Annotated in this window: 42 protein-coding genes; 18 read left to right on the top strand and 24 right to left on the bottom strand. The window is 74.4% G+C overall.

Annotated features, from left to right (window positions below; all coding sequences use genetic code 11):
- Positions 1–94: 94 nt before the first annotated feature.
- Positions 95–1,348, top strand: coding sequence for a serpin family protein (locus AC07A6_RS02780; RefSeq protein ID WP_478775790.1), 1,254 nt, complete (start codon positions 95–97; stop codon positions 1,346–1,348).
- Here the strand turns inward: AC07A6_RS02780 and AC07A6_RS02785 are convergent.
- Positions 1,345–2,325, bottom strand: coding sequence for a PfkB family carbohydrate kinase (locus tag AC07A6_RS02785; RefSeq protein WP_478775791.1), 981 nt, complete (start codon positions 2,323–2,325; stop codon positions 1,345–1,347). The two genes, AC07A6_RS02780 and AC07A6_RS02785, sit on opposite strands and share 4 nt — an antisense overlap.
- Positions 2,322–2,957, bottom strand: a complete 636-nt coding sequence (locus AC07A6_RS02790) for a bifunctional 4-hydroxy-2-oxoglutarate aldolase/2-dehydro-3-deoxy-phosphogluconate aldolase (RefSeq protein ID WP_478775792.1) — start codon at positions 2,955–2,957, stop codon at positions 2,322–2,324. Before AC07A6_RS02790 ends, AC07A6_RS02785 begins: the two co-directional genes overlap by 4 nt.
- 157 nt (positions 2,958–3,114) lie before the next feature.
- Between AC07A6_RS02790 and AC07A6_RS02795 the strand changes: the two genes are divergently transcribed.
- The 5 genes from AC07A6_RS02795 (at position 3,115) to AC07A6_RS02815 (ending at position 12,495) form a co-directional block, all read left to right on the top strand.
- Positions 3,115–4,041 carry a helix-turn-helix domain-containing protein gene (locus AC07A6_RS02795; protein WP_478775793.1) on the top strand — a complete coding sequence of 309 codons (927 nt, stop codon included), beginning with the start codon at positions 3,115–3,117 and terminating at the stop codon, positions 4,039–4,041.
- Positions 4,038–4,787 carry an SDR family oxidoreductase gene (locus AC07A6_RS02800; protein WP_478775794.1) on the top strand — a complete coding sequence of 250 codons (750 nt, stop codon included), beginning with the start codon at positions 4,038–4,040 and terminating at the stop codon, positions 4,785–4,787. Before AC07A6_RS02795 ends, AC07A6_RS02800 begins: the two co-directional genes overlap by 4 nt.
- A gap of 97 nt (positions 4,788–4,884) precedes the next feature.
- Positions 4,885–8,166 (top strand): DEAD/DEAH box helicase, encoded by a 3,282-nt coding sequence (locus AC07A6_RS02805; RefSeq protein ID WP_478775795.1) that lies wholly within the window; start codon positions 4,885–4,887, stop codon positions 8,164–8,166.
- A 76-nt stretch (positions 8,167–8,242) separates the two neighbouring features.
- Positions 8,243–9,919, top strand: a complete 1,677-nt coding sequence (locus AC07A6_RS02810) for a sigma-70 family RNA polymerase sigma factor (protein WP_478775796.1) — start codon at positions 8,243–8,245, stop codon at positions 9,917–9,919.
- A gap of 95 nt (positions 9,920–10,014) precedes the next feature.
- A complete protein-coding gene (locus AC07A6_RS02815) occupies positions 10,015–12,495 on the top strand; it encodes a helicase associated domain-containing protein (protein ID WP_478775797.1) in 2,481 nt (826 codons plus the stop codon).
- A gap of 19 nt (positions 12,496–12,514) precedes the next feature.
- Here the strand turns inward: AC07A6_RS02815 and gad are convergent, their stop codons facing one another.
- The gene (gad, locus tag AC07A6_RS02820; RefSeq protein ID WP_478775798.1) at positions 12,515–13,906 is read right to left on the bottom strand and encodes a glutamate decarboxylase; all 1,392 of its coding nucleotides are present in this window, start codon (positions 13,904–13,906) and stop codon (positions 12,515–12,517) included.
- A gap of 298 nt (positions 13,907–14,204) precedes the next feature.
- Here gad and melC1 point away from each other — a divergent pair, with 298 nt between their 5' ends.
- Complete coding sequence (melC1, locus tag AC07A6_RS02825; protein ID WP_362458099.1) at positions 14,205–14,597, top strand: apotyrosinase chaperone MelC1; 393 nt, start codon at positions 14,205–14,207, stop codon at positions 14,595–14,597.
- Complete coding sequence (melC2, locus tag AC07A6_RS02830) at positions 14,597–15,442, top strand: tyrosinase MelC2 (RefSeq protein ID WP_362458102.1); 846 nt, start codon at positions 14,597–14,599, stop codon at positions 15,440–15,442. Before melC1 ends, melC2 begins: the two co-directional genes overlap by 1 nt.
- Here the strand turns inward: melC2 and AC07A6_RS02835 are convergent.
- Together AC07A6_RS02835 and AC07A6_RS02840 are read right to left on the bottom strand one after the other, a co-directional pair.
- A complete protein-coding gene (locus AC07A6_RS02835) occupies positions 15,400–16,098 on the bottom strand; it encodes a response regulator (protein WP_125813514.1) in 699 nt (232 codons plus the stop codon). The two genes, melC2 and AC07A6_RS02835, sit on opposite strands and share 43 nt — an antisense overlap.
- A complete protein-coding gene (locus AC07A6_RS02840) occupies positions 16,095–17,693 on the bottom strand; it encodes a sensor histidine kinase (protein WP_478775799.1) in 1,599 nt (532 codons plus the stop codon). The genes AC07A6_RS02835 and AC07A6_RS02840 overlap by 4 nt, the downstream gene beginning before the upstream one ends.
- A gap of 67 nt (positions 17,694–17,760) precedes the next feature.
- On the opposite strand from AC07A6_RS02840, the gene AC07A6_RS02845 reads away from it, so the two are divergent.
- Together AC07A6_RS02845 and AC07A6_RS02850 are read left to right on the top strand one after the other, a co-directional pair.
- On the top strand, positions 17,761–19,188 hold the full coding sequence (locus AC07A6_RS02845) for a cation:dicarboxylate symporter family transporter (protein WP_478775843.1): 1,428 nt from the start codon (positions 17,761–17,763) through the stop codon (positions 19,186–19,188).
- A gap of 292 nt (positions 19,189–19,480) precedes the next feature.
- Entirely contained in the window at positions 19,481–21,250 is a 1,770-nt protein-coding gene (locus AC07A6_RS02850; protein WP_478775800.1) for a S8 family serine peptidase, read from the top strand.
- An 81-nt stretch (positions 21,251–21,331) separates the two neighbouring features.
- Here AC07A6_RS02850 and AC07A6_RS02855 read toward each other — a convergent pair whose 3' ends face one another.
- From AC07A6_RS02855 to AC07A6_RS02870, 4 genes are all read right to left on the bottom strand, one after another.
- On the bottom strand, positions 21,332–21,823 hold the full coding sequence (locus AC07A6_RS02855) for a hypothetical protein (RefSeq protein ID WP_478775801.1): 492 nt from the start codon (positions 21,821–21,823) through the stop codon (positions 21,332–21,334).
- Positions 21,824–21,972: 149 nt separating this feature from the next.
- Positions 21,973–22,659 (bottom strand): (2Fe-2S)-binding protein, encoded by a 687-nt coding sequence (locus AC07A6_RS02860; protein ID WP_478775802.1) that lies wholly within the window; start codon positions 22,657–22,659, stop codon positions 21,973–21,975.
- Positions 22,660–22,671: 12 nt separating this feature from the next.
- On the bottom strand, positions 22,672–23,520 hold the full coding sequence (locus tag AC07A6_RS02865) for an alpha/beta fold hydrolase (RefSeq protein ID WP_478775803.1): 849 nt from the start codon (positions 23,518–23,520) through the stop codon (positions 22,672–22,674).
- A gap of 46 nt (positions 23,521–23,566) precedes the next feature.
- A complete protein-coding gene (locus AC07A6_RS02870; protein WP_478775804.1) occupies positions 23,567–24,376 on the bottom strand; it encodes an alpha/beta fold hydrolase in 810 nt (269 codons plus the stop codon).
- A 140-nt stretch (positions 24,377–24,516) separates the two neighbouring features.
- On the opposite strand from AC07A6_RS02870, the gene AC07A6_RS02875 reads away from it, so the two are divergent.
- Entirely contained in the window at positions 24,517–25,203 is a 687-nt protein-coding gene (locus AC07A6_RS02875; protein ID WP_362458122.1) for a GNAT family N-acetyltransferase, read from the top strand.
- 52 nt (positions 25,204–25,255) lie between these two features.
- Here the strand turns inward: AC07A6_RS02875 and AC07A6_RS02880 are convergent, their stop codons facing one another.
- From AC07A6_RS02880 to AC07A6_RS02890, 3 genes are read right to left on the bottom strand one after another with little or no spacing between them, the layout of a single operon-like run.
- On the bottom strand, positions 25,256–26,281 hold the full coding sequence (locus AC07A6_RS02880) for a TolB family protein (protein ID WP_478775805.1): 1,026 nt from the start codon (positions 26,279–26,281) through the stop codon (positions 25,256–25,258).
- Positions 26,282–26,303: 22 nt separating this feature from the next.
- Positions 26,304–27,569 carry an MFS transporter gene (locus AC07A6_RS02885; protein WP_478775806.1) on the bottom strand — a complete coding sequence of 422 codons (1,266 nt, stop codon included), beginning with the start codon at positions 27,567–27,569 and terminating at the stop codon, positions 26,304–26,306.
- A gap of 2 nt (positions 27,570–27,571) precedes the next feature.
- Entirely contained in the window at positions 27,572–28,453 is an 882-nt protein-coding gene (locus AC07A6_RS02890; RefSeq protein WP_478775807.1) for an alkaline phosphatase family protein, read from the bottom strand.
- Positions 28,454–28,725: 272 nt separating this feature from the next.
- Between AC07A6_RS02890 and AC07A6_RS02895 the strand changes: the two genes are divergently transcribed.
- Complete coding sequence (locus AC07A6_RS02895; RefSeq protein ID WP_362458132.1) at positions 28,726–30,186, top strand: alpha/beta hydrolase; 1,461 nt, start codon at positions 28,726–28,728, stop codon at positions 30,184–30,186.
- Here the strand turns inward: AC07A6_RS02895 and AC07A6_RS02900 are convergent.
- Positions 30,164–31,618, bottom strand: coding sequence for a carboxylesterase/lipase family protein (locus AC07A6_RS02900; protein WP_386274803.1), 1,455 nt, complete (start codon positions 31,616–31,618; stop codon positions 30,164–30,166). The two genes, AC07A6_RS02895 and AC07A6_RS02900, sit on opposite strands and share 23 nt — an antisense overlap.
- 300 nt (positions 31,619–31,918) lie before the next feature.
- Between AC07A6_RS02900 and AC07A6_RS02905 the strand changes: the two genes are divergently transcribed.
- The gene (locus AC07A6_RS02905; RefSeq protein WP_285340108.1) at positions 31,919–32,203 is read left to right on the top strand and encodes a chaplin; all 285 of its coding nucleotides are present in this window, start codon (positions 31,919–31,921) and stop codon (positions 32,201–32,203) included.
- A gap of 118 nt (positions 32,204–32,321) precedes the next feature.
- Here the strand turns inward: AC07A6_RS02905 and AC07A6_RS02910 are convergent, their stop codons facing one another.
- From AC07A6_RS02910 to AC07A6_RS02935, 6 genes are all read right to left on the bottom strand, one after another.
- Positions 32,322–33,185: a tyrosinase family protein gene (locus AC07A6_RS02910; protein WP_478775808.1), complete on the bottom strand. Its 864-nt coding sequence runs from the start codon at positions 33,183–33,185 to the stop codon at positions 32,322–32,324.
- 26 nt (positions 33,186–33,211) lie between these two features.
- Positions 33,212–33,580, bottom strand: a complete 369-nt coding sequence (locus tag AC07A6_RS02915; RefSeq protein WP_362458139.1) for a tyrosinase family oxidase copper chaperone — start codon at positions 33,578–33,580, stop codon at positions 33,212–33,214.
- Between the two features lie 96 nt (positions 33,581–33,676).
- A complete protein-coding gene (locus AC07A6_RS02920; RefSeq protein ID WP_478775809.1) occupies positions 33,677–34,348 on the bottom strand; it encodes a hypothetical protein in 672 nt (223 codons plus the stop codon).
- 256 nt (positions 34,349–34,604) lie between these two features.
- On the bottom strand, positions 34,605–35,762 hold the full coding sequence (locus AC07A6_RS02925) for an acyl-CoA dehydrogenase family protein (protein ID WP_478775810.1): 1,158 nt from the start codon (positions 35,760–35,762) through the stop codon (positions 34,605–34,607).
- Positions 35,759–36,949, bottom strand: coding sequence for an acyl-CoA dehydrogenase family protein (locus AC07A6_RS02930; protein ID WP_478775811.1), 1,191 nt, complete (start codon positions 36,947–36,949; stop codon positions 35,759–35,761). Before AC07A6_RS02930 ends, AC07A6_RS02925 begins: the two co-directional genes overlap by 4 nt.
- A complete protein-coding gene (locus tag AC07A6_RS02935; protein ID WP_386274801.1) occupies positions 36,946–37,923 on the bottom strand; it encodes an NADPH:quinone oxidoreductase family protein in 978 nt (325 codons plus the stop codon). The genes AC07A6_RS02930 and AC07A6_RS02935 overlap by 4 nt, the downstream gene beginning before the upstream one ends.
- A 298-nt stretch (positions 37,924–38,221) precedes the next feature.
- On the opposite strand from AC07A6_RS02935, the gene AC07A6_RS02940 reads away from it, so the two are divergent.
- From AC07A6_RS02940 to AC07A6_RS02950, 3 genes are read left to right on the top strand one after another with little or no spacing between them, the layout of a single operon-like run.
- A complete protein-coding gene (locus AC07A6_RS02940) occupies positions 38,222–39,379 on the top strand; it encodes a hypothetical protein (RefSeq protein ID WP_478775812.1) in 1,158 nt (385 codons plus the stop codon).
- Between the two features lie 54 nt (positions 39,380–39,433).
- Positions 39,434–40,333 carry an SDR family oxidoreductase gene (locus tag AC07A6_RS02945; protein ID WP_362458155.1) on the top strand — a complete coding sequence of 300 codons (900 nt, stop codon included), beginning with the start codon at positions 39,434–39,436 and terminating at the stop codon, positions 40,331–40,333.
- A 48-nt stretch (positions 40,334–40,381) separates the two neighbouring features.
- A complete protein-coding gene (locus tag AC07A6_RS02950; RefSeq protein WP_478775813.1) occupies positions 40,382–41,047 on the top strand; it encodes an SMI1/KNR4 family protein in 666 nt (221 codons plus the stop codon).
- Here the strand turns inward: AC07A6_RS02950 and AC07A6_RS02955 are convergent.
- From AC07A6_RS02955 to AC07A6_RS02975, 5 genes are all read right to left on the bottom strand, one after another.
- Entirely contained in the window at positions 41,034–41,879 is an 846-nt protein-coding gene (locus AC07A6_RS02955; RefSeq protein WP_478775814.1) for an enoyl-CoA hydratase/isomerase family protein, read from the bottom strand. The genes AC07A6_RS02950 and AC07A6_RS02955 overlap by 14 nt on opposite strands.
- Before the next feature lie 42 nt (positions 41,880–41,921).
- Complete coding sequence (locus tag AC07A6_RS02960; RefSeq protein ID WP_362458162.1) at positions 41,922–42,686, bottom strand: PIG-L deacetylase family protein; 765 nt, start codon at positions 42,684–42,686, stop codon at positions 41,922–41,924.
- Positions 42,687–42,918: 232 nt separating this feature from the next.
- Complete coding sequence (locus AC07A6_RS02965) at positions 42,919–44,229, bottom strand: alpha/beta fold hydrolase (protein WP_478775815.1); 1,311 nt, start codon at positions 44,227–44,229, stop codon at positions 42,919–42,921.
- A 143-nt stretch (positions 44,230–44,372) separates the two neighbouring features.
- Positions 44,373–45,458 carry an S-(hydroxymethyl)mycothiol dehydrogenase gene (locus tag AC07A6_RS02970; RefSeq protein WP_478775816.1) on the bottom strand — a complete coding sequence of 362 codons (1,086 nt, stop codon included), beginning with the start codon at positions 45,456–45,458 and terminating at the stop codon, positions 44,373–44,375.
- A gap of 103 nt (positions 45,459–45,561) precedes the next feature.
- A complete protein-coding gene (locus AC07A6_RS02975; protein ID WP_478775817.1) occupies positions 45,562–46,518 on the bottom strand; it encodes a LysR family transcriptional regulator in 957 nt (318 codons plus the stop codon).
- Positions 46,519–46,589: 71 nt separating this feature from the next.
- On the opposite strand from AC07A6_RS02975, the gene AC07A6_RS02980 reads away from it, so the two are divergent.
- On the top strand, positions 46,590–47,519 hold the full coding sequence (locus tag AC07A6_RS02980; RefSeq protein ID WP_478775818.1) for a dihydrodipicolinate synthase family protein: 930 nt from the start codon (positions 46,590–46,592) through the stop codon (positions 47,517–47,519).
- 400 nt (positions 47,520–47,919) lie between these two features.
- On the top strand, positions 47,920–48,398 hold a 479-nt coding region (locus AC07A6_RS02985; RefSeq protein ID WP_478775819.1), incomplete at its 3' end, for a LysM peptidoglycan-binding domain-containing protein.

Genomic DNA, 48,398 nt, shown 5'->3' on the forward strand with positions numbered 1-48,398 from the left:
GCAGGAGCAGGGGCGCACCAAAACGGACGCCCAAGCAAACAGCAAACACACCCCCCCCCCCCCCCCCCCCCCCCCACCACGTACCCTCCCCGGCATGAGGAACTCGACGGTACGGGCGGTCAACCGGCTCACGGCGCGCTGGGCCGCCGAAGCCTCCGGCGGGGACGGGGGTACGGTCTTCACCGCGGCCGGGGTGTGGCCCCTGCTGGCCCTGCTCGCGGACGGGGCGGCGGGCCCGGCCCGCGCGGAACTGGCGGAGGCGCTCGGCATACCCGCCGGGGACGCGGCGGAGGCCGCGCGGGAACTGCTGGCCGCGCTGGCCGGCGTACGGGGCCTGCGGGCGGCGACGGGCCTGTGGACCCGGACGGACCTCCCGCTGGAGCGGGCCTGGCTGGCAGGCCTCCCCGACGGCACCCGGGGCACACTGACCGGCGACCCGGCCGCCGACGGCAAGCAGCTGGACGCGTGGGCCGCCGAGCGCACGGACGGCCTCGTCGAACGCATGCCGGTCGCGCTGCCGGAGGGCCCCGACGCGGTCCGGCTCGTCCTGGCCTCCGCGCTCGCGCTGCGGCTGAAGTGGATCCGGCCGTTCGCGGAGTACCCCCAGCAGATGCACGAAGGCCCCTGGTCCGGCCGGGAACTGATCGTGCTGCGCCGCACCACGTCCCTGCTGGACCGCGCCAAGGTGGCCCACGGCCCCGCCGGTCCGGTCACCCTGCTGGAGGTCGTCGGGGACACCGGGGTCGACGTCCACCTCGTCCTGGGCGCGCCGGACGCCCCGCCGGGCACCGTCCTGACCACCGGGATCGAGGCCGCCACCCGGGCCCGCCCCTCGACGCCCGTGAGCCTGCTGCCCGACGGGAACCCGGGCCCGGGCCTGACCGTCCGGACGGTGCGCTCCGAGTCGCCCGAGCCCTGGCTCGGCATCGCGACACCCGCCTTCGAGGTCCGGACGGACCACGATCTCCTGGCGCGTGCGCGGCTGTTCGGCCTGGAAGCCGCCACGGACCGCGGCTCCGGCAGCTTTCCCGGGATCAGCTCCGACCCCCTGGCCATCGGCTCGGCACGGCAGTCGGCGGTCGCCCGCTTCCACGCGAGGGGCTTCGAGGCGGCCGCGGTGACGGCGTTCGGCGCGGTGGCGGCCGGCCTTCCCAGCCTGCGCTACCGCACCCGCCACGCGCACGTGCGCTTCGACCGCCCCTTCGGCTTCCTGGCCGTGCACCGCACCTCCCGCCTGGTCCTGGCGGCGGGCTGGGTCACGGACCCCCTCCCGTACGAGGAGCCGGACCAGGAGGCCAAGACGGCCGAGGAGAAGGAGGCCGAGGAGGCGGAGTTCTGGGAGGACTAGAGAGGCTGTGCCGTGTCCTGCGCCACCCGCGCCGCCAGTGCCGCCGTCTCCGTGAAGGAGGGCACCCGGCCCGTGCCGCCGCGGCCCGCCACCGACAGGGAGGCCGCCGCCACCCCGTAGGCCACCGCCCGGGCGAGCGGGTCGCCCAGGGCGAGGCGGGCGGTGGTGGTGCCGGTGAAGCAGTCCCCGGCGCCGGTGGTGTCGACCGGGGCCGGGTCGACGGGGACGGGGTGGTACGCCGCCCGGGTTCCGTCGTCCAGGAGCAGGCGGTCCGGGCCGGCGGTGACGGCCACCGTGCGGGCGCCGAGCGCCCGGTAGCGGGCGGCGGCGGTGGGCGGGTCGGCGGTGTCCACCAGGGCGAGCGCGTCGGCCGGGCAGGAGGTCTTCAGCAGCCCGGTCAGCGGGGCGACCTCGGCGAGCAGGGAGCGGGCTTCGGCGCGGCCGGTCAGGCGGGGGCGGTGGTTGGGGTCGTACGTGACGAGCCCGCCCGCCGCGTGGACGGCGCGGGCGGCGGCCGGTACGGCCGCGCGGCTGGTCGGGGAGAGCGCGCCGGTGACCCCGCTGGTGATCAGGGCCCGGCAGCCGGTCAGCAGGGGGAGCCAGTCCTCGACGTGCGCCGGGGAGAGGGTGGAGGCGGCGCTGTGGGTGCGCCAGTAGACGAACTCGCGGTCCCCGTCGGGGTCCGCGGAGAGCAGGTAGGCCCCGTTGGGGCGGGGTGCGCGGCGCACGTGGGCTACGTCCACGCCCAGGTCGGCGGCGCGGCGCAGCAGCGGGACGCTCAGCTCGTCGTCCCCGACGACGGTCAGCAGCGCCGTGCGGGCCCCGGCCGCGGCGGCCGCGGCGGCGGCGTTGAGGGCGTCGCCGGAGTAGGAGATCCGTGCGGCGGTGCCGTCGGCGGCCTCCCGCAGGGCGGTGCCGGCGTGGATCTCGACCAGGACCTCGCCGAGGACGAGGACGTCGTACTCCGGGGCGGTCACGTCCGGCACCCCTCCCCGCCGCAGCAGGGTCCGGCCAGCTCCGCGAAGGCCGCGGCCAGTTCCCCGGGGTCGTCGGGCAGGCCGCTGCCGACGCCGACGGCGGTCGCGCCCGCGTCGAGCCACGCGCGGACGCCGCCGGGCCGGATCCCGCCCGTGGGGACGAGCACGCCGTCCGGGAGCACGGCCCTGAGGGAGCGGATGAAGTCCGGCCCGCCGACGTGGGCCGGGAACACCTTGGCGGCGCCGGCGCCCCGCACGGCGGCGGCTATCTCACCGGGGGTGAAGCCGCCTTCGAGGAAGGGCGTCCCGCTCCGTGCGGCGGCCTCGCGGACCTCGGGGGCGGGGTAGGGGGAGACGAGGAACGCGGCGCCGGCGTCGAGGGCCGCCGCGGCCTGGGCGGCGGTGGTCACGGTGCCCACCCCGATGACGGCGGTCCGGCCGCGTGCGTCGCGGAGCCCGGCGGCGCGGGTGACGGCCCGGGCCCAGCCGGGGGTGGAGGTGGTGAGCTCCACGGCCCGGCAGCCGGCGCCGAGCAGCCGGCCGGTGGCCCGCAGTGCCCGGTCGGCGTCGGCGCTGCGCAGCACCGGGAGCAGGCGCTGGGCGGCCAGCACCGCGTACGGATGGCAGGACAAGGAAGCCTCCCGGCTGCTCCACGGCGTGGAACGGTACGCCGTACGGCCCGACTTGATGGTCTAGACCATACACATCGGGAGGCCGCCGGTCACCCCCTCCCGGCACTGGCGCGATCGTTCAAGACCGGCCGCGCCCGGCGGCCATACCGTGGGGCGCATGGACGAATTCGCGAGCTCGACGCTGGTGGCGGCGGTGGGACGGGCACTGGCGGGTGCGGGCATCATCACGAACGCCCCGCACGCCGACGGGGCGCTGCTGCCCTTCGCCGCCAAGCGCCGGTTCCTCACCGGCATCGCGGAGCGGCACGGGCTGCTGCCCCTGCTGCGCGTCGGCCTGGTGCTGCCGGAGCTGGCGACCGACCCCGCCGTCACCGCGCTCCTGGGGGCGCGGAGCCCCCTCGACCTGTTCGGGCGGTGGGGCCGGCTGGAACGGTTCACCCACTCCCGGCACCGCGTCCTCGTCCGGCACGCGGCCGACGGGGCGGTCGCCGCCGAGCACGTCGGCCCGCCCGCGGAGCCGCCCGTACCCGCCGAGGACGTGCTCGTCCTCGGCCTGCTGACGGTGCTGCTGACGATGACGGGCGCCCGGGGCCTCACGGTCGCCGCGGGCCGCGACGCCCCGCGGACGGTCTTCGACGGCGGGGTGTTCACGGCGCCGCCGCCCGGCACCGACACCGCACAGTGGCGGTTCACCTGGACCTCCACGGCTCCCCCCGCGCCCCGCGCCGCGCCACCGGCCGGCCCCGACACCGTCGGGCGGGCGCACCGCCTCCTGGCCTCCGACCCCGCCCGCCGCTGGTCGCTCCAGGCCCTCGCAGCAAGCCTGGACGCCTCGCCACGGACCCTGCAGCGGCGCCTGCGGCCCGCCGGGGGCTTCCAGAGGCTGCTCGCCGCCGTGCGCGCCGAGGCGGCCGCGGTCCTGCTCGTCGACGGCCGGCACGCGCTGCCCGTCGTGGGCTTCGCGTGCGGCTACGCCGATCAGCCGCACTTCACGCGCGAGTTCAGGCGCCGCACGGCGATGACGCCGGCGGCCTACGGACGGGCCTTCGCCCGTCACCCGCCCGACAAGGAGAGAACACCATGAACCTCACCGGCAGAACGGTCCTCGTGACGGGCGGCGCCCGCGGCATCGGGCGCGAGCTGACCCGGCAACTGGTCGGGCAGGGCGCCCACGTGGTCGCCGTCGGACGCGACCCCGGCCGGCTGGAGTCCCTCGCGGCCGAACACGAAGGGCACGTCTCGGCCCACGTCGTCGACCTGGCCGACCCCGAGGCGACCGCCGCCTTCGCCGACGCGCTGCCCCGCCTCCACCCCGGCCTCTCCGTCGTGATCAACAACGCGGGGGCGCAGACGCCCACCGACTTCTTCCGCGAGGACCCGCGCGACACCCGCCCGGTCCTGCGCCGCGAGACGGCCCTCAACCTGGACGCCGTCACCACCCTCTCGACGGCACTGCTCCCCCACCTCCGGCAGCTCCCCTCCGCCGCGATCGTCAACATCACCAGCGGGCTCGCGCTCACCCCGAAGGCCTCGGCCCCCATGTACTGCGCCACCAAGGCCGCCGTACGGACCTTCACCCGCGCCCTGCGCTACCAGTGCGAGGCGGCGGCGCCCCACATTCGCGTGATCGACGCGGTCCTGCCCCTGGTGGACACCGACATGACCCACGGCCGGGGCCGCGGCAAGATCAGCGCGGCCCGGACCGCCGAGGCGGTCCTCGGCGGGATCCGCCGCGAGCGGCGCGAGCTCTACATCGGCAGGACGCGGATCCTGCGCGTCCTGCTGCGCCTCTCCCCGGTCCTCGCGTACCGCATCCTCCGCAACGGCTGAGCGCCCCCGCGCGCCGGGCCGCACCGCGCTCCCCCGAACCTCGCAACCGCCTGACCCACCGTCACCGGGCCCGTAGGGTGCGACGTATTGATCACCGATGACGGGAGTGGGCGTTATGGGGGGCGAGCGGCTGCGCCGCAGCGGGGTGGTGGGGTACTGGCGGGCGGTGGAGCTGTTCAGTCCGCAGAAGGTGCCCGCGCTCTCCGCCCGGGATCGGGTGTACCCGGTCGAGGCGGGGCGGCCCATGCCGTGGGACGCCGGGCATCCCGTGCGGGCGGTGCCGCTGGAGGGCGGGTACGGGTGGCAGCACGTGGTCTACGGCGGGGTGTTCGCCCTCGGCTCCGTACGCGACACCCTGCTCGACGTGTTCGGGGAGAGCGGCGAGGACCACGACGGCCGGATGGACGGCGAGAGCGCGCTGTTCGCCCTCACCGTGACCGACCGGGGGCGGGTGCTCCTGGACTCCGCCGTGTTCTCCTCCTGCGCCTGGGCCACCGGCCGCGCCGTCGCCCCCGGCCCCGGCACCCCGGGCTGGCTCGACGGGTTCCGGGAGGACGCCGACGCCTGGGCCCGGCGGGCCGGGGCGCTCGGGGATCCCGTCGGGCCCGTCCGGACCGTCGGGGGCGCCGGGGCCGACGGGGACCCCGCCCTCGGGCCGGGGGTGGTCTCCGCCGCCCACCTGCTGGAGTTCACCGGCGAACTGGCCCGCACCTGGGGGGTCTCCGTCGCGCTGGACCCCGCGACCGTGCGGGTGCGCAGCGTGCCCGTGCGGCTGGACCAGGCCGACGCCGCCGACCAGCAGGACTTCCTCAACAGTTTCATCGCCGCCGACCTGGACCGGGTGGCCGCCGCGCTCGCCCGCGAGGATCCCGGGGCGGGGCTGGGCGCCTACCTCACCCCCGGCTCCGGCTTCGACCGGGCGAGCCGCGTCGACCTGCGGCTGCGGCCCGGGGCGGCGCTGGCCGGTGTCACGCCGGAGCGCACCCCGGCCGGGCGCTGGCCGGCCGACGCCCGGCACCCGCTCGCGCTGAGCCAGCAGTTCGCCGTCAACGCCGTGCACACCGAACTCGCCCCCACCGCCGGGATCTTCGCCGTCAACGGCCCGCCCGGCACCGGCAAGACCACCATGCTGCGCGACTGCTTCGCCGCCGCCGTCGTCGAGCGGGCCCGCCGCCTCGCCGCGCTCCGGCTGCCCTCCGAGGCGTTCGAGCGGCAGACCCCGTACGTGTGGAAGAGCGGCGACCACACCCGCACCGTCACCCCGCTGCGGCCCGAGTTCACCGGCTTCGAGATGGTCGTCGCCTCCGCGAACAACGGCGCCGTCGAGAACATATCCACCGAGATACCCGCCCGCGCCGCCCTCGGGGCGCGCTGGCGCGAGGACGCCGACTACTTCTCGGAACAGGCCACCCGGCTGCTGAAGGGCGAGCCCGCGTGGGGGGCGGTCGCGGCCCGGCTCGGCAGCAGGAAGAACCGGCTGGAGTTCGTCAACCGCTTCTGGCACGGCAAGTACCGCCGCACCGACACCGGCGCCCCTCCGCCGCCCCTGCCGCAGCAGGGCCGCCGCGGCGCGCGCAACCCCTGGATCGACAGCGGCAACGGCCTCTCCCACCTCCTGCGGCAGTGGCGCGACACCCCGCAGACCGGCGTGTGGACCGAGTCCAGGAAGCGGTTCGGGGCCGCGCTGGCCGAGGTCGAGCGGCTGCGCGGCGAGCGCGCGGACGCGGCGGCGGCGTACGAGGGCCTGCCGGCGGCGTACGAGGAGCTGCGCGGCACCCGCGAGGCGGTGGACCGGGACACCGCGGCGCTGGCCGGGGCACGGGAGGAGCTGCCGCCCGCCGAGGCCGCGCTGGCCGGCGTACGACTCTCCCTGGACGGGGCCGAGGAGGCGCACCGGGCCCATCTGGCCCGCCGGCCGGGCTTCTCCGTCAGCCTGTTCACCCTGGGCCGGGCCGCCCGTGCCTGGCACGCGGAGGAGGCCGCGGCGGCGGGGGCCGTCGCCGCCGCCCGCCGGGAACACGACGCGCAGCGGGCACGGCTGGACGGCGTACGGGCCTCCGTGGCCGCCGCCTCCGCACGGCTGGACACGGCCCTGGAAGCGGCGGACGCCGCCCGCGACCGCGCCGCGCGCATGGAGGAGGCCCTCGGGGCGGCCCGCGCCCGGTGGGAGGGCTTCGTGCCGGAGGAGGCCTGGCTGACGGACGACCCGCTGCGGGAGCGGTCCGCGCCCTGGTCGGACCCGGAGATCACGCGGGCGCGCACGGAGCTGTTCCTCGCCGCGCTCGACCTGCACCGGGCGTTCCTGCGCTGCACGGCCCGCACCATGTACGCGAACCTGATGGCCGGCATGGACGCGGTCGCCGGCACGGTGCCGGGGACGGTGCCAGAGACGCACGTACGGGCCGCCTGGCAGAGCCTGTTCCTCGTGGTGCCGGTGGTGTCGACCACGTTCGCCTCCCTGGACCGGGTCTTCGGCCGGCTGGGGGCACAGGCGCTGGGCTGGCTGTTCGTGGACGAGGCCGGGCAGGCGACCCCGCAGATGGCGGTGGGCGGCATGTGGCGGGCGCGGCGCACGGTCGTCGTCGGCGACCCGCTCCAGCTGGAGCCGGTGGTGGTGCTGCCGTGGACGGCGCAGCGGGCGCTGCGTGAGGAGTTCGGGGTGGCCGAGGAGTGGGCGCCGGGCCGCACGTCGGTGCAGCGGCTGGCCGACCGCGCCAACCGCTACGGCACTCTGCTGCCGGCGGAACTGCCCGACGGCGGGCACGAGGTGTGGGTCGGGGCGCCGCTGCGGGTGCACCGGCGGTGCGACGACCCGATGTTCTCGGTCAGCAACGCCGTCGCCTACGACGGCCTGATGGTGCAGGGCGTCGACCCGGAGGCGCGCGAGCCGTACGCGTACCGGCCGGCCAGCAGCTGGGTGGACGTCGCCGGCGCGGAGGCGGACGGGCACTGGATCCCGGAGGAGGGCCGGGCGCTGCGGCGGGTGCTGGAGCGGCTGCGGGACGAGGGCGGCGTGGACCTGGCCCGGGACGTGTTCGTCATCAGCCCGTTCCGCCAGGTGGTGGCGGGCGCGAAGCGGGCCTGCCGGGACCTGGTGCCGGACGACCGGGTGGGTACGGTCCACACGACCCAGGGCAAGGAGGCGGACGTCGTCGTCCTGGTCCTGGGCACGGACCCGCGCCGCCCGGGCGCCCGGGCCTGGGCGGCCTCCCGCCCGAACCTCCTCAACGTGGCGGTGAGCCGCGCGAAGCGCCGGCTGTTCGTGATCGGCAACCGCGACGCCTGGCGCGACCAGCGCTTCTTCTCCACCCTCGCCGAGTCCCTGCCGTCCCACACCTGGAGCCCGTCCGGCCGCGGCGAAAAAAATTCTTCCGGATAACCGTTATCCCGGCTCCACTCGACGGTCTCCCAGTTATCGGGCAACATCGACCGCCGGTACGGACAGGGAACTTCACATGAGTACACAGCACACGGCAGAGCTGGTGGCAGCGGCCCGCGCGGGCGATCCCCGCGCGCAGGACGAGCTCGTCAGCGCCCATCTGCCGCTGGTCTACAACGTGGTCGGGCGGGCTCTGAACGGGTCGCACGACGTGGACGACGTGGTGCAGGACACCATGCTGCGGGCGCTCGACGGGCTCGGCACCCTGCGCAGCGACGAGAGCTTCCGCTCCTGGCTGGTGGCCATCGCGATGAACCGCGTACGGGCGCACTGGCAGGCCACGAGCGGCGGCCCCGGGCAGAGCGGGCTGGAGGCCGCCCAGGACGTCGCCGACCCCGGCGCCGACTTCGCCGACCTGACCGTCACGCGGCTCCACCTGTCCGGACAGCGCCGCGAGACGGCCCGTGCCACGCGCTGGCTGGAGCCCGACGACCGTGCTCTGCTGTCGCTGTGGTGGCTGGAGTGCGCGGGCGAGCTGACCCGGGCCGACGTCGCCTCTGCCCTGGAGCTGACCCCGCAGCACACGGCGGTGCGGGTGCAGCGGATGAAGGCGCAGCTGGAGTCGGCCCGCGTGGTGGAGCGGGCCCTGGAGACGCAGCCGCCCTGTGAGGGGCTGCGGGCGATGACGGGCACCTGGGACGGCCGGCCGTCCGCGCTGTGGCGCAAGCGAATAGCCCGGCACGCCCGCGAGTGCCTGCGCTGCTCGGGGCTGTGGAACGGGCTGGTGCCGGCGGAGGGGCTGCTGGCGGGGCTGGCGCTGGTGCCGGTGACGGCGGCGCTGCTGGCGGGCGTACGGTCCGCCGCGGCCGCGGGCGCCGCCCCGGCGAACGTGGCCTTCGCCGAGGCGGCGACGCAGCTCTCGCCGGTGGTGTCCGGCCCGGGCCGCGCCGCCCGGCGCAAGGGCGGGGCCGCGGCCGGCGACGAGGGCCCGGCCGGCCCCGACAGCCGCGCGGCGCAGCGCAGGCGCCGCCAGAACCGGCGCCGGGCCATCGGCGGCGCGGTGGTCGCCGCGTGCGTCGCGGGCGGCGGCCTGGTGTACCTCGGGCAGCTGCCCGGGGCGAAGAAGGCCCAGGCGGGCGGGGCGCCCGGCTCCCCGCTGGCCGCCCTGTCGGCGCCGGACTCCGGCGCGCCGCAGCCGTCCGGCTCCGCCTCGGCCTCGCCTTCCGCTTCGGCGTCGGCCTCGCCCTCCGCGTCGGCTTCCGCTTCGGCCTCCCCGTCCGCCTCGGCGAGCACCGCGAAGACCTCGGCGGCTCCCGCACCGGCGAAGAGCACCGCGAAGCCCCCGGCCCCGCCGGCCCCGGGCCCGGCTCCGGCGGGCGTGGCGGGGCAGGTCATCGCCCTGGTCAACCAGGAGCGCGCGGCGGCCGGCTGCGGCCCGCTGAAGGAGGACGCGCAGCTGCGCAACGCCGCCCAGGGGCACTCCGACGACATGGCGCGGCGGGACTTCTTCGACCACACCAACCCCGACGGGGCCGACCCGGGGGCGCGGACGACGGCCGCCGGGTACCGGTGGTCGACGTACGGGGAGAACATCGCCAAGGGCCAGCAGACGGCGCAGGCCGTCATGGACTCCTGGATGAAGAGCCCTGGCCACCGGGCGAACATCCTCAACTGCTCCTTCAAGGACATCGGCGTGGGCATCCACAGCGGGTCCGGCGGCCCCTGGTGGACGCAGAACTTCGGGGCGCGCTGAGCCGGCCGCCCGCCCGCGCTCCTCTTTGACTCAGAATCGGGGCAAGATAGGGGCTGGAGCGGAACAGGCAGATCAACGCGGGTGGAGTGGGGTGTATGGCGAGGCAGGAGCTGCGCCCTCATCAGCGGGAGGCCGTCGACGCGGTCGTGCGCGCGCTCCAGCTGCCGGCCACCGGCCGGGTGCCCGAGCGGGGCCTGCGGACCCAGGTGATCATGGCGACCGGGTCCGGCAAGTCCCTGGTGGCCGTGCGTTCGGCCGAGGAGCTGCGGGCGGGCCGGGTGCTGGTGCTGGTCCCCTCCCTCGATCTGCTCGTGCAGACCGTCGCCGCCTGGCGGGAGGGGGGCCGCACGGGCCGGGCGCTCGCGGTGTGCTCGCTGCGCGGCGAGGACGTGGGGGTGCCCACGACGACCGCTCCGGGGCAGCTGGCCCGGTGGGGGTCGCGGCCGGTGGAGCGGCTGACGGTGTTCGCCACGTACGCCTCGCTGGGGCTGGGCACCATCGAGGGGGCGCACCTGGCGGGGCTGCCGCCCTGGGACCTGGTCGTGGTCGACGAGGCGCACCGCACCTCGGGCAGGATCGGCAAGCCCTGGGCGGTGGTGCACGACAACACCCGGATCCCCTCGGTGCGGCGGCTGTACATGACGGCCACGCCCCGGGTGTGGCGCGACGGCGAGGACAGCGAGGAGGCCGAGGAGCCGGAGGAGGAGGCCGGGGCGGGCGCGTACGCGGCCGAGACGGCCGGCGGTGCGGAGCCGCGGGGGCGGGGCGAGCTGGTGGCGTCCATGGAGGACGATCCCCAGGGGCCGTTCGGCGCCCGCTGCTACACCCTGTCCCTGTCGGAGGCCATCGACCGGGGCGTCTGCGCCCCGTACCGGGTGGTGTGCGTGGACGTCAGCGACCCCGGGTTCCAGTCGGCGGTGCTGCTGGGCGCCGACGGCCGTTCGGACCGGGTGCGCGGGATGCGGCTGGCGGCGCTCCAGGCGGCCCTGGTGAAGGCGGCGGCGGACCAGGGCTTCCGGCGGACGCTGGTGTTCCATCACCTGACCAAGGAGGCCGAGGCGTTCGCGGCGGGGCTTCCGGCGGTCGCGGCCCGGATGCGGGTGACGAGCCGGTCGGCGCAGCCGGTGTATCCGCGCACGGTCTGGGCGGACTGGCTGTGCGGGCAGCACACGGCGGCGCACCGGCGGCGGGTGCTGGAGGCGTTCGCCGCGGACCGGGTCGCGGACAAGGCGTTCCTGGGCAGCGTGCGGGTGCTGGGCGAGGGGGTGGACACCAAGGAGTGCGACTCCGTCTTCTGGGCGGACGTGCGCGGTTCCATGCCGGACCTGGTGCAGGCGGTGGGCCGGGCGCTGCGGATGCGGCCGGGCGAGGGGAAGGTGGCCTCGCTGGTGGTGCCGGTGCTGCTGGGTCCCGGGGAGTCCCCGGAGTCGATGCTGACGTCACGGGCGTACGGGGACCTCGCGCGGCTGCTGGAGGCGCTGAGGGCGCACGACTCCAGGCTGGTGGAGGGCCTGGCCCAGCCGCAGGCGCCGAGCGCGGCGGCGAAGGCCCCGGCGGCGGCCGCGGCGGGCACGGGCCCGGGGGCGGGTGCGCGGGCGCTGCTGAGCTTCTCGGTGCCGCGGGATCCGGCGCTGCTGGCGGCGTTCATCCGGCTGCGCGTGCTCAACCCGGAACACACGCAGTGGCGGCGGGGCGCTGAGGCCGCCCGGGTGTACGCGGCGACGGCCGGGGACCTGAAGGTGCCGTTCGCGTTCCGGGTGCCGGCGGGCGGGCCGCAGTGGCCGGCGGCGCTGGCCGGTTTCCCGCTGGGCCAGTGGATCGCGGACGCGCGGCGCACGTACCGCAGGGGCGCGCTGGGCCGGGAGCGGACCCGTGAGCTGGAGGAACTCGGCATGGTGTGGAGCCATTTCGACGTGGCCTTCGAGGAGGGGCTGGTGGCGGCCCGCGCCTGGGCCGCCGAGCACGGGCACCTGCTGCCGCCGGTGGACGCCACCTGGCGGGGGGTGCCGGTCGGGGTGTGGATGAAGAACAACCGGGCCGCCGCCCGGCGGGAGGGGCCGGGTGCGCTGCCGCAGGAGCGCCGGGAGGCCCTGGAGGAGATCGACGCGTCCTGGTGCCCGGCGTGGGACATCGGCTGGCAGCGGGCGTTCCGGCTGACCCGTGCCCATCTGGACGCGGGCGGTGCGGTGCCGGCCGGGCCGGGGTCGGTGGTGGTCCAGGGTGAGGACCTGGGGCTGTGGGTGCGCGGGCAGCGGCTGGGGTGGGAGCGGCTGGCCTGGGCGCAGCGGTGGCTGCTGGAGCACGGGCTGGGGCTGTCGCCGGCCGCGGAGGCGGAGCGCCCGCCCCCGCGGCGGAGTCATGCCGCCGCCTGGGCGGAGCACCTGGAGGCGGCCCGGCGGTTCCACGCCCGCGAGGGGCACCTGCGGGTGCCGCGCACGCACGTGGAGCCGGTCGGGGCGCGGGAGCTGCGGCTGGGCGCGTGGATCGCGAACCAGCGCTCCCGGGCGGCGGGGCTGGCTCCGGAGCGGGCGGCCGCGCTGTCGGAGCTGGGGATGCGCTGGTCCGCGTCCGCGTAGGTGCGGGGCGGCCCGCCGGTCAGTGGTGGAAGCCGGACCGGGGTGCGGTGGCGGGGACGGGCTGCGGGGTGGCGGTGAGGTGTTCGACGGCCCGGCGCAGGTCGGCGACGAGCAGGGCGGTCTGGTCGCGGGTCACCCCGTGCCGGATCAGCACGCGCTGGACGACGGTGTCCTGGCGGTCGGCGGGCAGCGGGTACGAGGGCACCTGCCAGCCGCGCATCCGCAGCCGGTCGGAGAGGTCGTAGAGGCTGAAGCCGGCTCCGGCGGGGTCGGTGAGGGTGTAGGAGACGGCGGGCAGGGCGCCCTGGCCGTCGTAGAGCAGGGTGAAGGGCCCCATGCCCTCGATCTCGGCGGCCAGGTAGCGGGCGGTGTCGGCGCAGGCCTGCTGGACGCGCCGGTAGCCGCCGCGGCCGAGGCGCAGGAAGAGGTAGTACTGGGCGATGACCTCGCCGCCGGGGCGGGAGAAGTTGAGGGCGAAGGTGGGCATGTCGCCGCCCAGGTAGTCCACGTCGAAGACGAGCTGGGCGGGGAGCAGGTCGGCGGTGCGCCAGACGATCCAGCCGACGCCGAGGGGGGCGAGCCCGTACTTGTGCCCCGAGGTGTTGACGGAGGCCACCCGGGGCAGTCGGAAGTCCCAGACCGTGTCGGGGTGGAGGAAGGGGGCGACGAAGCCCCCGCTGGCGGCGTCCACGTGCACGGGGACGTCCCAGCCGTGCTCGGCCTGGATCCGGTCGAGGGCGGCGGCGATCTCGGCGACGGGCTCGTAGTCGCAGGTGTAGGTGACGCCGAGGATGGCGACGACCCCGATGGTGTTCTCGTCCACGTACTCGGCGAGCTGGTGGGGCCGCAGGCCGGTGGCGCCGGGTTCCAGGGGGACCTGGCGCAGCTCGACGTCGAAGTAGCGGGCGAACTTCTCCCAGCAGATCTGGACCGGGCCGCACACCAGGTTGGGGCGGTCGACGGGTTCGCCCTCGGCGCGGCGGCGTTCGCGCCAGCGCCATTTGAGGGCGAGGCCGCCGAGCATGGCGGCCTCGCTGGAGCCGGTGGTGGAGCAGCCGGTGCCGATGTGGCCGGGCGGGGCGTTCCAGAGGTCGGCCAGGATGTTGACGCAGCGGGCCTCGATCTCGGCGGTCTGCGGGTACTCGTCCTTGTCGATCATGTTCTTGTCGAGGCACTCGTCCATCAGGCGGTGCACGGCGTCGTCCGACCAGGTGGTGCAGAAGGTGGCCAGGTTCTGGGCGGCGTTGCCGTCGAGGAGCAGCTCGTTGCGCAGGAGCGAGTAGACGACCTCGGCGGGCGAGTGGTCGTCGGGGATCCGGTACTTGGGGAGGACCTGGCCGCTCAGGGCGGACGCGAACACGTCCGTCCCGTCGTCCCGGGCGTGCGTGTCCTTCGTCTGATGAAGAGCCATATCCGGACTATAGGGGGAAATCTCTACATAAATCGGCTTCAGGACCCCTCGAAAACCGGTCGCGCTGGGCGGTTTCCGGCACTGCTTCCGGCCGACTACCGGGTGTGACCCCCTCCATAGGAACCCCCGTCCGGCCGTAAAAATTACCGTCGGGTAGTATTTCTTCCGCAGATCTTCCCGTCCGGACCACTGGAGCCGGTCCGGACGGGAAGATCGCCCAAATGGTTCTACATAGAACTTATCCGCTGATGTCCGGATAGCGGTCAACTGTCGTACGGGTCCTGATAGTTCTTCCGCCATGAACAAGATCACCCGTCGGCAGGCCTTGGGCACCACTGCCGGCGCACTCACCGTCCTCGGCATCGCGGGCGCCACCGCGCACGCCGCCGCCACCGACTCCCGCGCCGCCACCACCCCGGCCGGCACCGTCGACGAGGTGTACCAGGGCCGCCGCATCCAGATATCCCCCGCCTCCGGCGGCGGTCACCACGGTGGCCACCACGGCGGCGCCGGGATGCCGACCGTCCGCATAGACGGCCGCGAGCTGCACGTCATGCGCAACGCCGACGGCACGTGGATCAGCGTCGTAAACCACTACGAGACCTTCGCCGACCCCGCGTCGCTCGCCCGGGCCGCCGTGCGCGAGCTCCAGGGCGCCCAGCTCGCCCCGATGCAGATGGGCGGCATGTGATGGCAGTCCGCAAGAACCAGGCCACGCTGACCGCCGAGGAGAAGCGCGCCTTCACCAACGCGCTGCTCGAACTGAAGCGCACCGGCCGCTACGACCGCTTCGTCACCACCCACAACGGCTTCATCATGAGCGACACCGACTCGGGCGACCGGGTGGGCCACCGCTCCCCCTCGTTCCTCCCCTGGCACCGCCGCTTTCTGCTGGAGTTCGAAGCGGCTCTTCAGGCGGTGGACAAGAGCGTCACGCTCCCGTACTGGGACTGGACCGCCGACCGCACCTCCCGCTCCTCCCTCTGGGCCGCCGACTTCCTCGGCGGCACCGGCCGCGCCCGCGACGGACAGGTCATGGACGGCCCCTTCGCCTACGCCACGGGCAAGTGGGAGGTAGCGGTCCGTGTCGACGGCCGCTCCTACCTGCGGCGCGCGCTCGGCGAGGGCGTCGCCCAGCTGCCGACGCGGGCCGAGGTGGACGCCGTCCTGGCCATGCCGGTCTACGACATGGCCCCCTGGAACAGCTCCTCCAACGGCTTCCGCAACAACCTGGAGGGCTGGCGCGGCGCCAACCTCCACAACCGGGTGCACGTGTGGGTCGGCGGCCAGATGGCCACCGGCGTCTCCCCCAACGACCCGGTCTTCTGGATGCACCACGCCTTCGTGGACAAGCTCTGGGCCGACTGGCAGGCGAAGAACCCCAACTCGACCTACCTGCCCGCCGCCGGCACCCCGAACGTGGTCGACCTGCGGGACACGATGCGCCCGTGGAACGACGTGACCCCGGCCGACATGCTCGACCACCGGAAGTTCTACACGTTCGACACCGAGCCGGCCGCCGCCAGCCAGCGGTAGTGCAGTTCGGGGCGGCCGACCTGGCCGTACCGGGGGGTGCGGTCGGCGCGCCCGGTGTCCACCAGGTGCTCCAGGTACCGGCGGGCGGTGATCCGCGAGATCCCGGCCGCCTCGGCCGCCCCCGCGGCGGTCAGCCCCCCGGGCGCCGCCCGCAGCAGCGCCGCGACCCGGTCCAGGGTCGGGGCGCTGAGCCCTTTGGGCAGCTGGGCCGCTGCGGGCGCCCGCAGGGCCGCGAGCGCCCGGTCCACGTCGTCCTGGCCCGCCGCCTCACCGGCGGCGGCCCGGAACTCGGCGTAGCGCAGCAGCCGTTCGCGCAGGGTGGGGAACGCGAAGGGCTTGAGCACGTACTGCACCACGCCCAGCGACACGCTCTCGCGGACCATGGCCAGGTCCCGCGCCGAGGTCACCGCGATCACGTCGGCGGGGTGCCCGGCCGCCCGCAACCCGCGCGCGAAGCGCAGGCCGTGGCCGTCGGGCAGGGTGAGGTCGAGCAGCAGCAGGTCGACGGGGGTGCGCTCCAGCACCCGGGTGGCCTCGGCCAGGGAGTGGACGGCCGCCACGGCGGTGAAGCCGGGCACCCGGCCGACGTAGAGCGCGTGCGCGTCGGCGGCGACGGGGTCGTCCTCGACGACCAGGACCCGCACCGGCCCGCTCACGCCGCACCGCCCGCGAGCGGGAGCCGCGCGGTGAACGCCGCTCCGCCGCCGGGGGCGACGCCCGCCTCCACCGAGCCGCCGTGCCGGTGGGCCACCTGACGCACCAGGGCCAGGCCCAGGCCCCGCCCCTCCCCCTTGCCGGACCAGCCCCGCCGGAAGACGTCCGCCCCCTCGGGCAGCCCGGGCCCGTTGTCCGCGACCCGCAGCAGCAGCCCGGCCGCGTCCCGGCGCACGGTGACGGTGATCCGCCCGCCCGGCACCCCCGTCAGGGCGTCGAGGGCGTTGTCGACGAGGTTCCCGAGCACCGTCACCAGGTCCCGGGCCGGCGGCACCCCCGGCCCCGCCTCGATCGCCCCGCACTCCGGGGTGACCACCAGCTCGATGCCGCGCTCGTGCGCCTGGGCGGCCTTGCCGAGCAGCAGCGCGACCAGCACCGGCTCGCCCACGGCGGCGACGACCTCGTCGGTCAGCGCCTGGGCCAGCTCCAGTTCGGCGGTGGCGAACTCCACCGCCTCCTCGCTGCGGCCCAGTTCGATCAGGGAGACCACGGTGTGGAGCCGGTTGGCCGCCTCGTGCGCCTGGGAGCGCAGGGCCTGGGTGAACCCGCGCTCGTGGTCCAGCTCCCCGGCCAGCACCTGGAGTTCGGTGTGGTCCCGCAGGGTGACCACCGTGCCGCGGCGGCCGCCGCCGGCCACCGGCGAGCTGTTGACGACGAGGACCCGCTCCGCGCTCAGGTGCACCTCGTCCACCCGGGGCCGGTCGGCGAGCAGCGCCCCGGTGAGCGGTGCGGGCAGGCCCAGGTCGGCGACGCCGGTCCCGGTGACCTCCCCGCGCAGGCCGAGCAGTTCACGGCCCGCGTCGTTGATGAGGGTGATCCTGCGGTGGCCGTCGAGCATCAGCAGTCCTTCCCGGACCCCGTGCAGGGCCGCCTGGTGGTAGTCGTACATCCGGCTCAGCCCGGCGGCGTCCATGCCGTGGGTGTGGCGGCGCAGCCGGGCGTTGACCACGTACGTGCCCACCGCGCCGAGGGCCAGTGCCCCGGCGGCCACCCAGGCGAGGGCGGTGAGCTGCTCCGCGAGGCGGGCGCTGATGGCCCGGATGGTGATGCCCGCGCTGACCAGCCCGATGACGGAGCCGTCCGCGTCCCGGAGCGGGGTGACCACGCGGATGGAGGGGCCGAGGGTGCCGGTGTAGGTCTCGCTGAAGGTGCCGCCGCGCAGGGCCGGGGCGGTGTTGCCGAGGAAGCGCTCGCCGATGCGGCGCGGGTCGGGGTGGGTCCAGCGCCGCCCGTCCGGGGCCATGATCGTCACGAAGTCCACGCCCGAGTCGGTGCGGACCCGCTCCGCGTAGGGCTGGAGCGCGGCGGAGGGATCGGCTCCGTGCGCGCCGGCGCGTACGGCCTCGTGCACGGAGGGCGAGTCCGCGACGGCCCGGGCCACCGCTCCGGCCTGCCGCCGGGCGGCGTCCTCGGCCTGGTCGCGGGCGGTGGCGTACGCGAAGACCGCGCAGCCGGCGACGACGAGCGCGACCAGCAGGACCTGCATCGCGAAGAGCTGGCCGGCGAGGCTGCGGGGCGGCCGGGGGAAGCGGAGCATGGCGCTCAGTGTGCACCGGGCCGTGAACTCAATGAACGCAAGGGTGACCGGGGTCACAGGGTGGGCGATGGTCTCCCGGAACGACTTCACCACCCAGGAGCGCGACATGGCCGCCAGACGCGACAGAACCCACTACCTCTACATCGCGGTGATCGCCGCGGTGCTGCTCGGCATCACCGTCGGCTTCGCCGCACCCGGCGTCGCCGTCGAGCTCAAGCCGCTGGGCGCCGGCTTCGTGAACCTCATCAAGATGATGATCTCGCCCGTGATCTTCTGCACGATCGTGCTGGGGATCGGGTCGGTCCGCAAGGCCGCCAAGGTCGGTGCCGTGGGCGGGCTGGCCCTCGGGTACTTCATGGTGATGTCCACGGTGGCGCTGGCCATCGGGCTGCTGGTGGGGAACCTGCTGGAGCCGGGCAGCGGACTGCACCTGACCGAGGCGGCGGCACGGGCCGGCGAGGCGCAGGCCAAGGCGGGCGGGGCGGAGAGCACCCAGGAGTTCCTGCTGGGGATCATCCCGACCACCCTGGTCTCCGCCTTCACCGGGGGCGAGGTGCTGCAGACGCTGCTGGTGGCGCTCTTGTGCGGGTTCGCGCTCCAGGCGATGGGCCCGGCCGGCGAGCCGGTGCTGCGCGGGATCGGGCACGTGCAGAAGCTGGTGTTCCGCGTACTGGCGATGATCATGTGGGTGGCGCCCGTCGGTGCCTTCGGGGCCATCGCGGCGGTGGTCGGGGCGACCGGGATCGACGCGCTGAAGTCCCTCGCGGTCATCATGATCGGCTTCTACACGACCTGTCTGCTCTTCGTCTTCGTGGTGCTGGGCACCCTGCTGCGGGTCTGTACGGGGGTCAGCGTCTTCGCGCTGCTGCGCTACCTGGGCCGGGAGTTCCTGCTGATCCTGTCGACCTCCTCCTCCGAGTCGGCGCTGCCGCGGCTGATCGCGAAGATGGAACACCTGGGCGTCTCCCGCCCCGTCACCGGCATCACCGTGCCGACGGGCTACTCGTTCAACCTGGACGGGACCGCCATCTACCTGACCATGTCCTCGCTCTTCGTCGCGGAGGCGATGGGCAAGCCCCTGGCCCTGGGCGAGCAGGTCTCGCTGCTGCTCTTCATGATCGTGGCCTCCAAGGGTGCGGCCGGGGTCACCGGCGCGGGCCTCGCCACCCTGGCGGGCGGTCTCCAGTCGCACCGGCCCGAACTGGTCGACGGGGTGGGCCTGATCGTCGGCATCGACCGCTTCATGAGCGAGGCGCGGGCGCTGACGAACTTCGCGGGCAATGCCGTGGCCACCGTCCTGATCGGGACGTGGACGAAGGAGTTCGACCGCGAACGGGCCGCCGAAGTCCTCGCCGGACGGCTGCCCTTCGACGAGACCACTCTGGTGGACGACGGCCACACGGCGCCCGGTGAACCGGTCGAGCCCGCCCCGCCGGCCCCGCCGGCCGTGCCCGGTCCGGCGGCCGGCCCCAAGGACGGTGTGCCGGCGGCCTGAGCCTCCGGGCCCCGCACACCTGCGGGATCCGGCCGGGCAGGGCTCGCCCCCACGGTGCCCAGCCCGGCCGGACCCCGCGTCAAACGCCCACGAACGGCCGCGAACCACCACTTTCGGCCATGTGATCTTCAACTCTGCTGCGCTAAAAGGTACTTCCCTCAGGGGCGGCGCGTCTGACATCTTGCGTCCACCACTCGTTTCGTACGGCCCGGTAGGTGCCACCAGCACCGCCGGGCCGTCTTCGGAGGACGCATTGATACCCCACATATCCAGCCGACCTCGACGTGCGATGGTGCTGGCGGCCGCTCTCGGCGCCGCCCTCACCTTCGGAGCTCCCGCCGCACTCGCCGGCACCGCTCCCGTCGGTCCCTCCGGCTCCCCGGCCTCCGCCCCGGCGGCGGCCCCCAAGGCTGCGGCCCCGGCTTCCCAGAGTGCGACCTGGGCCGCCGGCACCCGCGCCTACCTCGTGATCACCGCTCCCGGTGACAGCTCGGCGGTGCGCTCGGCCGTCACCGCCAACGGCGGCACGGTCTTCTCGTCCTACGACGCGATCGGCGTGATCGTCGCCCACTCGGCCTCCGGCACCTTCGCCCAGACGATGCGCGGGGTCAGCGGGGTCCAGAAGGTCGGCGCCACCCGTACCTCGGACGTCCCGGCCGACGCCTACAACCCGGCCCTGCCCGCCAACCCGGCCCAGTCGACGACCCCGGCCGGCGAGCCGGTCCGCGCCGACATGAGCCAGATCAAGGCGGACCAGGCCTGGGCCGTCAACGCCGGTTCGTCCTCGGTCAAGGTCGGCATCCTCGACACCGGTGTGGACGACCAGCACCAGGACATCGCGCCGAACTTCAACGCCGCCGACTCGGTCTCCTGCGCCTACGGCAAGCCCGACACGCGCGCCGGCTCCTGGCGGGACGTCGGCGACCACGGCACGCACGTCGCCGGCACGGTGGCCGCGGCGAAGAACGGCAAGGGCGTCGTCGGCGTCGCCCCGGGCGTGAAGATCTCCTCGGTCCGCATCGCCGAGCCGACCAGCTCGCTCTTCTTCGCCGAGAACACCATCTGCGGGTTCGTGTGGGCCGGTGACCACGGCTTCAAGGTCACCAACAACAGCTACTACACCGACCCGTGGCAGTTCAACTGCCCGGACAACCTCGACCAGGCCGCCATCATCGAGGGCGTCAACCGCGCCCAGGCGTACGCCGAGGGCAAGGGTTCGCTCCAGGTCGCCGCGGCGGGCAACGAGAACTACGACCTCGCCCACAAGACGACCGACACGGCGAGCCCCAACGACTCGACCCCGGTCACCCGCAACATCACCAACGCCTGCGTCGACATCCCGACCGAACTCCCGGGCGTGGTGACCGTCGCGGCGAACGGCACCGGCACCACCAAGGCCTCGTTCTCCAACTTCGGCCAGGGCGTCATCGACGTCGCGGCCCCCGGCCAGGACGTCTACTCCACCCTCCCGGGCGGCAAGTACGGCTCCAAGAGCGGTACCTCGATGGCCAGCCCGCACGTCACGGGTGTCGCCGCGCTGATGGTGAGCGCCAACCCGGCCCTCACCCCGGCGCAGATCCGCGACCGTCTGGCCACCCAGGCCAACGACATCCCCTGCCCGTCGGACAGCCGCTGCACCGGCACCACGGCCAACAACGCCTTCTTCGGCGAGGGCCAGGTCGACGCGCTGAAGGCGGTCGGCGGCTCCACTCCCCCGGCCGGCAAGTACTTCGAGAACACCGCGGACTTCGCCATCGGCGACAACACCACGGTGGAGAGCCCGATCGCCGTCACCGGCGTGACCGGCAACGCCCCGGCCACCCTCAAGGTGGGCGTGAACATCGCGCACACCTACATCGGTGACCTGAAGGTCGACCTGGTCGCCCCCGACGGCACCGTCTACACGGTCCACAACCGGGCCGGCGGCAGCACGGACAACATCAACCAGACCTACACCGTCAACGCCTCCTCCGAGGTGGCCAACGGCACCTGGAAGCTCCGTGTGAACGACAACGCGGGCGGCGACACCGGCAAGATCGACGCCTGGAACCTCACCTTCTAAGCACGCACCACCGCCAAGGGGCCGTCGGGAAGCGGTACGTCCGCTCCCCGGCGGCCCTTCGCGGTGCTCCGTGCGCGTCTCTCACGCGGCATCCACACATACGGCGAAGCCAGTCACTTCGCTATCGGTGTTCGTCGGGTTGTTGACTCCCACGACCCACGCCGTTCCATCCGCTGACGGGGCGTCGAACAGGACGTTCAGAGCCGGGTTGCCATTCATGAAACCCCCGCCCGTAGCGATCTTCCCCACCGGGCACTGCACGCCTTCCGCGCTGAAGGTGTTCGCGAAAGCCTCCACGGGATCCGTCTCGATCACCTGGCCGGTGACCCCGCCGTCCGCGGCGGGCGTCGGGTTGGTGATGTCCTGGGAGGTGCTCTGGCTACAGCTGACGTTCTGCGTTCCGTTGACGGTGTTGCCGACGCCCGCCTGACCCGACGGGAGGCAGGCCGCCCCGATCGCCGGGTTGTTGAGTGCCGAGAGCAGATCGTCGTCCGCGACGGCCGCGCCGGCGCAGAGCGCGACCACCGCGACAGCCGTCGTGCCCACGGTGAGCAGTGTCCTGGTGAGCTTCATCCGGTCATCCCTTTCGTCATCGCCGGCAGCGATGTGACGCGCCACGAACGCGTAACGCCGCCGCGGGCACGGGGTCACCGCACGACGGGCCGATCGTGGAGAGAACCCCCCGAGTGGCGGTCACGGCCGACGCCGAACGGGCACCGGCCTCAGCGGGTGCGCAGGACGCAGTCCCCGCAGAGTCCGCCGCCGGGCACCCGGTAGTAGAGGCAGCAGCTGCGCCGTACGAAGGCCACGCCCAGCCCCGGCTCGTGGATGAAGGCGCCGGTGCCGGCCAGCGCCCCGCCGTCGGCGAGGAGGCTGCCGGCCAGCTCCACCGCGGCCGCGCCCTCCGCGTCCGGGACCCGGTCGAGCAGCACGCGCAGGGCGCCGACCAGCCCGGAGGCGGCATTGCCGCGCAGCACCTTGCCGGAAACCCCGTACCGCTCGCGCAGGGCGGCGTCCAGCCCGGCGAGGTTCCCGAGGACACCCTCCCCGAGGGCGTCGGCGGGCAGGTCCGCGGCCGGGTCGGGCAGCCAGAGCTCCAGCGAGCCCGCATCGGGCAGCCGCCACCACACCCGGCCGGGGTCCAGGTCCGGCAGCCGCCCGGACAGGGCGGCGCAGCCCAGGCCCAGCGACCACAGCCGGGAGGCGATCCCGAACTGGGCGGTGGAGGCCGCGACCCGTCCCGGGCCGCTCCGGGTCCGGCGGCCCACCTCCTCGACGTAGGGCCCCAGCCGCTCCCCGTACAGCTCCGCGAGCGGCCGGAAGCCCGGTCCGGGCGGTTCGGCGCCGTACGGGACGGAGAAGAAGGGCCCGACGGCGGCCAGCCGGCGCAGTACGTCGTCCATGTCCATCCCCGGATGATCTCAGGCGGGGTCTTCGGCGCCGCCGGCGAGCCAGCCGAGCATCGCGGGGGTGGCGTCGAAGTGGCCGCCGTGCCCGGCACCGGCCTGCAGCCGCAGGGCCGCGCCCGGGATGCGCGCGGCCAGCCACTCCGCGTGGGCCGGCGGGACGAGGGTGTCCAGGCCGCCGTGCCAGAGCCGCACCGGCACCCGGACGGCCGCCGGGTCGAAGCCCCACCCGGTGCCGAAGAGCGCCATGACGTCGTCCACCCAGCCGTCCAGCCCCGGGCGGACCGCTTCCGCGAAGGCCGCGCCCAGCATGGCGCTGACGTCCGGGCGGGAGAGGACCTCCTGCTCGACCTCCGGAAGCGGCGGCAGACCGGCCGTGCCGACGCCGGCGAGGTGCTCCATGACGGCGGCCCGCCCGGTCAGTGCGGCGGCGGCGCTGCGGCGGTTCCCCTCGTTCATGCCGTCGGTCCACTCCAGCCCGGCCGCGTCCCGGGGCGCCAGGCTCGCCAGCACCCCGGCCCGGGTGACCCGTCCGGGATGCAGGGCGGCGCACGCCAGCGCGTGCGGGCCGCCCCCGGAGACGCCGAACACCGCGAAGCGGTCCAGCCCGAGCGCGTCGGCGACGGCGGCCACGTCGGCGGCGGCGTCGACGACCCGGCGCCCCTCGTCCGGGGTGGAACAGCCGAATCCGGGCCGGTCGTAGGTGATCAGCCGGACGCCGAGCTCGCGGAACAGGGAGTCGTCGGGGTACCGGGCCAGCCGGCTCATCGGGCTGCCGTGGAGGTAGACGACCGGCGTCCCGCCGGGCACCCCCCACTCCTCGACCGCCAGCGTCCGGCCGCCATCCAAGATCACTTCGCGCATGACGGCCAAGCTAGCCCCGGCGCCGGTGGGCGGCCAGGGCGTTCATTCACGGCAGAACGGCGAGGAACTCCAGCAGGGCCCGGTTGAAGGCCTCCGGCTGCTCCACCCCCGGCAGGTGCCCGGCCCGCTCGATCACGGCGAGCCGGGCGTGCGGCGCGAGCGCGCACATCGCCTCGGCCTCGGCGACCGGGGTGTAGACGTCGTCCGCGCCGACCAGCACCAGGCACGGCACCTCCTCCGGCAGCTCGGCGAGCACGGGCCGGTAGTCGGGCCGCTCGGCCCGGCCGCGCAGGGCCGCCGCCGCTCCCCTGGGGTCGGTGGCGCACATCATGGCGGTGACCCGGGCGGCGGCCTCCGGCTGGCCGGTGACGTTGTAGGGCGCCAGCATCTTGTCAATGACCTCTTCGGTATACGGACGCATACCCTCCGCGAGGAGCCGTTCGGCGAGCTTCCGGCGGAACTCCTTGCCGTCCTCGGTCTCCGGAACGGGGGAGGTGTCGGAGAGCACGAGGGCCCTCACCAGACCCGGGTGGCGCAACCGGAGCTCCAGCGCGATCTGCCCGCCCATGGAAACTCCTCCGACGACCGCCCGTTCGATTCCCAGGCGCCGGAGCAGGGCGGCCAGGTCGTCGGCGAAGTCCGCGAGCAGGGTCCGCTCCCCCACCGCCGGGTTGTCCCCGTATCCACGCAGGTCAGGGGCTATGACTCGGTAGCCGGCGGCGGCCAGCGCCGTCGCCTGGGGCGCCCAGATCGACCGGTTGAACGGGTGTCCGTGGACCAGCAGGACGGCCTCCGCGCCCCGGGGACCGAAGTCATCCGAAATCGATGCCGCGCCATTGCCAAATTGGGGGTTCATGAGAGGACTTTAAGGGGCTACATTGAGCCACTCGCGTTCACCTGACAGCCCGTTGCCTTTCACCCGCGTTTTGCGCGGGGGGTGACGTCAGGAGCGCACACTGTGCAACCACCCCACCGCCCAGAAGGACCGAAGGCTCCGTGCCCGTACCCGTACTCCTCGCCGGCCGCTCCGTGCGGCTCGAGCCCCTCGCCCCCCACCACACCGAGGCCCTGGCCGTGGCCGGGGCCGAGGATCGTACGACTTACGCCTTCACTCCCGTTCCGCACGGGTTGCAGGCGTCCCACGAGTACATCGACCGTGCCCTCGCCGATCAGGCAGCGGGTCGATCGCTTGCGTTCGCCGTCGTCAGAGCCACTGACGGTCGGGTGGTCGGTTCGACCCGGTTCCTGGAACTCGACTACTGGCAGGGTCCGCTCGTGTGGCCCGCCGTCCCCGGGGTCCCCTTCGGTGATCCGGCGACCGCGATCCCCGATGCCGCCGAGATCGGGAACACCTGGCTGTCCCCGAGTGCCCAGGGCACCGGCATCAACACCGAGGCGAAGCTGCTCATGCTGCGCCACGCCTTCGAGACCTGGGGCGTGCGCCGGATCTCGCTGCGCGCGGACGCCCGCAACGGCCGCTCGCGCGCCGCGATGGAACGTCTCGGCTTCACCTGCGAGGGGGTCCGCCGGGCCCATTCGCGGGGGCTGGACGGGGCGGTGCGCAGTACGGCCTTCTACTCGATCCTCGACGAGGAGTGGCCCACCGTCCGCTCGGTCATCGAGCTGCGGCTCTCCAGCGCCGCCCCGCGCCGCCGCCGGCGCCGGACGCTGATCCCGGCGTAACGGTCCTGCTGCGCCCCGGCCCGGCCCCCGTCCCGTCCCCTCCTCCGCTGGTTCAGCCGAGGAAGGCCGGGGCGAGGGCCGAGTCCGCCAGCCGGACGGGGGCGCCGCCGCCGTCGGCGGGCAGGGTGTACAGGTCGGCCCCGAAGTCGCCCGGCAGGGAGTAGACGAGGGTCCGGTCGTCGCGCCACACCACCTGGTCGTCGACGCTGCGCTCCTCGGCGAGCGGGGTCTCCCGCATCGAGGCCAGGTCCAGCACGTACAGCCGCCACGGCGCCTCCGCGGGCAGTCCGGGCACCCGCTTCTTGAAGGCCAGCCGCGTCCCGTCGGGGGACAGCGAGGGGCACTCCAGGTTCTCCCGGAGGGTGGTGACCGTGCGCGCGGCCAGGTCCCCGCGGACGAGGTAGGTCCTGCCGCCGGTGGCGAGGGTCGCGTAGAAGCCCTTCTCGTCGGCGGTGAAGGTCACGCCCCAGAAGTTCACGTCGGCGTTGCGGTACTCCTTGCCGTCCTTGAGGACCCTGAAGTCCTCCAGGGAGGCGTCGAGCTTCCCGGTGCGCAGGTCGAGCAGCGAGGTGCGGGTGGAGAAGTCCGTGCCGGCGTACGAGTCCCCGCCGACGAAGACGGTCCAGGCGGCGAGGTGCCCGCCCGGCGAGACCCGGGCGCGGGTGGGGATCCCGGCGAGCGGGTGCGCCGACACCTCTTTGAGGCCGGCGTCGAGGACGACGGCCCGGTAGCTCTCCTGCACCCCGCCCTTGTCGGCCCGGAGGCAGATCCCGGTGCCGGCCGCGGCGTGGAAGCGCAGGCAGCTGACACCGGAAGCGGTACGGGGGCCCCCGGGCGCGCCGGCCGGGGCGGTGGCGAGCTCGTCGCGGTGCGGGCCCCAGGCCATGTTCCGGAAGACCATCCGGCTGCTGCCGCCCGGGGCCAGGGACACCTCGCCCCGGGTGACCTGCGGCCCCCCGGCACGGGCCTGGTCCTTCTCCGCGGCGCGCGAGGAGGCCCGCACGACGGCGAACACCCCGACTCCGGCGAGCAGCAGGACGGCGGTGACCAGGATCAGGATCCGGCGCTGGAGGGTCATGGGGGCCTTTCGGGGTGGGGGGTCAGGCCTGCGCGGCGTCGGCGGCGGGCCGCAGCCACAGGCATCCGGCGAGGGCCGCGGCGAGCAGAACGGCGGCCGCGGCGAGGGCCGGCCGGGCACCCCAGAGGGTCCAGGCGGCTCCGAAGCCGAGGGAGGCCGCGAACCGGGCGAGGGCCTGGCCGGTCTGGACGAGGGCGAGCCCGCCGCCCCGGTGCTCCTCGGGGACGGCTCCGGCCGCCTCGGCCATGAGCACGCCGTCGGTGGCGGCGTAGAAGCCGCCGTGCAGCAGGAGCACCGCGTACGGCAGCGCGGGGTGCTGGGCGCCGGTGAGCAGCAGGGCGTACACGGCGAGCAGCGCGAGGTGGCCGCCGAGGAAGACGGTGCGGCGGCCGACGCGGTCGGCGAGCCGGCCCAGCGGCAGGGCCAGCAGGAAGAACGCGGCGGCGGTGCCCAGCGGGAGGAGCGCGAACCAGCGGTCGGCGATCCCCGCTGCCCGTTGCAGCAGCAGGAAGACGAAGGCGTCGCTGACGGTGCACAGGCCCAGCAGGAGGGCGCAGAGGCCGGTCCGGCGCAGGTCGCGGACGCGCAGCAGGCCGAGGGCGCCGCGCAGGGACACGGGGGCGGCCGCGGCGGCGGGGCCGGTGCGCCGGCCCGGTACGAAGAGGACGAGCACCAGGACGCCGAGCGCGGCCACGCAGGCGCTGACGGTGAAGACGGCGTCGTAGCCGTCGGCGGCGCCGCGCAGGATCAGGAAGGCGAGGACCGGTCCGATCAGTGCGCCGGCGGTGTCCATGGCGCGGTGGACGCCGAAGGCGCGGCCGCGGTCGGCGGGGTCGGCGGCCAGGGAGATCAGCGCGTCGCGGGGGGCGGTGCGCAGGCCCTTGCCGGTGCGGTCGAGGGCGAGGACGGCGCCGATGGCGGGCAGCGTGTGGGCGAGGAGCAGCAGCGGCTTGCACAGGGCGGAGAGGCCGTAGCCGATCCCGGCGAGGGCCTTGTGGCGGCCGAAGCGGTCGCCGAGGTGGCCGCCGGTGAGCCGGACCAGGGCGCTGACGCCGTTGTAGAGGCCGTCGAGCAGGCCGAAGCCGAGTGGGCTGAGCCCGAGTCCGGCGACGAGGTAGAGCGGGAGCACGGCCGTGACCATCTCCGAGGAGACGTCGGTGATCAGGGAGACCGTGCCGAGGGCGAGGACCGTGGGGGCGAGGGCGGCGCGCCCCCCCGGACCGGTGCCCGGGGCGGCGGCCTGCGGCTCGGCCGGGGCGGGGGTACCGCGACTGTCCGCGACGTACATGGTCAGGAGGCCCAGATCCCCGTGATGTCCTTGGCGGTGGCGGCGTTCCCGGCGTGGGTGGTCAGCCCGGCCAGGCCCTCCAGGGTCCGCAGCATGTCGTAGTGGTTGTAGGTGGTGCCGGAGGTGGAGCCGGGGGTGACGGGCTGGCCGTAGAGCACGGTCGGGATCTTGTTGCCGGCGAGCCGGTTGTCCTCGTCGAAGGTGACGACGAGGAGGCTGTTGTGGGTCTTGGCCCAGTCCGCGTAGGCCTTGAGCTTGTTCTTGAGCCAGGTGTCGCCGGTGCCGACGGAGCAGTCGTGCATGTCGTTGCACAGGTCGGGGACGACGAAGGACACCTTGGGGAGGGTGGTGAAGTCGGTGGGGAACTGGGCCATCGTCTTCGCCGTGCTGGTGGGCACGTTGGAGAAGGCGAACCAGGGGTTGTGCTTGCGGGCGTACTTGCCGCTGGAGCAGGTGGTGGAGCCCTGGCTGGGCAGGCCCTCGTTGTAGCTGCCCCAGCTCTTGCCGGCGGCTATCAGCTCGGAGGCGAGGTTGGGGGCGGAGCTGAAGCCGGGGGTGTAGCAGCTGTCGCCGGTGACGCCCTGGTTGGAACCGGAGAACAGCTGGAGGTAGTTGGGCTGGCTGGGGTGGGTGATGCCGTAGGAGCTGGTGAGGTTGGCGCCCCCGGCCTTCAGGGAGTTGATGTAGGGGGCGCTGGAGCTGCCGATGACCTGGTTGTAGGCGTGGTTCTCGAAGACCACGACGACGGTGTGGTCGGGGGCGGGCAGGCCGGCCGCGTGCGCGGGCTGGGCCGTGCCGATGCCGGCCCAGAGCGCGGCTCCGGCGGCGGTGACGCCGAAGGCGGTGGCGAGTGCGGTCCTGCGGCGAGGCCGTGAAATGGTCATGCCAAACACGGGGACATACCTCCAGGCGTGGGGAAGGTGCGGGGTCTCTGGCGGCGGCGCGGACGCACCATACCCACCGCCATGTGCATGAGCCAGGGATGCTTGGATAACGGGAAGGGAACGCCGGGGGCACCGTGGGTGACGGGTAATGACCTTCTCCAAGAAATCCCAAGAGAAGTAAAAATGAGGAACCCAGCGGTGCTTTCGCTCATCATTCGAACGGAAGCAGACCATCCCCAAACGGGGCAGCAACAGCCGGAGAGCCACCGCACATGTCGTACGAACCCGACGGCCATGACCAGCCGCCGTACCGGCCGGACGGGCAGCAGCCCGGCCGGCAGCAAGGCCGACAGCAGGGCCCGCCGCAGTACGCGCCCCAGGGCGGCCGGCCCCAGCAGCCGTCCGGCCGCGCCCCGCAGGGAGCGGGCCCCTACGGCGGCCCGCCGCAGGGCCGTCCGCAGGGCCGTCCGCAGCCGCCCCGCCCGCCGCACGGTCAGGACCAGTACCGCCCCGGCGGCTTCGACGAGCCCACGCAGGCCCAGCCCCGCTACGAGCGCCCCGACTACGAGCCGCCCCGCTTCGAGCAGCAGCGCCCCGGCCAGGGGTACCAGCCGGGCCCCGGTCAGCCCCCGTACGAGCAGCCGCAGTACGGCTACTCCGAGCCGCCCTACGGCGAGGAGCCGCGCCGCAAGTCCAAGGTGAAGCGCTGGATCATCGCCGGCGTCACGGTCCTGGCCCTCGGCGGCATCGCGGCGGGCACGATGGCCTACTTCGAGATACCCCCCTTCACCGACAAGGGCAAGGACGTCTCCTTCGGCACGCCCGCCGGTGACAAGAACGGCGCGGCCAAGCAGGCGCCGAACTCGAAGATGTCGATGCCCACCGGCCCGAAGACCGACTTCAAGAACACCTCGACGCTCAGCGACGGCACGCAGATCGGCGTCGCCACCGTCACCGGCAAGAAGTCGGGCTTCACGGGCAAGGTCTGGGTGTGGGCGCCCAAGGAGTACAGCGACCCCAAGTTCGCCAAGAGCGGCTTCCCGGTCATGATCGCCCTGCCCGGCGGCCCCGGCTTCCCCGGCAACTACTGGATGGGCACCGACCTGGGCCTCCAGACGAGCATCAGCAAGTGGTACCACGAGGGCAAGGGCAAGCCCTTCATCCTCGCCATGCCGGTGCTGAACCCGGCACCGGACGACGGGGGCGTCTACTGGGACGGCTCCGACATCCCCGGCCAGCCCAAGATGGGCACCTGGCTGACCGAGGACGTCCCGGACCTGATGCGGGAGAACTTCCGCACCATCAAGTCCCGTGACGGCTGGGCCTTCATGGGCTCCTCCACCGGCGGCTTCGCCGGCCTGAAGGCCGTGCTCAAGCACCCGGACAAGTTCAAGGCCGTGATCGCCTCCGGCCCGGACATCGTCCCGGACTCCTCCCTGTGGAAGGGCCACGACAAGGAGAAGGCGGAGAACAACCCGGAGCTCCTCGCCAAGCAGCTCATCGACAAGAAGGGCCCGGACGTCTACCTGGCCTTCCAGGTCGGCGACAACGAGAGCAACAAGAAGACGCTCCCGGACGTGCAGAAGTTCGTCCAGACGTACACCAAGGGCCCGATCCACACCAGCCTGAGGGTGATCCCCGGCGGCCAGCACAACGCCAAGACCTACGTCCCGAACATGGGCATGGGACCGATGGAGTTCATCAGCAAGGTCATGGAAGGACCAGTGGAGTAACGGCCTCCGCGCCCCGTACTGCCTCCGGCTCCGGTCCGTCGAAGAACTTCGGCGGGCCGTCGCCGTCCCAGGGCGCCCAGCCGGGGTCCCCGGTGGCGGCGAAGCGCACCCAGGCCCCGTGCATCTCGTCGGCCAGCGCCTGCGGGGCGTCCGGCCCGGCCAGCCAGGTGGACTCCGGCACCCCGAGGGTGTCGAAGACGAAGCCCAGTTCCAGGGCGTGGCAGGCCCCCAGGCCCGGTACGCCGCTGGGCCAGCGGAACTCGTACAGGTGGCTCGGTGCCGGGCGCGGCGCCGCGGCGAGCCTGCGCAGCGGGTCGCGCAGCAGCCGGTCGGTGATCAGGTGCCCGGCGAGGTCGGCCGGGGAGGCCCCGGGCAGGGCGGTACGCAGCGCCCGTACGGCCGCCCGGTCCTTGCCGCCGCGCAGCCGGCCCAGGGCCACGGCCGCCGGCCCGAGCCGGTCCAGCAGCCGCGCGCCGCCGGTCGGCGCGAGCCAGAGCCGGTGCTCCTGGGCGGTCCAGCCCAGCAGCAGCGGCACCTTCGAGGCGCAGGCCGCCTCCAGCGGGTCGGCGGGCAGCGAGTCCGGGTCGGCCACCAGCCCGAAGGCGGGACCGCCCAGCACCGGGGAGGACCGCCGCAGCACCGCCGCCTGGGCGGCGAGCAGCGCGGGCAGGCCCACCCCCGCGAAGGCCCGCGCGGTGGCGGGCACCTTGAGGAGCGAGGCCATCCGCCGCACCATGGTCCGCACCGCGTCGCGCGGCAGCGCCTCGGGGGCGCCGCTCTGCAGGACGGCCCGGGCGAAGAGGCCCTCGGCGCCGGGCGCGCCGAGCAGGGCGCCGACGCTGATGGCGCCGGCGGACTCCCCGAAGACGGTGACCCGGTCGGGGTCGCCGCCGAAGGCCCTGATGTTGTCCCGCACCCATGCGAGGGCGGCGATCTGGTCGAGCAGGCCGCGGTTGGCGGGCGCGTCGGGGAAGAGCCCGTAACCGAGCACGCCGAGCCGGAAGTTGACCGAGACGAGCACGATCCCGTCGCGGGCGAACGCCGAGCCGTCGTAGACGGGGACGGCCGAGGAGCCCCGGGTGTGGGCGCCGCCGTGCAGCCACACCATGACGGGCAGGCCGGCCCCGGGAGCCGGGTCCGGGGTCCAGACGTTCAGGTTCAGGCAGTTCGCGCCAGGGACCTTCGGATCGGGCAGCAGGGCGGCGAAGGCCGGCGGGTAGGGCACCTTGGGCGCGGTGGGCCCGAACGCCCCCGCGTCGCGCACGCCGTCCCAGGCGGCCGGCGGCCGCGGGGCGTCGAACCGGCGGGGGCCGACGGGCGCGGCGGCGTAGGGGATGCCCCGGAACACGGCGGTCCCGTCACCCTCCCAGCGGCCCTCCACGATGCCGTGTCCGGTGCCGGCCCGGGGCCGTCCGCCGCCCGCTGCGCTCATCCGTGCTCTCCTCACCAGGGTGTCCTCCGGGGCACCGTCGCACAGGCGTCCGCGGCCTGACAAGGCACGATCGGGTCGCGCGGAACGGATCGCGCCGGGCCGGGAGTGTCGCTCGTGCGGCCGGGAAGCGGGCCGGAAGCGGCCGGGAAACGGTCACTCGGGTGCGGTCGTACTCCGGCTCTGTCCGTTTTCGTGTCACCCGGTAGCCGAACGGGCCGTGACCACTCGGCTCCCGTCGCGTTGTACGCCATGTCACGCGCCGCAGGGATGCGGCGCCCCACGTCTCATGAGGAGATCTTGATGTCGCGTATCGCGAAGGCATTCGCCATCACCGCTGTGGCGGGCACCGCCGTGGCCGCGGGTGCGGGTCTGGCTGTCGCCGATGCCGGAGCGCACGGTGCGGCTGTCGGCTCCCCCGGTGTCGCGTCCGGCAACGTGGTGCAGGTCCCGGTCCACGTCCCGGTCAACGTCTGCGGCAACACCGTCAACGTGATCGCCCTGCTGAACCCGGCCTTCGGCAACACCTGCGTCAACGCCTCCGGCGGCGACAAGCACCACACCGAGGGCGGCAGCTACGGCGAGTGATCGTCTCGCCCGCCTGACCGGCTGAAGGGCCCCCGCCACCCGGCGGGGGCCCTTTCCGTGTCCGTCCTCGAATCGCGTACGGGGGCGCGGCCCCCCGCGGTGCTCGGGGGGCCGGCGGTCACTCGTAGCGGTAGACGCCCCGGTGGCCCAGCATCTCGCGCGGGGTGACGTCCCACGGCGGCATCGGCTCGTCGAGGGAGATGACCCGGCCGCGCTGCAGGTCGCCCAGCTCCAGGGGGGCCGCCGGCAGGTAGCCGGAGCCGGGGTGGCGCTGCTGCCAGCGGTCCCAGAGCAGGTCCACGAAGGCGTGGTGCAGCCAGAAGGCGGGGTCGTTGGGGGCGGTGCCGCCGGTCATGTGGCCGCCGATCCACTGGTGGACCTTGTTGTGGTTGCGCCAGCGCTCGCTGCGGGGCGCGGCCCAGCCCTCCAGCTTGTTGCGGAAGCCGCCTTCGCGGGCGGTGGAGTCCCAGGGCGCGGAGTCGTAGACGGGGTCGTCGAGGGCCCACTGGAGTTCGGCGGAGGTCGGCAGGGCGATCGGGTTGGCCGGCCGGCCGAGGTTGCGGGTGAGGAAGGGGGCCTCGCTGACCCCGACGGTGACCGTCCAGTTCCCCCGCGCGTAGGCGAAGGGGCCCGTGGTCACCTGGCGGTCGCCCTCCCGGCCGGTGCCGCCGAGGAAGTCCTCGGCCCAGAGGGAGGAGACGGGGCTGTTGTCGGTGGTCCAGTCCCAGTACGGGATGGAGACCTGCGGGTCGACGGCCCGCAGCCGCTGCTCGAACTCCAGCAGGTAGCGGCGGTGCCAGGGGAAGAACGACGGGGACATGTGCCCGACGCGCAGCTTCCGCTCCCGGTCGGGCACGAAGTAGGTGCCGTGGGTCCGGACGAACTGGTCGTAGACGCCGTTGCGCTTGAGTTCCAGCAGGGCGGCCGTGAACCGCTTCTTCTGGGCGCTCGTCAGGTTCTTCTGGTTCTGCCGGGTGTACAACGCGGGGCTCCTCCCGTTCCCGTCCGTCAGCCGTGGTGCGGTGCCGCGAGGGCCAGCCGGCTGGTGCCGAGTTCGTCGACCGCCGCGCGGGCGAGCTCCAGCGGGGTCCCGTAGGACTCGAAGTGGTTGACCCCGCTGAGGTAGCTCCCGTCGGCGCGCCGCATGACGTGCAGGGGCCGGCCGTCGATGCGGACCTGCGCGGAGGCCAGGTCGACGCTGATGTGGCGGCCGCGGTACGTCTCCTCGGCGAGGGGGGCCGGGGTGAGGGTCTGGCGGGGGCCCCGGGCGCGCAGCACGGGCGCCAGGGCCGCGGCCACACCGCCGGCCACGGCCGCGCTGAAGGCCGTACGCAGGACCGCGCGGCGGGTCAGTGGTGCGGCGGGTGCTGCGTACATACGGTCTCCCTCGCTCGGCGGCAGGTGTTCGCCTGTCCAACGAGGAGCGGCCGTACGAGGTCACCTGTCACCCTTGCCCGCCGGGAACGCATCGGCTCAGCCGATCTCGACGTTCCAGCCCATGATGACGGTGAGGGAGGACGCCACCACCAGGACTCCGATGAGAACGACGGCCACTCGGCGGACCCTGCCGATGGCGTCTTCCGTCGAGCCGGTGTCCCTGAGGTACCGCAGCGCGGAACCGAGCAGGCATACGCCCATGGCGATGAACCAGGGCTCGTAGAACAAGATGTTCCACAGGTTCATCGAGGTCACGTTCAGGGTTTCCCAGTCGTCCGGGTAATCGATCTCGATGGCGCCGCACAGTTCGAGCAGATGCGTGAAGGCTCCGGCGATGCCGTGCATCACGCCGAAGACCCCGCCCAGCAGTACCGGGCTCAGACATGCGGCCAGCACGAGGGGCTTGGGCATCCGCTTCCCGGGGAGTACCCGCGACCGGTGCGGAATCGTGCGCAAGCGCGGTTGGGTGAGGAAGAGACAGGCCACCCCGCCGAGCAGGATGACCAGCCCGGCAACGTAGTTGCCCATGTACCAGGAGGGCAGGCTCTCCGGCGTGGAGGTCCCCGGCACTCCGATCGTGCCGCCCGCTCCCTGGTAGAAGCGCACGAACACGGCGTATCCCACGGCAAGGCCGAAGCCCCAGTAGCCGGCCCGGGAGCCCCGGACGCCCGACTGCCCGCCTTGGACGGATTCCTTCGTCTCGCTCACCGCGTACTCCTCGGTTCAAGGCCCGTTGCCGGCATTCGACCGGGCCGGATTCGGCGCGTCGACGCATGTCGTTACCCTGCCGAGGGACAAGGGGGCCGCGCATCCACCCATGGCACAAGGTGTCCTCCCCCGTCCGGGGGAGCCGTGGAAACACCCCGGCCCCGGCCCGTCTCACAGCCACGGAAACGGCCTGGCCCGGGGTGCCCGGGTGCTTGTGGAAGAGGGTGGTGGGGTGGGGGTGCCCCCGCACGGCGGGTCAGGGTGCCGGGAGTTCCGCGAAGTCGGCGACCAGGCCGCGGTGGTGGCCGGCGGTGCCCAGGGTCAGGGAGTCGGCCTTGGCGCGCTTGAGGTAGAGGTGGGCGGGGTGTTCCCAGGTCATGCCGATGCCGCCGTGGAGCTGGACGCACTCCTCGGCCGCGCGGACGGCGACACCGGAGCAGTACGCCTGGGCGACGGCGACGGTGAGCGGGGCGTCCGGGGCGCCGGTGGCCAGGGCGTCGGCGGCGGCGCGGGCGGCCGCCCGGGCGGAGGCCACGTCCAGCCACAGCCGGGCGAGGCGGTGCTTGAGCGCCTGGAAGGAGCCGACGGGGCGGTTGAACTGGTGGCGGGCCCGGACGTACGCGACGGTCTCGGTCAGGCACCACTCGGCGAGCCCGAGCTGTTCCGAGGCGAGCAGTCCGGCGCCGGACAGCAGCGCTCCGGCGACGGCGGCCCGCGCGCCGGCGGGGTCCGCAAGGCGGGTGGCGGCGGCGCCGTCGAGGGTGACGTCGGCGAGCGGCCGGGTCAGGTCCAGGGGGACCCGGGGGGCCAGGGCGGCGCGGTCCGCGGGGACGGCGTACAGCCCGGTGTCGGCCAGGACCAGCAGGACGTCGGCGGCGGCCGCGTCCGCGACCGAGGTGACGGTGCCGCTCAGCACCCCGCCGCCGCCGTCGTGGAGCGGCGCCGGCAGGGGCGCGCCGGGGGCCAGGGTGAGGGGGAGGGCGGGGACGCAGACCAGCCGGCCGGAGGCGGCCTCCCCGACCAGGGCGGCGGCGTCGGCGTTGTCGCAGGCGACGGCGAGCAGGATCTCCGTCGCGAGGACGGAGGCCGTCAGGTACGGCAGCGGTGCGACGGAACGGCCGAGTTCCTCCAGGACGACGGCGGCCTCGCGGTGGCTCGCGCCCGCCCCGCCGAGCTTCTCGGGGACGAGCAGCCCGGCGGCGCCGATCCCGGCGGCGAGGGTGCGCCACAGCTCGGGGTCGTGGGCCCGGCCGGTCTCGGCCCGTGCGAGGACGCCGGCGGGGTCGCAGCGGTCGGCGAGCAGGGCGCGTACGGCGGCGCGGAGCTCCTCCTCGGTCTGCGAGTAGAGCAGGTCGTAGGGGGCGCTGGGGGCCGCCGGGCCGGGCTGCGGTGCCGGTGCGGACTGGGTCGTCATCGGGAGAGGTCCTTCCAGGCAGTGTCCTTGTCGTCGCGCGGTTCGGGGGGCAGGCCGAGGACTCGTTCGGCGACGATGTTGAGGAGGACCTCGCTGGTGCCGCCCTCGATGCTGTTGCCCTTGGCGCGCAGGTAGCGGTAGCCGGCGTCGCGGCCGGTGAAGTCCACGGTCTCGGGGCGGCGCATGGTCCAGTCCCCGTACAGGAGGCCCTCCTCGCCGAGGAGTTCCACCTCCAGGCCGCTGATCTCCTGGTTGAGGCGGGCGAAGGTGAGCTTCATGCCGCTGCCCTCGGGGCCGGGCCGGCCGGCGGCGAGCTGCTGGCGCAGCCGTTCGCCGGTGAGGCGGGCCACCTCGGACTCGACCCACAGTTCGAGCAGCCGCTGGTGCAGGGCGTGGGTGCGCAGGGCGGGGCGTCCGCGCCAGGCGGCGGCGACGGGGGCGATCATGCCGCCCTCGCGCGGGATCCGCATGCCGCCGATGGAGACGCGTTCGTTCATCAGGGTGGTGCGGGCGACGGCCCAGCCCTGGCCGACGGCGCCGAGGCGGTGGGTGTCGGGGATGCGGACGCCGGTGAGGAAGACCTCGTTGAACTCGGCTTCGCCGGTGATCTGGCGCAGCGGGCGGACCTCGACGCCGGGGGCGTGCATGTCGCACAGGAAGTAGGTGATGCCCTGGTGCTTGGGGAGGTTCGGGTCGGTGCGGGCGAGGAGGATCGCCCAGCGGGCGGTGTGTGCGCTGGAGGTCCACACCTTCTGGCCGTCGACCACCCATTCCCCGGCCTCCTCGTCGAGGACGGCGCGGGTGCCGAGGGCGGCGAGGTCGGAGCCGGCTCCGGGTTCGCTGAAGAGCTGGCACCAGACCTCCTCCCCCAGCCAGAGGGGGCGCAGGAAGCGGGCCTTCTGCTCCTCGGTGCCGTGGGCGAGGATCGTGGGCGCGGCCATGCCGAGGCCGATGCCGATCCGGCGGGGGTCGTTGTCGGGGGCTCCGGCGGCCTCCAGCTCGGCGTCCACGGCGGCCTGGAGGGTGCGGGGCGCGCCCAGTCCGCCGAGTCCCTCGGGGTAGTGGACGCAGGCGAGTCCGGCGTCGAAGCGGGCGCGGAGGAAGTCCGCGGGGGCGGTGGCGGCGGGCGGGTGTGCGGCGAGGAGGGCGCGGGTGCGGGCGCGGAGGTCTTCGGCGTCGGCGGTCATCGGGCGGCTCCCGGGTCCTGGGACGGTACGACGACCAGCCGGCCGGTGGTGGTGCCGTCGGCGAGGCGCTGGACGGCGTCGGCGGCCCGGTCGAGCGGGACGCGTTCGCTGACGAGGGGTTTGATCGCGCCGTCCGCGGCGAGGCGGGTGAGTTCGGTGTGGCAGGCGAGGATCGCGGCGGGGTCCTTCGCGGCGTACAGCCCCCAGTGCAGGCCGAGTACGGCGTAGTTCTTGACCAGGGCGTGGTTGAGGGCGGGGGCGGGGATGGTGCCGCCGGCGAAGCCGACGACGACGATGCGGCCCTCGAAGGCCGCGCACTTGGCGGAGGCGGTGTAGGCGTCGCCGCCGACGGGGTCGTAGGCGACGTCGGCTCCGTGTCCGCCGGTGAACTCCTTGACGCGGGCGACGACGTCCTCGGTGGTGCGGTCGATGACGAGGTCGCAGCCGAGCTCCTCGGCGGTGCGGGCCTTGGCCTTGCCGCCGACGACGCCGATGACGGTGGCTCCGGCGGCCTTGCCGAGCTGGACGGCGGCGCTGCCGACCCCGCCGGCGGCGGCGTGCACGAGCAGGGTCTCGCCGCGCTGGAGGCGGGCCCTGCGGTGGAGGCCGAACCAGCCGGTCTGGTAGCCGATGTGCAGGGCGGCGGCCTCGGCGTCGTCCAGGCTGTCGGGGGCGGGCAGCAGGGCGCGGGCGGGGGCGGTGACGTACTCGGCGAAGCCGCCGTGGGGCAGGCTCGGGTTGGCGATGACCCGGCGGCCGTCCTCGGTCAGGCCGCAGATCTCGACGCCCGGGGTGAAGGGCAGGGGCGGGCGGATCTGGTACTGGCCTCGGACGAGGAGCGCGTCGGGGAAGTTGACGTTCGCCGCGAGGACGCGGAGTTTCACCTCGCCCTCGCCGGGCACGGGTTCGGGGACCTCTTCGAGGCGCATGGCCTCGCGGGGTTCGCCGGTCGTGTGTACTCGCCATGCCTGCATCCGGGGCCTCCAGCCGCCGTCGAGGGACCACGCTCGGCGGCATACTAAGCGGTCGCTTGCCCCCTTGGGAACCCTCGTCCGCGCCATCCCCGCCGGGCGGATCCCCGGCCACCGGCGTTCCCGGCCGCCCGTTCCGGAAATCGGACGGACGAACCACGGGTGAACACCCGTATCCGCAGATAACATCAACAGGCCGCTTGCACAGGGCATATGACGCACCAGGGGATTCCGCGCGCCCGGAGCCGACCGCTCCGGGCGCGCGTCTGCGCCACGCCCACACCACAGGGGGAACCGAACGATGAACAGCACGCGCACACACACGCGCACGCACACCCGCACGCACACCCGCACGCGCCGGACCGGCGCGGCGGCCGCCGCCGCCCTCGTCCTGGCCGGGATCGTCACCGCCGCCGGACCGGCCGCGGCCGCCCCGTCCTGCACGCCCCGGATCCAGGTCCTCGGCTCCATCGGCACCGGCGGCTACAGCGTGGGCAACGAGCAGACCGAGGGGGTCCTCGGCCTCGGCACGGGCAGCCTGTCCGTCGGCGTCTCCGGCGGGAAGCCCGTCTACTGGACCGGCAGCCGGCTCCACAAGGTCCCGCTGTCCGACGCCGGCCTGTCGGGCGCGGTGCTCGCCGTGAACAGGAGCGGCCTGATGGTGGGCGTCACCCACGGCGCCGACGGCTACCTCTTCACCTACCGGGCGGGCGACGCCACGGTCACCCGGCTGCCGGGGAGCGACTGGCTGTCCGACGACGCCGACGTCAACGACGCCGGCTACGTCGTCTCCCGCACCCGGCCGGGCGTGGGCGCCGTGTGGAAGGACGGCCGGAAGGTCCGCGAGCTGGCCGCGCCCGCGGACGCGGCGCCCGGCACCCGGATCGAGCTGGTCTCCGGCATCAACAACAAGGGCGACGTCATCGGCATGGCGCGCGAGGACTACGAGGTCCCGGAGACCGGCCAGCACCTGGAGGGCAGCTACCCCGTCCTCTGGCCCGCAGACGGCGGACCGGCCAAGGCCCTGTCCCGCACCTCCAACGACAGCTGGGTGCAGGACATCGACGAGAGCGGCCGCGTCGTCGGCTACGACTGGTACGGCATGGGCTACCAGTTCCGGCCGGTGACCTGGGCCCCGCCCTACACCGGGCCCGTCGGCGCCCCCGGCGCGCTGAAGACCCACCCGTACGGCACCTTCGAGGCCGTCAGCCCGACGGCCGGCGTCTCCGTCGGCACCGCCAAGTTCCACCCGGACATCCAGACCCTGCCCGACCAGGCGCAGCTGTGGACGGGCACCGGGCCGGTGCTCGCCCTGCCCCGGCTCTCCGCGAACCAGGCCAGCGCGGCCTCGTCGGTCGCCGACGACGGCCGGGTCGGCGGCGCGGCCGTCAACGCGGGCGGCACGCTGAAGCCGGTGATCTGGACCTGCGCGACGAAGCAGGCGTACCTGCCGCAGTAGCGGCCTCCGTCACGGGCATGGCGATCTGCGCCCCGGCGCGCTATCGATGCCCCCATGACGGACGAGATCAGGCGCGGCCTGCCCGCGCCGCCCCCGCTGGGCGCCGCCGCCCTGCCCGCCGGCACGTACGCGGGGCAGGTGGTCCTCGTGACCGGCGGCGGCACCGGGCTGGGCAAGGCCATCGCCGCCGAGTTCGCCCGGCTCGGCGCCGACCTGCTGATCGCGGGGCGCCGCGCCGGGCAGCTGGAGGCGGCGTGCGAGGAGCTGGCGGCCGTGCCCGGAGCGGGCCGGGTGGCGGCCGCGGTCTGCGACATCCGGGACCCCGATCGGGTCGCGGACGTCTTCGACGCCGCCGGGGCCGCGCTCGGGCTGCCGGACGTGCTGGTCAACAACGCCGCGGCGAACTTCCCCAGCCCCGCCGAGGACCTGTCCCCGGGCGCCTGGCGGGCGGTGGTCGACACCACCCTGACCGGGACGTGGTTCATGACCCGCGAGTTCGGCCGGCGCCACCTCGGCGCCGGCAGCCCGGGGGCGATCGTCAGCGTCGGCGCCTCCTACGCCTGGACCGGCGGGCCCGGCTTCGCCCACAGCGCCGCCGCGAAGGCCGGGGTGAAGAACCTGGTGGAGACCCTCGCCGTGGAGTGGGGCCCGTACGGCATCCGCGTCAACGGGCTGGTGCCCGGGCTGTTCCCGCACGCCGACATGACCGAGGACATCCGGGGCGGGCTGGAGCGCGCCGCCCCGGACTCCAAGGACTCCCGCCAGCCCGCCCTGCGGGTGGGCGCCCCACGCGAACTGGGCTGGGCCGCCACCTTCCTGGCCTCCCCCTACGCCCGCTTCGTCACCGGCCACACCCTGGTGGTCGACGGGGCGAACTGGCAGCGCCGGGCCCTGGTCCAGCCGGAAGTGGTGCCGGTGCGCGAGCAGCTGGGACGCGGGCCGTTCCACCCGTGAGCGGCGCGTCCTGAGGCGTTGTCAGTGGCGTGCGGCACCATCGGGGTCATGAAGACCGACGACTGGGAACCCTTCCTCCGCGCCTGGAGCGCCGAGCGGGAGGCGGCCATGCGCACCGAGGCCCCTGCGGAGCCGCCCCTGGGCTGGCTGGGCTTCGACCCCGCCCCGCCGGAGCGGATAGCAGCGCTCGAAGCCAGGCTGGGGGTCCCGCTGCCGCCTTCGTACCGGTCCTTCCTGGAGGTCACCGACGGGTGGCGGTGGGCCGGGGAGTTCGTGGAACTGCTCGCCCCGGCGGCGGAGGTGGGGCCGCTTCGGGAGCTGACGGGGTACCTGTACGAGATGCTCGCCGAGTGGGAGCAGGAGGACCTCGACGAGGACGCGGACGAGGACGAGGACGCAGACGAAGACGGGGGCGGGGACGAGGACGGGGACTCCGAGGACGGGGACTCCGAGGACGAAGAGGAGGAGCCGTACGAGTCCGCGCGGTGGGGCCGGGCGGTCCAGATATCCCTGGAGGGGGACCAGACGTGGCTGATCCTCGACCCGGGTGACGTCGACGCCGACGGCGAGTGGGCCGCGTACCGCTTCTCCAGCTGGAGCGGGAGCGGTCCGGAGCGGCACGACTCCTTCGCCGGCCTGATGTACGCGGAGTACCTGGGCTTCCGCGCCCTGCGCAAGCCCGACGGCGGGACCCCGGTGCTCACGCTCCCCTGAAGTGCGGGGGCCGGCGGGCGTCCTTGGCTCCGTAGCCCTCCGCGGCGTCCTCGGAGGTGAGGGTGAGGGCCGCCGTCATGGCGACCCGGTCCAGGGCGGCGGGCAGGGCGGCGTCCGCGTAGGCGTCGATCGAGCGCTTGATGCCCTGGACGGCGAGCGGGGCGTTCGCCGCGATCTCGGCGGCCAGGGCGCGGGCCTCCGCGTCCAGGCCGGCCGGGGGGACGACCAGTTGGACCAGGCCCAGGCGCTCGGCGGTGGCCGCGTCGATCCTGCGGCCGGTCAGGGCGAGGAACTTGGCCCAGCCCGCCCCGGCGTCCCGGGCGATCCGCAGGTCGCCGCCGGCGTCCACCGCCACGCCCAGCCGGGCCTCGGGCAGGGCGAAGACGGCGTCGTCGGCGGCGATCCGGATGTCGGCCATCAGGGCCAGTTCGAAGCCGAAGCCCAGGCAGTAGCCCTGGACGGCGGCGACGACCGGCTGCGGCAGGCGGGCGAGGACGGAGAAGCGCTCGTGGACCCAGCGGATGCCCTCGTAGTAGTTCCGGGTCCGTCCGGCGGCGGAGTCGCCCGTGATCGCGCCGCCGGGGGCGGTCACGTCGATGCCCGCGCAGAAGGCCCGGCCCTGCGCGCGCAGCAGGACCGCGCGCACGTCCGGGTCGAAGCGGATCCGGTCGGCGAGCAGGCCCAGCTGGCGGGTGGACTCCCAGCTCCAGCCGTTGAGCTTGTCGGGGCGGCAGAGGGTGAGGAGCGCGATGCCGTCCTCGACGTCCAGCCGGATGCGCTCCTCGCCCTCGCCCACCTCCCTGCCGAGCGTGTCGATCACCGTGTACCGCACCCCCGAAGTCAGCTGACGGATCGTCAGCTTAGGGGGGTCCGGTCAGCGGGGGAAGACCTCGAACGGCACGGCCGGACGGCCGCCGAAGCGGGCCGCCGCCTGCTGGACGTTGCCGGTGAGGAAGGTGCGTACGTACTCCTCGGGATCCTGGTCGGTCAGTGCGGAGATGTACGCCTTGTGCTCCAGCAGGGACCGGATCGCGCGCTCCAGTCCGGGGCCCGCGTCGACGGCGTGGGTGGGCGTGGTGGTGTTCGCCACCGCGACCCAGCGCACCCCGTCCCAGGGCTCCAGGCCCTGCTCGGAGACGAGTTCGGGGAAGATCCACCGGTTGCCCGCGTCGGCGGCGGCGTCCAGCACAGCCCGGCCGACGGCCTTGTGGTCGGGGGTGTTCCAGTACCCGCCGCCGCCCACCCCGCCCCAGGTGTCCCGGTGGTTGAGGGTGATCACCAGCTCGGGGCGGTGCCGCCGGATGGCCGCCGCGATGTCCCGGCGCAGGCCGAGCCCGTACTCGACGACCCCGTCGCGGTGGTCGAGGAACTCCACGGTGGAGACCCCGACGACCGCCGCGCTGGCCCGCTGCTCGGCCTCGCGCAGCGGGCCGCACTCCTCCGGGGCGACCCCGTCGATGCCCGCCTCGCCGCGCGTGGCGAGCAGGTAGGCGACCTCGCGGCCGCCGTCCGTCCACTCGGCGATGGCGGCGGCGCAGCCGTACTCCAGGTCGTCGGGGTGCGCGACCACCGCGAGGGCCCGCCGCCAGTCGGCGGGCATCGGCTGCAAGGGCGGCTGCTGCTCAGCTTGTTCGGTCATACGCCGCACAATAGGCGACGCCGCCCTGTCGGGCCTGCACGGAGAAGGCCGCCATGTCAAAAGGGGCCTAGGCCGTCTCTTTCGGATCTTGCCGGCTAAGCCCGCGTCGTCCGGTGCCGTGCATCGGCGCGTTGGCGGGGCGCCCTTGTACTGGACGTACTCGGGTGCACCGCCAACGCGGCGAGGTGCGGTGCCGGGCGGCGCGGGTCAGGCAAGATCCGGAAGAGACGGCCTAGACCTCGTCGCGGACCAGGGACAGCAGCCGGTCCAGGACGCGGGGGCCGCCCGCGCGGACGCCGTCGTGCTCGAACTCGTCCGTCACCCAGGTCCGCAGGCCGCGGACGGCCCGGGCCGTGGCCAGGGAGTGGGCGGTGTCCACGTACATGTCGTCGTGGTAGACCGCGGCCGCCACCGGGACCTCGTTGGCGGCGAGCACGGCCGGGTCGTAGAGCGGCGTCCAGCCGGTGCGGGACGCCAGGAGGTCGGCCGTCTCGCGGAGGGGGGCGAGGGCGGGGTCGCTGGTGAAGTGCCAGGGGTGGATGGTCTCGCCGGTGAAGAGCACGGGGCCGTCGCCCGCGAGGGCCTTCGCGGCGTCGAAGCGGGGGTGCGCGGCGCGGACCCGTTCGGCGGCCCAGGCTGTGGGGGCCGCCGGGTCCTGGGCGTAGATCGCCTCGTGGAGCAGGGCGTACAGGGGGTGGCCCGCGAAGGAGAGGTGGGGGTGGACGGCGTGCAGGAAGGCGTCCGAGAGGGCGGGGCCGGCCGGGGTGGTGACGAAGGCGTCCTCCAGGAGGTAGTGCAGCTGGTGGCTGCCGTCGCCGGCGCCGAGCATCAGGCCGAGGGACTGGAAGGCCTCCACGGTCAGCCGGTAGCCGCCGGGGAGTTCGGCGGGGCGCTCGGCGAGGTGGGCGGCGATGCGGCGGGCGCGCTCGACGTCCATGGGGTAGCGGGCGTAGTGGGCGAGGTTCTTGCGCTCGATGCGGGGGTACGCGGCCTCGTACACCTCTGTGGCGGTGGCGTGGAGGGAGGGCAGTCCGCCGGTGATCAGGGCGGCGGTCAGGCCCTCGGGCGCGGTGGAGAGGTAGTGGGTGGCGCAGAACCCGCCGAAGCTCTGGCCGAGCACGGTCCAGGGGGCGCCGCCGGTCAGGGCGGGGCGGATGACCTCGGCGTCGCGCACGATGGAGTCGGCGCGGAAGTGCGTCAGGTGGGCGGCCTGCTCGGCGGGGGTGCCGCGGGCGGGCAGGGTCTGCCGGTTGACGGGGGTGGAGCGGCCGGTGCCGCGCTGGTCCAGGAGGAGTACCCGGTGGTCGGCGAGGGCCCGCTCCAGCCAGGCCTGCCGTCCGGTGAACCGCCGCGCCCCGAAGCCGGGTCCGCCCTCCAGGTACAGCAGCCAGGGCAGCCGCTCGGGGTCCTTGTCGTTCGCCACCACCTCGCGGGCGTACAGCTCGATGCGCTCCCCGCCGGGGCGGTCGTGGTCGAGCGGCACGGTGAAGTGGTGGTCGGTCAGGACGACACCGGGCTGGCGGTAGCTGCGCGGGAGGGTCACGTACGGCCCCTGGGGTGTGGGTGCGGATCCCCTCCCCCGCACCTGCGCCGGATCGCGGCGGGGCCCGGGGCCGGGGCTGACGTCCCGGCCGAGTTTATGCCCCGGAACCCCTGGTCGGGGCCCCGGGGCAGCGGGTCAGCGGCTCAGAAGGCGACCACCGAGCGGAGCACCTCGCCCCGCTCCATGCGGGCGAAGGCGTCCTCGACCCCGTCGAGCGGGATGGTCTCGGAGACGAACGCGTCGAGGTCGAGCCGGCCCTGCAGGTACAGGTCGATCAGCAGCGGGAAGTCGCGCTCGGGCAGGCAGTCCCCGTACCAGGAGGACTTGAGGGCGCCGCCGCGCCCGAAGACGTCCAGGAGCGGGAGTTCGAGCTGCATCTCGGGCGTCGGTACGCCGACCAGGACCACGGTGCCGGCCAGGTCGCGGGCGTAGAAGGCCTGCCGGTAGGTCTCCGGGCGGCCGACGGCCTCGATGACCACGTCCGCGCCGTTCCCGCCGGTCAGCTCCTGGATCGCCTTGACCACGTCCTCCGTGCGCCCGTTGACGGTGTGGGTGGCGCCGAGGCCGCGCGCCCACTCCAGCTTCCGGTCGTCCAGGTCCACGGCGATGATCCGCGAGGCGCCGGCCAGCCGGGCGCCGGCGACGGCCGCGTTGCCGACTCCCCCGCAGCCGATGACGGCGACCGAGTCCCCCCGCCCGACGTTGCCGGTGTTCAGGGCGGCGCCCAGGCCCGCCATGACACCGCAGCCGAGCAGGCCGGCGGCGGCCGGCGAGGCGGCGGGGTCCACCTTGGTGCACTGTCCGGCGGCGACGAGGGTCTTCTCGGCGAAGGCGCCGATGCCCAGGGCCGGGGAGAGCGGGGTGCCGTCCTCCAGCGTCATGGGCTGGGTGGCGTTGTGGGTGTTGAAGCAGTACCAGGGCCGGCCGCGCTTGCAGGCCCGGCAGGCGCCGCACACCGCACGCCAGTTGAGGACCACGAAGTCGCCGGGGGCGACGGAGGTGACGTCGGGGCCGACGGACTCGACGACGCCCGCGGCCTCGTGGCCGAGGAGGAAGGGGAACTCGTCGTTGATGCCGCCCTCGCGGTAGTGCAGGTCGGTATGACAGACCCCGCAGGCCTGCACCTTGACGAGGGCTTCGCCGGGCCCCGGGTCGGGCACGAGGATCGTGGTCGTCTCCACCGGTGCGCCCTTGCTCCGCGCGATGACCCCTCGTACGCGATGTGTCACGTCGTACCCCGTTCTGTGCGGATCGGTCTGATCGGTCTGATCGGTCTGGATCATCGAACGTACACGGGCGCGGCCGTCCAAGGGAGTTGTGCGGGCCTTCGCGTCACCCCCCGCCTCCGGTTCCGGCCAGATCCGGCGGTACGGAGGCGCGCAGCGCCGCGGTGAGGGCGGCGACGGCGGGGTGGGCGGCGGCGCCGCTGCGGAAGGCGACCTTGGTGCGGCGTTCCATGTGCAGGCGGGTGAGGGCGACGGCCGGGTCAGGGGGGCCGGTCACTCCCAGCTGGGGGACGACGGCCACCCCCTGCCCGGCCGCGACCAGCGCGAGGACGGTGTCGAACTCGTCGACCTGGTGCCGGATCCGGGGGGTGAACCCGGCCGCCTGGCAGGCCCGTACGGTCATGGCGTGGCAGAGGGTCCCGGGGGTGGCGGTGATCCAGGGCTCGTCCTGGTGGGTGCGCAGGACCGCGCCCTGGTCGGCCCCGGTGGCGGCGGCCGGGTGCGGGACGGCCGGGTGCGGGACGGCCGGGGCCGCCGGGGCGGCCAGGTACATCGCCTCCTCGTACAGCGGCCGGGTGGCCAGCCCCGGCTCCGGCGGCGCGGGGACGAAGTCGTACTCGTGGACCAGGGCCACGTCCAGGTCCCCGGCCCGCAGTGCGTGCGCGACCGCCGCCGGGTCGGTCTCGCGGACCCTCGGCTCCAGCCCCGGGTGGCGCCGGGCCAGGTGGACCAGGGCCGCCGGGACGATGGCCCGGGTGGCGGTGGGGAAGGAGCCGACGCGCAGGACTCCGGCGAGGCCGCTGCGGGCCTCCGCGAGGTCGGCGTCGGCCCGCTCCAGGCGTTCCAGGACGGCTTCGGCGTGGCGTACGAGGTTCTGGGCGGCCGGGGTGAGGCGGACGCGGCGGCCGGTGCGTTCCAGCAGGGGCAGGCCGGCCTCGCGTTCGAGGACGGCGAGCTGCTGGGAGACGGCGGAGGGGCTGAAGGCGAGCGCCTCGGCCACGGCGGCGATGGTGCCCCGGCAGGCGAGTTCGCGCAGCAGGCGCAGGCGGCGGACGTCGAGCATCGGCTCAGCTTACGGATCGGGTAAGGAATGCGAACTGGATTCGGCGCTCGGTCCGGGCGAAGCTCTTCTGCATGCGACAGGAAACGGCTCAGGCCGGACGAATGGCCCATAACACCTATTTCCCCCTCAACGGGATCCACGTCCCGCTCGTCACCCCCTTCACGCCCGGCGGGGACGTCGCCGCGGAGGCGCTGGAGGCCCTCGCCCACGAGGTGCTCGACGCGGGGGCCGCCGGGATCGTGGCCCTCGGCACGACGGGCGAGACCGCCGCGCTGGACGAGGCGGAGCGCGACCTGGTGACCGGGGTCTGCGCGCGGGTCTGCGCGGAGCGGGGCGTACCGCTCACGGTGGGGGCGGGGGCGAGCGGGACCCGGGCGAGCGAGGCGGCGCTGGCCCGGCTGGCGCGGTGGCCGGAGGTCGGGGCGGCGCTGGTGACCGTGCCGTCGTTCGTGCGGCCTTCGGCGGCGGGGGTGCTGGCCCATTTCACGCGGCTGGCGGAGGTGAGCCCGGTGCCGCTGATCGTCTATCACATCCCGTACCGGACGGGGCAGCCGCTGGACGCGGACGCCCTGCGGGCGCTGGGCTCGCTGGCCGGGGTGGCCGGGGTGAAGTACGCGGCGGGCGGGATCGACGCGGAGACGGTGGCGCTGCTCGGCCGGCTGCCGGACGGGTTCTCGGTCCTGGCCGGGGACGACGCGTACGTGTCCCCGATGCTGGCGCTCGGCGCCTCGGGGGCGGTGCTCGCCTCGGCCCATCTGGCGACGGAGCGGTTCGTGGAGCTCGCGGCGGCCTGGCGGGCCGGTGACGCCGGGCGGGCCCGGGAGCTGGGTCACGGGCTGGCGCGGGTCTCGGCAGCGGCCTTCGCGGAGCCGAACCCGGCGGTGGTCAAGGGCGTGCTGCACGCGCAGGGCCGGATCCCGGCCCCGGACGTGCGTCTGCCCCTGCTGCCCGCGTCCGGGCGGGCCGTGGACGCCACCCTGGAGGCGCTGGCCTCCCTCTGAGGGCACGGAACGGACCCACCGGTGTCCGAAATACCCGGTACATACCATTTCAACACCCTCGCGCAGGTCGCCCGAATCGGCAGTATCGGGCCGCCAATTGACCGTATTGCGCGAGGCGGCCCCAAACCTGCCGGACCCGTGATGTGGGTCACGCGGGACCGATCAACATCAATTCATCCGGAACGGCCGATTCCCTTTCCCCGGAAAGGAAATCAGCCTTTCCTTGATCCGCAATTCATGGTCAATTACCGCACGACGCCCGAGAAGTCGATCTACCGGTGGAATTCGTGTCTTGTTCCCGCGCCGCGCGCTCGCCTACGGTCACCTCACTCCCCGCGGCCGACTGCCGAATCCGGCCGCCGCCGGGGCTCTCCCGTACCCCCACGTGAGGAACAGCGCCATGCCCCGACAGGGTAAGCACCGTCGGCCGAAGCAGCACTGGATCACCCGGAAGCTGGCGGTCGCCGGCACGGGTGGAGCAGCCCTCGCGCTGCCTCTGATCAGCGCCACGACGGCCGGGGCGACGGGCACGCAGCCCGCCTCGCTCGTCAAGGCGTCCGTGGAGAAGGCCACCGCGGAAAAGGCGTCCGTGGAAAAGGCCGCGGCAGCCCTGACCTATTCGGTGGTGGGCGGCGACACCCTTTCGAAGATCGCGTCCCAGCATTCCGTGAGCGGCGGCTGGCAGGCGCTCTACGAGGCCAACCGGGGCGTCATCGGCTCCGACCCCTCGGTGATCCGTCCCGGCCTGAAGCTGAGCCTCGGCGGGGGGGGGGGGGGGGGGGGGGGGAGAAGGGACGCCGACACAAGGAACCCCCACCAGAAAGGAAAAACACCAAGGAGGGGCGGAGGGTGGCGTGGGATCGGACATGGGAACGGAAG

The sequence above is a fragment of the Streptomyces sp. NPDC044002 genome (assembly GCF_056434525.1).

Bases quoted from the DNA above. Each gene is read 5' to 3' on its own strand.
- AC07A6_RS02780 (WP_478775790.1), top strand. From the start codon at position 95: ATGAGGAACTCGACGGTACGGGCGGTCAACCGGCTCACGGCGCGCTGG.
- AC07A6_RS02795 (WP_478775793.1), top strand. From the start codon at position 3,115: ATGGACGAATTCGCGAGCTCGACGCTGGTGGCGGCGGTGGGACGGGCA.
- AC07A6_RS02800 (WP_478775794.1), top strand. From the start codon at position 4,038: ATGAACCTCACCGGCAGAACGGTCCTCGTGACGGGCGGCGCCCGCGGC.
- AC07A6_RS02805 (WP_478775795.1), top strand. From the start codon at position 4,885: ATGACGGGAGTGGGCGTTATGGGGGGCGAGCGGCTGCGCCGCAGCGGG.
- AC07A6_RS02810 (WP_478775796.1), top strand. From the start codon at position 8,243: ATGAGTACACAGCACACGGCAGAGCTGGTGGCAGCGGCCCGCGCGGGC.
- AC07A6_RS02815 (WP_478775797.1), top strand. From the start codon at position 10,015: ATGGCGAGGCAGGAGCTGCGCCCTCATCAGCGGGAGGCCGTCGACGCG.
- gad (WP_478775798.1), bottom strand. From the start codon at position 13,906: ATGGCTCTTCATCAGACGAAGGACACGCACGCCCGGGACGACGGGACG.
- melC1 (WP_362458099.1), top strand. From the start codon at position 14,205: ATGAACAAGATCACCCGTCGGCAGGCCTTGGGCACCACTGCCGGCGCA.
- melC2 (WP_362458102.1), top strand. From the start codon at position 14,597: ATGGCAGTCCGCAAGAACCAGGCCACGCTGACCGCCGAGGAGAAGCGC.
- AC07A6_RS02840 (WP_478775799.1), bottom strand. From the start codon at position 17,693: ATGCTCCGCTTCCCCCGGCCGCCCCGCAGCCTCGCCGGCCAGCTCTTC.
- AC07A6_RS02845 (WP_478775843.1), top strand. From the start codon at position 17,761: ATGGTCTCCCGGAACGACTTCACCACCCAGGAGCGCGACATGGCCGCC.
- AC07A6_RS02855 (WP_478775801.1), bottom strand. From the start codon at position 21,823: ATGAAGCTCACCAGGACACTGCTCACCGTGGGCACGACGGCTGTCGCG.
- AC07A6_RS02860 (WP_478775802.1), bottom strand. From the start codon at position 22,659: ATGGACATGGACGACGTACTGCGCCGGCTGGCCGCCGTCGGGCCCTTC.
- AC07A6_RS02865 (WP_478775803.1), bottom strand. From the start codon at position 23,520: ATGCGCGAAGTGATCTTGGATGGCGGCCGGACGCTGGCGGTCGAGGAG.
- AC07A6_RS02870 (WP_478775804.1), bottom strand. From the start codon at position 24,376: ATGAACCCCCAATTTGGCAATGGCGCGGCATCGATTTCGGATGACTTC.
- AC07A6_RS02880 (WP_478775805.1), bottom strand. From the start codon at position 26,281: ATGACCCTCCAGCGCCGGATCCTGATCCTGGTCACCGCCGTCCTGCTG.
- AC07A6_RS02885 (WP_478775806.1), bottom strand. From the start codon at position 27,569: ATGTACGTCGCGGACAGTCGCGGTACCCCCGCCCCGGCCGAGCCGCAG.
- AC07A6_RS02890 (WP_478775807.1), bottom strand. From the start codon at position 28,453: ATGACCATTTCACGGCCTCGCCGCAGGACCGCACTCGCCACCGCCTTC.
- AC07A6_RS02895 (WP_362458132.1), top strand. From the start codon at position 28,726: ATGTCGTACGAACCCGACGGCCATGACCAGCCGCCGTACCGGCCGGAC.
- AC07A6_RS02900 (WP_386274803.1), bottom strand. From the start codon at position 31,618: ATGAGCGCAGCGGGCGGCGGACGGCCCCGGGCCGGCACCGGACACGGC.
- AC07A6_RS02905 (WP_285340108.1), top strand. From the start codon at position 31,919: ATGTCGCGTATCGCGAAGGCATTCGCCATCACCGCTGTGGCGGGCACC.
- AC07A6_RS02915 (WP_362458139.1), bottom strand. From the start codon at position 33,580: ATGTACGCAGCACCCGCCGCACCACTGACCCGCCGCGCGGTCCTGCGT.
- AC07A6_RS02925 (WP_478775810.1), bottom strand. From the start codon at position 35,762: ATGACGACCCAGTCCGCACCGGCACCGCAGCCCGGCCCGGCGGCCCCC.
- AC07A6_RS02930 (WP_478775811.1), bottom strand. From the start codon at position 36,949: ATGACCGCCGACGCCGAAGACCTCCGCGCCCGCACCCGCGCCCTCCTC.
- AC07A6_RS02935 (WP_386274801.1), bottom strand. From the start codon at position 37,923: ATGCAGGCATGGCGAGTACACACGACCGGCGAACCCCGCGAGGCCATG.
- AC07A6_RS02940 (WP_478775812.1), top strand. From the start codon at position 38,222: ATGAACAGCACGCGCACACACACGCGCACGCACACCCGCACGCACACC.
- AC07A6_RS02945 (WP_362458155.1), top strand. From the start codon at position 39,434: ATGACGGACGAGATCAGGCGCGGCCTGCCCGCGCCGCCCCCGCTGGGC.
- AC07A6_RS02950 (WP_478775813.1), top strand. From the start codon at position 40,382: ATGAAGACCGACGACTGGGAACCCTTCCTCCGCGCCTGGAGCGCCGAG.
- AC07A6_RS02960 (WP_362458162.1), bottom strand. From the start codon at position 42,686: ATGACCGAACAAGCTGAGCAGCAGCCGCCCTTGCAGCCGATGCCCGCC.
- AC07A6_RS02975 (WP_478775817.1), bottom strand. From the start codon at position 46,518: ATGCTCGACGTCCGCCGCCTGCGCCTGCTGCGCGAACTCGCCTGCCGG.
- AC07A6_RS02980 (WP_478775818.1), top strand. From the start codon at position 46,590: ATGCGACAGGAAACGGCTCAGGCCGGACGAATGGCCCATAACACCTAT.